Source organism: Amycolatopsis lexingtonensis (genome assembly GCF_014873755.1).
Lineage (GTDB): Bacteria > Actinomycetota > Actinomycetes > Mycobacteriales > Pseudonocardiaceae > Amycolatopsis > Amycolatopsis lexingtonensis.
Map to the genome: position 1 here is coordinate 7,899,812 of NZ_JADBEG010000001.1, position 56,945 is coordinate 7,956,756.

General features: G+C 71.1%; 54 protein-coding genes (2 of these 54 running past the window's edge). 30 read left to right on the forward strand and 24 right to left on the reverse strand.

What is annotated here, in order from left to right; genetic code table 11:
* Both H4696_RS36620 and H4696_RS36625 read right to left on the reverse strand, forming a co-directional pair.
* Positions 1–512, reverse strand: partial view of a carboxylesterase family protein gene (locus H4696_RS36620; protein WP_086859585.1) — the beginning only. Its footprint begins 655 nt before the window's first position; 512 of the gene's 1,167 nt are visible here — the first part of the coding sequence; it begins with the start codon at positions 510–512; the stop codon falls past the left edge of the window.
* A complete protein-coding gene (locus H4696_RS36625; protein WP_086859587.1) occupies positions 509–1,330 on the reverse strand; it encodes a VOC family protein in 822 nt (273 codons plus the stop codon). The genes H4696_RS36620 and H4696_RS36625 overlap by 4 nt, the downstream gene beginning before the upstream one ends.
* 83 nt (positions 1,331–1,413) lie before the next feature.
* On the opposite strand from H4696_RS36625, the gene H4696_RS36630 reads away from it, so the two are divergent.
* Positions 1,414–2,379: an Lrp/AsnC family transcriptional regulator gene (locus H4696_RS36630; RefSeq protein WP_086859589.1), complete on the forward strand. Its 966-nt coding sequence runs from the start codon at positions 1,414–1,416 to the stop codon at positions 2,377–2,379.
* A 31-nt stretch (positions 2,380–2,410) separates the two neighbouring features.
* Positions 2,411–3,373: a hypothetical protein gene (locus H4696_RS36635; protein ID WP_086859591.1), complete on the forward strand. Its 963-nt coding sequence runs from the start codon at positions 2,411–2,413 to the stop codon at positions 3,371–3,373.
* Here the strand turns inward: H4696_RS36635 and H4696_RS36640 are convergent.
* From H4696_RS36640 to H4696_RS36655, 4 genes are all read right to left on the reverse strand, one after another.
* Positions 3,363–4,424, reverse strand: coding sequence for a DNA polymerase III subunit beta (locus H4696_RS36640; protein WP_086859595.1), 1,062 nt, complete (start codon positions 4,422–4,424; stop codon positions 3,363–3,365). The genes H4696_RS36635 and H4696_RS36640 overlap by 11 nt on opposite strands.
* A gap of 66 nt (positions 4,425–4,490) precedes the next feature.
* Positions 4,491–5,759 carry an MFS transporter gene (locus H4696_RS36645; protein WP_086859598.1) on the reverse strand — a complete coding sequence of 423 codons (1,269 nt, stop codon included), beginning with the start codon at positions 5,757–5,759 and terminating at the stop codon, positions 4,491–4,493.
* A 412-nt stretch (positions 5,760–6,171) separates the two neighbouring features.
* Positions 6,172–6,846: a Crp/Fnr family transcriptional regulator gene (locus H4696_RS36650; protein ID WP_003081747.1), complete on the reverse strand. Its 675-nt coding sequence runs from the start codon at positions 6,844–6,846 to the stop codon at positions 6,172–6,174.
* A gap of 150 nt (positions 6,847–6,996) precedes the next feature.
* Positions 6,997–7,248: a hypothetical protein gene (locus H4696_RS36655; protein WP_013230551.1), complete on the reverse strand. Its 252-nt coding sequence runs from the start codon at positions 7,246–7,248 to the stop codon at positions 6,997–6,999.
* Between the two features lie 227 nt (positions 7,249–7,475).
* On the opposite strand from H4696_RS36655, the gene nth reads away from it, so the two are divergent.
* The 4 genes from nth to H4696_RS36675 are packed head-to-tail and all read left to right on the forward strand — an operon-like array spanning position 7,476 to position 10,639.
* On the forward strand, positions 7,476–8,159 hold the full coding sequence (gene nth, locus H4696_RS36660) for an endonuclease III (RefSeq protein WP_086859599.1): 684 nt from the start codon (positions 7,476–7,478) through the stop codon (positions 8,157–8,159).
* A complete protein-coding gene (locus H4696_RS36665; RefSeq protein ID WP_192782736.1) occupies positions 8,156–8,755 on the forward strand; it encodes a redoxin family protein in 600 nt (199 codons plus the stop codon). The genes nth and H4696_RS36665 overlap by 4 nt, the downstream gene beginning before the upstream one ends.
* Entirely contained in the window at positions 8,752–9,450 is a 699-nt protein-coding gene (locus tag H4696_RS36670; protein WP_086857920.1) for an NUDIX hydrolase, read from the forward strand. The genes H4696_RS36665 and H4696_RS36670 overlap by 4 nt, the downstream gene beginning before the upstream one ends.
* A gap of 4 nt (positions 9,451–9,454) precedes the next feature.
* Positions 9,455–10,639: a MarP family serine protease gene (locus H4696_RS36675; protein ID WP_086857919.1), complete on the forward strand. Its 1,185-nt coding sequence runs from the start codon at positions 9,455–9,457 to the stop codon at positions 10,637–10,639.
* Here H4696_RS36675 and H4696_RS36680 read toward each other — a convergent pair.
* The gene (locus H4696_RS36680; RefSeq protein WP_086857918.1) at positions 10,636–11,517 is read right to left on the reverse strand and encodes a TetR/AcrR family transcriptional regulator; all 882 of its coding nucleotides are present in this window, start codon (positions 11,515–11,517) and stop codon (positions 10,636–10,638) included. The two genes, H4696_RS36675 and H4696_RS36680, sit on opposite strands and share 4 nt — an antisense overlap.
* Before the next feature lie 109 nt (positions 11,518–11,626).
* Between H4696_RS36680 and H4696_RS36685 the strand changes: the two genes are divergently transcribed.
* On the forward strand, positions 11,627–12,715 hold the full coding sequence (locus H4696_RS36685; protein WP_086857917.1) for an FAD-dependent oxidoreductase: 1,089 nt from the start codon (positions 11,627–11,629) through the stop codon (positions 12,713–12,715).
* On the opposite strand, the gene H4696_RS36690 is transcribed toward H4696_RS36685, so the two are convergent.
* From H4696_RS36690 to nhaA, 3 genes are read right to left on the reverse strand one after another with little or no spacing between them, the layout of a single operon-like run.
* Entirely contained in the window at positions 12,702–13,628 is a 927-nt protein-coding gene (locus H4696_RS36690; RefSeq protein ID WP_086857916.1) for an alpha/beta fold hydrolase, read from the reverse strand. The two genes, H4696_RS36685 and H4696_RS36690, sit on opposite strands and share 14 nt — an antisense overlap.
* Before the next feature lie 4 nt (positions 13,629–13,632).
* Complete coding sequence (locus H4696_RS36695) at positions 13,633–14,127, reverse strand: phage holin family protein (RefSeq protein ID WP_086857915.1); 495 nt, start codon at positions 14,125–14,127, stop codon at positions 13,633–13,635.
* 42 nt (positions 14,128–14,169) lie between these two features.
* Entirely contained in the window at positions 14,170–15,357 is a 1,188-nt protein-coding gene (nhaA, locus tag H4696_RS36700) for a Na+/H+ antiporter NhaA (protein ID WP_086857914.1), read from the reverse strand.
* 191 nt (positions 15,358–15,548) lie between these two features.
* Between nhaA and H4696_RS36705 the strand changes: the two genes are divergently transcribed.
* Complete coding sequence (locus H4696_RS36705) at positions 15,549–17,006, forward strand: peptide MFS transporter (protein WP_086857913.1); 1,458 nt, start codon at positions 15,549–15,551, stop codon at positions 17,004–17,006.
* Here the strand turns inward: H4696_RS36705 and H4696_RS36710 are convergent.
* Positions 17,003–17,731, reverse strand: a complete 729-nt coding sequence (locus tag H4696_RS36710) for a VIT1/CCC1 transporter family protein (RefSeq protein ID WP_086857912.1) — start codon at positions 17,729–17,731, stop codon at positions 17,003–17,005. The genes H4696_RS36705 and H4696_RS36710 overlap by 4 nt on opposite strands.
* 128 nt (positions 17,732–17,859) lie before the next feature.
* Here H4696_RS36710 and H4696_RS36715 point away from each other — a divergent pair, with 128 nt between their 5' ends.
* Positions 17,860–18,201 (forward strand): cupin domain-containing protein, encoded by a 342-nt coding sequence (locus H4696_RS36715; RefSeq protein WP_225955898.1) that lies wholly within the window; start codon positions 17,860–17,862, stop codon positions 18,199–18,201.
* A gap of 7 nt (positions 18,202–18,208) precedes the next feature.
* Positions 18,209–18,781 carry a DinB family protein gene (locus tag H4696_RS36720; RefSeq protein ID WP_169734901.1) on the forward strand — a complete coding sequence of 191 codons (573 nt, stop codon included), beginning with the start codon at positions 18,209–18,211 and terminating at the stop codon, positions 18,779–18,781.
* Positions 18,782–18,834: 53 nt separating this feature from the next.
* Here H4696_RS36720 and H4696_RS36725 read toward each other — a convergent pair whose 3' ends face one another.
* From H4696_RS36725 to H4696_RS36735, 3 genes are all read right to left on the reverse strand, one after another.
* Entirely contained in the window at positions 18,835–19,308 is a 474-nt protein-coding gene (locus tag H4696_RS36725) for a DUF6319 family protein (RefSeq protein ID WP_086857911.1), read from the reverse strand.
* Positions 19,309–19,451: 143 nt separating this feature from the next.
* Positions 19,452–21,434, reverse strand: coding sequence for an acetate--CoA ligase (gene acs / locus H4696_RS36730; RefSeq protein ID WP_086857910.1), 1,983 nt, complete (start codon positions 21,432–21,434; stop codon positions 19,452–19,454).
* 100 nt (positions 21,435–21,534) lie between these two features.
* On the reverse strand, positions 21,535–22,137 hold the full coding sequence (locus tag H4696_RS36735) for a GNAT family N-acetyltransferase (RefSeq protein ID WP_086857909.1): 603 nt from the start codon (positions 22,135–22,137) through the stop codon (positions 21,535–21,537).
* 112 nt (positions 22,138–22,249) lie between these two features.
* On the opposite strand from H4696_RS36735, the gene H4696_RS36740 reads away from it, so the two are divergent.
* Together H4696_RS36740 and H4696_RS36745 are read left to right on the forward strand one after the other, a co-directional pair.
* A complete protein-coding gene (locus tag H4696_RS36740) occupies positions 22,250–22,747 on the forward strand; it encodes a phosphoribosyltransferase (RefSeq protein ID WP_086857908.1) in 498 nt (165 codons plus the stop codon).
* Positions 22,740–23,462, forward strand: coding sequence for a Fic family protein (locus tag H4696_RS36745; RefSeq protein ID WP_086857907.1), 723 nt, complete (start codon positions 22,740–22,742; stop codon positions 23,460–23,462). Before H4696_RS36740 ends, H4696_RS36745 begins: the two co-directional genes overlap by 8 nt.
* Here H4696_RS36745 and H4696_RS36750 read toward each other — a convergent pair.
* The 8 genes from H4696_RS36750 to H4696_RS36785 all read right to left on the reverse strand — a co-directional run bounded on the left by H4696_RS36750 (position 23,459) and on the right by H4696_RS36785 (position 34,068).
* The gene (locus tag H4696_RS36750) at positions 23,459–24,448 is read right to left on the reverse strand and encodes an NAD-dependent epimerase/dehydratase family protein (RefSeq protein ID WP_086857906.1); all 990 of its coding nucleotides are present in this window, start codon (positions 24,446–24,448) and stop codon (positions 23,459–23,461) included. The genes H4696_RS36745 and H4696_RS36750 overlap by 4 nt on opposite strands.
* 64 nt (positions 24,449–24,512) lie before the next feature.
* Positions 24,513–25,604, reverse strand: coding sequence for a Nickel transporter NicT (nicT, locus tag H4696_RS36755; protein WP_086857905.1), 1,092 nt, complete (start codon positions 25,602–25,604; stop codon positions 24,513–24,515).
* Between the two features lie 63 nt (positions 25,605–25,667).
* Entirely contained in the window at positions 25,668–26,597 is a 930-nt protein-coding gene (locus H4696_RS36760) for an N-acetylmuramic acid 6-phosphate etherase (protein WP_086857904.1), read from the reverse strand.
* Positions 26,598–26,620: 23 nt separating this feature from the next.
* Positions 26,621–27,595, reverse strand: coding sequence for a MurR/RpiR family transcriptional regulator (locus H4696_RS36765; protein ID WP_439384245.1), 975 nt, complete (start codon positions 27,593–27,595; stop codon positions 26,621–26,623).
* Positions 27,596–27,833: 238 nt separating this feature from the next.
* The gene (locus tag H4696_RS36770; RefSeq protein WP_086857902.1) at positions 27,834–29,552 is read right to left on the reverse strand and encodes a serine hydrolase domain-containing protein; all 1,719 of its coding nucleotides are present in this window, start codon (positions 29,550–29,552) and stop codon (positions 27,834–27,836) included.
* 47 nt (positions 29,553–29,599) lie between these two features.
* Positions 29,600–30,886, reverse strand: a complete 1,287-nt coding sequence (locus H4696_RS36775) for an exo-beta-N-acetylmuramidase NamZ family protein (RefSeq protein ID WP_086857901.1) — start codon at positions 30,884–30,886, stop codon at positions 29,600–29,602.
* Positions 30,883–32,571 carry a glycoside hydrolase family 3 protein gene (locus H4696_RS36780; RefSeq protein ID WP_225957778.1) on the reverse strand — a complete coding sequence of 563 codons (1,689 nt, stop codon included), beginning with the start codon at positions 32,569–32,571 and terminating at the stop codon, positions 30,883–30,885. Before H4696_RS36780 ends, H4696_RS36775 begins: the two co-directional genes overlap by 4 nt.
* Positions 32,572–33,237: 666 nt before the next feature.
* Positions 33,238–34,068: an HAD family hydrolase gene (locus tag H4696_RS36785; RefSeq protein ID WP_086857899.1), complete on the reverse strand. Its 831-nt coding sequence runs from the start codon at positions 34,066–34,068 to the stop codon at positions 33,238–33,240.
* 562 nt (positions 34,069–34,630) lie between these two features.
* On the opposite strand from H4696_RS36785, the gene ssd reads away from it, so the two are divergent.
* From ssd to H4696_RS36825, 8 genes are all read left to right on the forward strand, one after another.
* Positions 34,631–35,704 (forward strand): septum site-determining protein Ssd, encoded by a 1,074-nt coding sequence (gene ssd, locus H4696_RS36790; protein ID WP_086857898.1) that lies wholly within the window; start codon positions 34,631–34,633, stop codon positions 35,702–35,704.
* A gap of 256 nt (positions 35,705–35,960) precedes the next feature.
* Positions 35,961–37,112, forward strand: coding sequence for a TadA family conjugal transfer-associated ATPase (locus H4696_RS36795; RefSeq protein WP_192782737.1), 1,152 nt, complete (start codon positions 35,961–35,963; stop codon positions 37,110–37,112).
* Positions 37,113–37,176: 64 nt separating this feature from the next.
* Positions 37,177–37,935, forward strand: coding sequence for a type II secretion system F family protein (locus tag H4696_RS36800; RefSeq protein ID WP_086865510.1), 759 nt, complete (start codon positions 37,177–37,179; stop codon positions 37,933–37,935).
* Complete coding sequence (locus H4696_RS36805) at positions 37,932–38,642, forward strand: type II secretion system F family protein (RefSeq protein WP_086865511.1); 711 nt, start codon at positions 37,932–37,934, stop codon at positions 38,640–38,642. The genes H4696_RS36800 and H4696_RS36805 overlap by 4 nt, the downstream gene beginning before the upstream one ends.
* Before the next feature lie 24 nt (positions 38,643–38,666).
* Entirely contained in the window at positions 38,667–38,843 is a 177-nt protein-coding gene (locus H4696_RS36810; protein ID WP_086865512.1) for a DUF4244 domain-containing protein, read from the forward strand.
* Positions 38,840–39,193, forward strand: a complete 354-nt coding sequence (locus tag H4696_RS36815) for a TadE family type IV pilus minor pilin (protein WP_225955900.1) — start codon at positions 38,840–38,842, stop codon at positions 39,191–39,193. Before H4696_RS36810 ends, H4696_RS36815 begins: the two co-directional genes overlap by 4 nt.
* Positions 39,186–39,545 (forward strand): Rv3654c family TadE-like protein, encoded by a 360-nt coding sequence (locus tag H4696_RS36820; protein ID WP_086865513.1) that lies wholly within the window; start codon positions 39,186–39,188, stop codon positions 39,543–39,545. Before H4696_RS36815 ends, H4696_RS36820 begins: the two co-directional genes overlap by 8 nt.
* 846 nt (positions 39,546–40,391) lie before the next feature.
* Positions 40,392–41,009 carry a bifunctional DNA primase/polymerase gene (locus H4696_RS36825; protein ID WP_086865715.1) on the forward strand — a complete coding sequence of 206 codons (618 nt, stop codon included), beginning with the start codon at positions 40,392–40,394 and terminating at the stop codon, positions 41,007–41,009.
* Between the two features lie 84 nt (positions 41,010–41,093).
* Here the strand turns inward: H4696_RS36825 and H4696_RS36830 are convergent, their stop codons facing one another.
* Entirely contained in the window at positions 41,094–43,508 is a 2,415-nt protein-coding gene (locus H4696_RS36830; protein WP_192783112.1) for a DEAD/DEAH box helicase, read from the reverse strand.
* A gap of 349 nt (positions 43,509–43,857) precedes the next feature.
* Here H4696_RS36830 and H4696_RS36835 point away from each other — a divergent pair, with 349 nt between their 5' ends.
* The 3 genes from H4696_RS36835 to H4696_RS36845 all read left to right on the forward strand — a co-directional run bounded on the left by H4696_RS36835 (position 43,858) and on the right by H4696_RS36845 (position 47,594).
* The gene (locus H4696_RS36835) at positions 43,858–46,155 is read left to right on the forward strand and encodes a sodium-translocating pyrophosphatase (RefSeq protein WP_086864690.1); all 2,298 of its coding nucleotides are present in this window, start codon (positions 43,858–43,860) and stop codon (positions 46,153–46,155) included.
* Between the two features lie 149 nt (positions 46,156–46,304).
* Positions 46,305–46,892: a hypothetical protein gene (locus H4696_RS36840; RefSeq protein ID WP_086864691.1), complete on the forward strand. Its 588-nt coding sequence runs from the start codon at positions 46,305–46,307 to the stop codon at positions 46,890–46,892.
* 51 nt (positions 46,893–46,943) lie between these two features.
* Positions 46,944–47,594: a hypothetical protein gene (locus tag H4696_RS36845; protein ID WP_086864692.1), complete on the forward strand. Its 651-nt coding sequence runs from the start codon at positions 46,944–46,946 to the stop codon at positions 47,592–47,594.
* A gap of 18 nt (positions 47,595–47,612) precedes the next feature.
* Here H4696_RS36845 and H4696_RS36850 read toward each other — a convergent pair whose 3' ends face one another.
* Positions 47,613–48,419 (reverse strand): trypsin-like peptidase domain-containing protein, encoded by an 807-nt coding sequence (locus tag H4696_RS36850; protein ID WP_086864693.1) that lies wholly within the window; start codon positions 48,417–48,419, stop codon positions 47,613–47,615.
* Positions 48,420–48,717: 298 nt separating this feature from the next.
* On the opposite strand from H4696_RS36850, the gene topA reads away from it, so the two are divergent.
* The 7 genes from topA to H4696_RS36885 all read left to right on the forward strand — a co-directional run.
* Positions 48,718–51,573 carry a type I DNA topoisomerase gene (topA, locus tag H4696_RS36855; protein WP_192782738.1) on the forward strand — a complete coding sequence of 952 codons (2,856 nt, stop codon included), beginning with the start codon at positions 48,718–48,720 and terminating at the stop codon, positions 51,571–51,573.
* A gap of 140 nt (positions 51,574–51,713) precedes the next feature.
* Positions 51,714–52,316, forward strand: coding sequence for a hypothetical protein (locus H4696_RS36860; RefSeq protein ID WP_225955901.1), 603 nt, complete (start codon positions 51,714–51,716; stop codon positions 52,314–52,316).
* Positions 52,317–52,402: 86 nt separating this feature from the next.
* The gene (locus tag H4696_RS36865) at positions 52,403–53,194 is read left to right on the forward strand and encodes an ESX secretion-associated protein EspG (protein WP_192782739.1); all 792 of its coding nucleotides are present in this window, start codon (positions 52,403–52,405) and stop codon (positions 53,192–53,194) included.
* Complete coding sequence (locus tag H4696_RS36870) at positions 53,187–53,363, forward strand: hypothetical protein (RefSeq protein WP_158104331.1); 177 nt, start codon at positions 53,187–53,189, stop codon at positions 53,361–53,363. The genes H4696_RS36865 and H4696_RS36870 overlap by 8 nt, the downstream gene beginning before the upstream one ends.
* Positions 53,356–54,147 (forward strand): hypothetical protein, encoded by a 792-nt coding sequence (locus H4696_RS36875; protein WP_086861518.1) that lies wholly within the window; start codon positions 53,356–53,358, stop codon positions 54,145–54,147. Before H4696_RS36870 ends, H4696_RS36875 begins: the two co-directional genes overlap by 8 nt.
* 291 nt (positions 54,148–54,438) lie before the next feature.
* Positions 54,439–55,056 (forward strand): hypothetical protein, encoded by a 618-nt coding sequence (locus H4696_RS36880; RefSeq protein WP_225955903.1) that lies wholly within the window; start codon positions 54,439–54,441, stop codon positions 55,054–55,056.
* A 148-nt stretch (positions 55,057–55,204) separates the two neighbouring features.
* Positions 55,205–56,945, forward strand: the 5' portion of a protein-coding gene (locus H4696_RS36885; protein ID WP_086861516.1) for a bifunctional MFS transporter/dTMP kinase. It continues 380 nt past the right edge of the window; 1,741 of the gene's 2,121 nt are visible here — the first part of the coding sequence; the start codon lies at positions 55,205–55,207; its stop codon lies beyond the right edge, outside the window.

Here is a 56,945-nt window from a genome sequence, read left to right on the forward strand (position 1 = left end):
CCGAGGGTGATTTCGGCCGGGTCCCCGCCGAACGCGGCGATGTTGTCCCGCACCCAGTCGAGCGCGGCGAGCTGGTCGGCGAGCCCGAGGTTCGGCGGGATTCCGTCGGCGCTCAGGAACCCGAGGACGCCCAGGCGGTAGTTGAGCGTCACGACCACGACGTCGGCCTCGCGCGCCAGGCGCGTGCCGGTGTACCAGACCTGGCCGCCCGAGCCGCTGGAGAACCCGCCGCCGTGGACCCACACCAGCACCGGCCGGCTCCCGGTGGTCGACGGCGTGAAGACGTTGAGGGACAAGCAGTCTTCGCTCTGCGGCAGGGGCATCGGCCCGAGCGCGTGCTCCAGCCGAGACGGCGGCTGCGGCGCGGCGGGACCGGGTTCGAGCGCGTCTTTGACCCCGCTCCACGGCTTCAGCGGCGTCGGCGATTCGAAGCGTTTCGCGGTGGCGTACGGGATTCCCTTGAACGCGCCGTGCGCGCCACGAACCCGTCCGGCGGTGGTTTCGACGATCATCGTGCCTCCTCGAAGTACAGCGCGGCGCCACCCGCGTCCGCGGCGCGGACGAAGAACCCGCCTGGGCGGGTGATGGCCGGGACGTGCTCCTCGACCAGTTTCCGCGCTTTCGCGAGATCCGTGACGACCACGCCGTGGGCGGCGAAGTAGGGGAGTTCTTTCGGGGGTTCGCCGGGCAGGACGGCGTCGAGATCGCTCACCCCTCGGACGTCCACCAGCCGGCCTTCGCCGGTGATCACGGCATAGCGATCCCGGTACGCGGCGACCTCGGCGTCGGGCACGACCAGCAGGATCCCGGCGACGCCGCGGGCGCCGTTCGGGTGCCCGAGGTACCGCGGCTGGTGGACGTACTCCGGGGTGAGGTGCTCGGCGGTGTGCAGGATGCCCTCGGGCGTGTGGTCCCGTCTGATGTGGACACTGCGGAAGCGTGCGGTGCGGGTGCCTTCCGGCAGTTCGACGTCCCGCTGCAGCTTCAGCACGCCGGAGTTCGAGAGTCCGGCTTCGCGGAGCCGGCGCTCGGCTTCCGCGGAGTCGCCGACGCCGAAGGAGCAGCCGTGCAGGCCGTCGCCGCGGGCGTCCAGGATCGGCAGGACGCGCCACGGATCGCCGGCGGCTTCGTCGACGATGCCGATCAGTTCGAGGAACGACTCCCCGAAGTAGGCGCAGCGGTTGGCGGTGCAGCTCGGGACGGGTTCGCTGCCGCCGGTGCGGGACGCGAAGTGCCGCGACGGCGGGCTCAGCGTGAAGCCGAGTTCTTCGTAGCGCCGCCAGGTTTCGGCGTACTTCCTGGTCAGGAAGACCGTGTGGTCGATGGGCATGCTCCGAGTTTTGCCTCTCGGTGGCCTTTTCTCCGTTCACCGCGCATTTGTGCTCGAAATCCGACACTGGTTAGGCTCCGCTGGTGGAATCCGGCTTGCTCGACGACCTCGACCGGCGGCTGGCGAACGCACTGCAGCTCGACGGCCGGGCGTCGTTCAGCACGATCGCGTCGGTGCTGGGTGTCTCGGACCAGACGGTGGCCCGCCGCTACCGGAAGCTGCGCTCGTCCGGGGTGCTGCGCGTGGTCGGCGTCCCGGAAGCGGCGCCGCTGGGCCAGGTCCACTGGCTGATCCGCCTCGGCTGCGTCCCGGACGCGGCGGCCGCGATCGCCGCCGCGCTGGCCCGCCGCGACGACACGCAGTGGGTCAGCCTGATGTCCGGCGGCACGGAGATCGTGTGCTTCATCCGGGCGCCGCTGCGCGAGGAGGCGGACGGGCTCCTGCTGGGCCAGCTGCCGAAGACACCCCGGGTGGTGTCGATGACGGCGTACCGGTTGTTGCGCCGGTTCGCCGGCGGCCCCGCGGGCTGGCCGGGCCGGTCGAGCGCGCTGTCGGCCGCGGAGGTGGCCGCGTTGCGTCGCCCACCGGCGTCGATGGTCTACCGGCCCGAACCCGGAGACCCCGCCCTCCTGGCCGCGCTGGCCCGCGACGGCCGAGCCGACATGTCGACATTGGCTGTGGCGTCGGGTCGCTCGGAGTCGACGGTCCGCCGTCGCCTGGAGGCCCTGCGCACGTCGGGCGCGCTGTACTTCGACGTCGAGGTGGACGCGGCCCTGCTGGGCTACCCCCTGACGGCGACGCTCTGGCTGACGGTGGCCCCGTCGGCCCTGGAGTCGGCAGGCCAGGCGCTGGCAACGCACCCCCAGGTCGCCTTCGCGGCGGCGACGACGGGCCCGGCGAACCTGGTGGCCAACGTGGGCTGCCGCGACGACGCGGCGCTGTACTCGTACCTGGCCGACGACCTGGGCGGGCTGCCGGGCGTGCGCCAGGTGGAGACGGCGCCGATGATCAGGACGCTGAAGCGCTTCGGCACGTTGGCGCCGGTGTAGCACCTGGAGCCACTCCGGCGACTCACCGCCTGTGGACGACGAGCGCGCGATCGACTTCGTACTGAACGGCGAGCAGCATCGCCTGAGCCGCGCTGACGTGCAGAGCGCGGCGGCGCGCGGTGGACCGGAACCGATTCGCACGCACTGGGTCTCCGTCGGGGACCAGCGGTGGCCGCCGCGGCAGCTCTTCGAGCGCGCCGTGGGGGTGTCGCGGACGGAGTTCATCTCGCACGCCGCGATCCGCCAGTTCCGGCGGCTGGGCTTTCCGACGAGCCCGCTGCCCGACGAGCGAGAAGCCCCAGGCGAGCCTGAGCAGGCCGCCGAGCCGTTGGCGCCCAGGAGCGACCTCGGTGCCGCGGTCAAGTCGTTCATCGACCTGCACGAGTTCTTCGGCCAGGAGGCCTTGTCCAGCCGCGTTGCGCGGCTGGAAGAACTCCTGGAGGGCGCCGACAGCACCGCCCTCGACGCTCGGGTGGCACCCGAGGGCCTGACCGACGACCTGCTCCGGGGCGCGCGGCTGGTGCGGCAGCACGCCGGGCGGGTCAACGACCTCATCCACGCCGCCATGATCGTCCGTGCGCTGCCGTCGATCCTCGAACCGGGCGAGCGGATCGTCCGGCGCCCGTCACTGGCCGCCGGGAACGATCCGAGCCGGAAGTTCGACCTCGAGACCGATCGCCGGGTGGCCGAGTTCAAGGCCGCCGAGTGGAAGGGCCGCGACGCGATGCGCAAGCGCACACTCGTGGCCGACCTGGTTGGCCTGGTCCTCGAACGTGGCGACCGCCGGGCCGAGCTCTACGTACTCGGCAGCCTGCCGATCGATTACCTGCGTACCAGCACCACGAAGGTCGAATGGGCCCTCGGCCGCTCGTCGCCGAACCTTCGGGAGGCCTACAAGCAGCGCTTCGGGAGCGCCGAGCTGACCGTCAGCCAGTTCACCGCCGGGCCGGCGGCCGACGTCGTCCTGCGGGACCTCACCGAGATCATCGGCTGAGCATCGGCATCAGGTAGTACGTCAGTTCCACCTCCCCCGGCTCCGCCGACCGCAGGATGCACGCCCGCATCCCCGGCTGGATCGACAGCACCACCCGCTCCCCGTCGAACGCCTGCAGTGCGTCGAGCAGGTAGCGGGCCTGGAACGACGGTGACGTTCGGCCGCCGGTGACGTCCGCCTTCAGGGTTTCCTCCGCTTCGCCCGTGTCCTGGCGGGCGCTCGCCAAACGGATGTGGGCGTCGCCGACCTCCAGGGTCAGGACCCGGCGGTCCTCCGCGTACACCCCGACTCGGCGGACGGCCGCCGCCAGGGCGTCTGCCGGTAGGGACACCGTCGTGTCGACCGCGCCCGAGTGGATCGAGTCCTCGGACAGGAAGCCCGCGTCCAGGACCGCCGTGCCGACGAGGCCGCCGGGCCAGCTCACCCCGAAGCGGCCGGGGCTGACGTGCAGGCCGACCCGGCCGCGGGCTTGGCGGGCCGCTTCGGACAGCAGGGCCGCCGGGACCAGGACGTCCAGCTCGCCCGGTGCGAGCAGGGGCAGGCGTGCCACCGCCATCCGGTAGCGGTCCGACGCCGTCAGCGTCAGGCGGTCGCCCGTCGACTGCAGGCGGACGCCCGTGAACAGCGGGAGGGGGTCGTCCTTCGCCGCCGTTCCGGCCACGATCCGCAACGCCGACGCGAACGCCGCACCGTCCACTTCGGACACCTGGGCGGGCGGGCCGGCGGCCGCCTCGACGTCCGGGAGGAGGGGGAGCGCGAAGCGGGCGTTGTCCAGCCGTAGCGCCAAGCGGCTGCCCTCGACGATCAGGCGCACCAGCTCGGCGTCGAGCACCTTCAGCGTCTCCACCAGCGGCGCCGCCGGGATGACGACCGAGCCGTCGGTGTGCGTGGTCGCCGGGCAGTCGAACCGGACGGTGAGATCCGGGTCGCTGCCGGCGACCGTCAGCCCCGCCGCGCCGGCCCGCAGCCGTAGCCCGGCGCGGGCGGGCAGCAGGCGCGACGCGGCGGTGACGGCCGCCGAGAGGCGGTGGGCAGGCGCGGTGACGTCCATGCCCGCCAAGCTAGCGCCGGGCACCGACAAAAACCGCGCCGCAAGCCGCTGAGCTGCGAAAACGACCTACTTAGTGGCGCCGACCAGCTCCGGAGAAGAGACGGCCGAGGGCTGCGAAGCCGGCCGGACCGTTCCGCGCAGCAGCCAGACGACGGCCGCGAGCACCAGGCCCGCCACGCTCGCCGCCAGGAAGGCCGCGCCCGGGCCCGCGTGCTCGACGAGGTAGCCGCTCACCGACTGGCCGCCGGCCAGACCCAGCGTCACCGCCGTCAGCACCCAGCCGAACGCCTCCGCCGCGGTGCCCTCCGGGGCGACCAGCTCGATCGCCGCCGAATGGGCCGTCGACTGCGGTGTGATCAGCGCGCCCGCGAGCAGCATCATCAGGGCCAGGCCCCACAGCGAGGACGGCCACGCGAGCAGCGCCACCAGCGCGCCGAACCCGCCGAGCAGTACCGGCAGCCGCAGGCCCAGCTTCCGCGGCCACGGGCGCAGGCTGTACGCCACGCCGAATGCGACCGAGCTCAGCGACCACGCCGAGAGCAGCAGCCCGCCGAACGAGGGAGCGCCGGCCTCGGTGGCCGACGCCGGCACGGCGACCTCGACGAACCCGATCACCACGCCGAAGCCGAGCGCGGCCAGCGCCAGCGTCCGCATGCCCGGGCTCGCGAGCGCGCCCAGCAGAGAACCGGACGAAGCCGTCGAAGGACCCCAGGCCCGCACTGCCGGGCTCAGCGCGAACAGCACCGCGCCGGTGAACTGCAGCGCGACGCCCAGCACCAGGCCGGTCCCCGCCCACGGCGCCAGCACCAGCAGCCCGGCGACACCGGGGCCGAGGATGAAGAAGACCTCCATGCTGATCGCCTCGTATGAGAACGCGGCATTGCGCGCGCCACCCGGCGGGAGCAGCCGCGTCCACAGCGCCCGCGACGCCGACCCGACCATCGGTTCCGACAGCCCGGTGAGCGCGCCCAGCGCGACGAGCACGGCCGTCGCCGCGTGGGACTCGATCGCCGTCACCAGTGCCGCCATCGAGAGCGCCGAGAGCAGGGCGAAGACGAGCAGCGGCCGCGTCGGCCCGAACCGGTCGATCAGCCTGCCCTGCACGACGGCGCCGACCGACACCCCGACGAGTGAACCGGCCGAGACGAGCCCGGCGGCGGCGAAGGATCCGGTTTCGCGCTGGACGTAGAGCAGCGCCGAGATGCCGATCATGGCGATCGGCAGGCGGGCGAGCACGGACGCGACGGCGGGCCGCCGGGCCGCGCGGGTCGTCAGCGCGGTGCGGTAGTCGGCGAGGGACGTGCGGCTTTCGTGGTTCGAGGCAGACTGGGACACGCGTACCAGTATGCCGCAGAGTGGTACGTCGGTACCAGTTATTTGGCGGTCGGGTGCGTCACCGGCAGACTGGAAGTGGATCACGTGAAGTCTCGATCCGGTAACAGTCACGATATTCTCCGTGGACTCGTGCAACGAAACGGCCCAGGCGGCGTCCTTGAGAGTGAATGGCCTTGAATTCGTGGGTATGGGCCGTGATGGTTGAACAACAGCACAGAACCCAGCTCCCTCCGGCATATGGGTCGGGGCCTGGTCCGGAGGGCGGGGAGCGCGGATCGTCGGGGGATGGTCCGCGCAACAACGAAGAGCCGGTGCGCCACGTCGGGGGTGGCGCCCGGCTCTTTGTTGTTGTCGGCCAAGGCAAGAAGAAGGCCCCCTCACCCAGGTGAGGGGGCCTTCTTCGAAAACAGACTCAGCGAGCGCGACGAGCCAGGCGCTCCGGGTCCAGGATCAGCACGCTCTTGCCTTCGAGCCGCAGCCAGCCGCGGTGGGCGAAGTCGGCGAGGGCCTTGTTGACGGTCTCGCGGGACGCGCCGACGTACTGGGCGATCTCTTCCTGCGTCAGGTCGTGCGTGACCCGCAGCAGGCCCGCCTCCTGGCTGCCGAACCGCTGCGCGAGCTGCAGCAGCGCGCGCGCCACGCGGCCGGGGACGTCGGTGAAGATCAGTTCCGCGACCATGTTGTTCGTCCGGCGCAGGCGGCGCGCGACCACGCGCAGCAGCTGCTCGGCGATCTCCGGGCGGGTCGAAATCCACTGGCGCAGGGCCGGGCGGTCCATGGTGACCGCGCGGACCTCGGTGACCGTGGTCGCGCTCGACGTCCGGGGGCCGGGGTCGAAGATGGACAGCTCGCCGAACATGTCCGACGGGCCGAAGATGCCCAGCAGGTTCTCGCGGCCGTCCGGGGACTTGCGGCCGATCTTCACCTTGCCGGACTGGATGATGTAGAGCTTGTCGCCGGGTTCACCCTCGTTGAAGATGACATGGCCGCGGGGGAACTCCACGGATTCCAAGGTCTGGGCCAGCGCCTCCGCCGCTGCCGGCTCCACACCCTGGAAAATGCCCGCACGGGCCAGGGTTTCGTCCACCTCGGGTGCCTCCTCGTCGAGAAACGTTCACGCCCCTCCCTTGGCTGGAGGAGCGTGACGCCGATCACTTGCGCGTCAGTCTAGGGCGTACTCCCGAGATCGCCCGTCGGACGCGCGGCCCGCCGAAACGATCTCGTTCGAACGTGGAGCCTAACTCCGCACGCGACGCGCGCGTAGCCTGGCTGCCCGTCCGCCCAGCCTACGCAGCCGGAACAGCTCGAGGGCCCGGCCGATGCCGTGGCCGTAGAGCGCCCTGACCTCGTTGGGCTGCGCCTGCTCGAGGAACTCTTCGACCTCGTTCTCCTGCACCGCGACGTGCTTGAGCCTGCTTTCGACGCGCTCCATGAAGAGCGCGAAGAACATGATCACGAGGGGGACCAGGATGACGAACCAGACAGTCATGACCGGACCCCGAAACACTCAGTGAAAAGCATCTACTCCAGATCCTCGCTCATGGCGGCCGGAAAACTGCGCCGAGGTGGTGCTCTGGCGTGTCGGTCGTCCACCGGTGCACTGACCGGCTCGTCCGACGGCGCCCGTAGGCTATCGGGGTGCCTCCTGCCACCACGAACGCCCCCCGTGAGGGCGCTGGTGAAAGCCGATTGGCTCTGGTGAGACGCGCCAGGCGGATGAAGCGTTGCTTGGACGACGTGTATCCCGGCGCCCACTGTGAGCTCGACTTCACCACGCCGCTGGAACTGCTGGTCGCGGTCGTGCTGTCCGCGCAGACCACCGACGTCCGGGTGAACCTGGTCACGCCGGCGCTGTTCAAGCGCTACCGGACCGCCGCCGACTACGCGGGCGCCGACCGCGCCGAGCTGGAGGAGTACCTCCGCAGCACCGGCTTCTACCGGGCCAAGGCGAACTCCGTGATGGGGCTCGGCGCGGCGCTGGTCGAGCGCTTCGACGGCGAGGTGCCGGGCAAGCTCGAGGACCTCGTCACCCTGCCCGGCGTCGGCCGCAAGACGGCGAACGTCGTGCTCGGGAACGCCTTCGACGTCCCCGGCATCACCGTCGACACGCACTTCGGCCGGCTGGTCCGGCGCTGGGGCTGGACGGCGGAGGAGGACCCGGTCAAGGTCGAGCACGCGATCGGCGAGCTGATCCCCCGCAAGGAGTGGACGATGCTCTCGCACCGGGTGATCTTCCACGGCCGCCGCGTCTGCCACGCCAAGAAGCCCGCCTGCGGCGCCTGCCCGCTGGCCAAGGACTGCCCGTCGTACGGCACCGGCCCGACCGGGTTCGAGGAAGCCGCGAAACTGGTCAAGGGTGTCGAAAAGGACCACATCCTCGCCCTGGCGGCGCCCCGGTGACGAGAGTCACCAAGTGGGCGCTGGCCGCCGCGGTGCTGGCGGTGGCGCTGATCGTCGCGCTGCTGCCCCGCGGGGGTGCCGACACCGCCGCGAAGCCGTCCGAAGACCTCGCGCCGGCCCGGTCGGCGGCGGCGCTCCAGCCGTGTCCCGCACCGGGCTCCGGACCGCCGGTGAAGCAGCTCGAAGGCGTCAAGGCGGACTGCCTGGGCGACGGCGCGAGCGTCGACGTCGGCCAGGCCCTCGCCGGCGCTCCGGTGCTGGTCAACGTGTGGGCGTCGTGGTGCCAGCCGTGCCGGACCGAGCTGCCCGTGCTCCAGGAGTACGCGAAGCAGCCGGGTGCCGTGCGCGTCCTCGGCGTCCAGGTGCAGAGCCCGGCGAAGGACGGCTTGGACCTCCTCGCGCGGCTGGGTGTGCACCTCCCCTCGGTGTTCGACGGGGACGGCGGCAGCGGCCCGGTCCGGACGGCGCTCAAGGTGCCTTCCGCGCTCCCGGCGTCCTACCTGGTCACCGCCGGCGGTGAGATCCGGTTCATCGCGAATCCCCGGACCTTCGGGAACACTGACCAGGTGCGCGCGGCAGTCGAGGGGGCATCGTGATCGGACCACTGGTCGAGCCGGAGTCGGTCCCCGAGTGGCTGCGGCCGCTGGTCAAGGTGAGCGGCGAGGTCGATTCGAAGACGTTCACGCGGTTCAGCCCGCCCGAAGCCGCGTACACGCGCGCCGCGGCGGTGCTCATCCTCTTCGGCGAGCGGGAAGCCGACGGCGAACCCGACGTCCTGCTCCAGCGGCGCGCCGACACGCTCGGCTCGCACGCCGGCCAGGTCTCGTTCCCCGGCGGCGGCGCCGAGGAGGGTGACGGCGGCCCGATCGGCACCGCGCTGCGCGAGGCCGAGGAGGAAACCGGGGTCGTCCCGTCCGGCGTCCGGCCGGTCGCGGTGCTGCCGGAGCTGTTCGTGCCGGTCTCCAGCTTCGCGGTGACACCGGTGCTGGCGCACTGGGCGGAGCCGTCGCCGGTGCACGCGGTGGACCCGGCCGAGACGGCGTCCGTCGCCCGCGTCGCCGTCGGCGACCTGGTCGACCCGGCGAACCGGTTCACGGTCAAGAAGGCCGGCGCGCCGTGGAAGGGGCCCGCCTTCGAGGTCAACGGCCTGTTCGTGTGGGGGTTCACCGCCGGGTTGCTGTCGGTTCTGCTGAACCTGGGAGGCTGGGAGCGCGAGTGGGACGCGGGCGACGTCCGGGATCTCGACGAGGCGCTGGCGGCGTACCGGGCACGGGTAACAAGCGAGGGGTGACACGGTGAACTGGGTCGATGTGCTGGTGCTGCTGCTCGCGTTGCTGGCGGCGGTGTCCGGCGCGTACCAGGGCGTGATCATCGCGCTGCCGTCGCTGGTCGGGGTCGTGCTCGGCGCGATCGTCGGCATCAAGCTGGCGCCGGTGGTGGTCTCGTTCTTCGACGACCCGGTGTGGAAGGTCGCCTTCGCGGTCGCGACCGTCGTGTTCCTCGTCGCGTTCGGCGAGGCCATCGGCGTCTACGTGGGGCGCAAGCTCCGGCAGAAGATCCGGCCCGACAAGCTCTCCGGCGTCGACAAGACGCTCGGCGCGGTCGTGCAGGCCTTGGTCGTCTTCGTGGTCGCGTGGCTGATCGCGACGCCGCTGACGACCGTGTCCGGCCTGCCAGGGCTGGCCAAGGCGATCAACGGCTCGGTCGTGCTCGGCAAGGTCAACGACACCATGCCGGCGGCCGCGCAGGGCTTCCCGAGCCAGCTGCGCAAGCTGCTCGACGCGTCCGGCTTCCCGTCCATCATGGATCCCTTCGAGAAGGCGCCGACGGCGGACACCTCGCCGCCGGACCCGGCCCTGCAGAGCAGCGGGACCGTCCAGCAGCTGCACGGCAGCGTGGTCAAGATCCGCGGCAGCGCCAGCTCGTGCTCGCGGTCCCTCGAAGGCAGCGGGTTCGTGATCGCGCCGCAGCGGGTGATGACGAACGCGCACGTCGTGGCCGGCACCGACACCGTCGGCATCGAGACGACCCAGGGCGACTACCCGGCGCGCGTCGTCTACTTCGACCCGGAGGTCGACATCGCGGTGCTCGCCGTGCCGCGGCTGCGCGCCGAGCCGCTGCAGTTCGCCCCGGAGACGGCGCGGGCGGGCGACAGCGCGATCGTCCTCGGCTACCCCCTCGACGGCCCGTACCGGGCGACGCCGGCCCGCGTGCGCGGCCGGATCAACCTGCGCGGCCCGGACATCTACGAGGCCAACACCGTCCAGCGGGACGTCTTCACCGTCCGCGCGGAGATCCGCAGCGGGAACTCCGGCGGCCCGATGGTGACCCCCGACGGCAAGGTCATCGGCGTCGTCTTCGGCGCGGCGGTGGAAGACCCGGAGACGGGCTTCACGCTGACGGCCGAGCAGGTCCGCGCCGAGGTCGACGCGGCGCCGTCGCAGACGTCGAACGTGTCGACCGGCTCCTGCGCCGCCTAACGCCCGAACCGCAGGGCGAGGCCGTCCAGCAGCGCTCGCATGCCCGACTCGAAGATGTTGTCGAGGACCAGGTCGTAACCGGTTTCGGTCAGGTCGGCGAGCATCCGCGCGAACGTCGGGTGCCCGGCCGTCATCGCCATCACGGCGGCCCCTTGGTGGTCCATCCAGTCCTCCTCGGTCAGCCCGGAGGACGCCAGGGCGCTCTGCTCGCGTTCCAGGTGGACCGCCATGCCCTGGACGTGGCTGAAGAACAGCACGTGCAGGTCGCACAGGGTCGCGGCGTCGACCCCCAGCTCGGACAGCGCGGACAGTGCCCACTCGCCGTGAGTGGCGAGGTTGCGCAGCGGCAGCGGCCGCGTGATCGGCCCGAGCTGCGCCAGCCACGGGTGGCGCTTGAAGAGCGACCAGAGCGTGCGGCCGCCGAGCGTCAGCCGGGCGCGCCAGTCGCCCGACGGCTTCGCCGGGTAGCCGCGCTCGCCGAACGCGGCGTCGGCCATGAGCAGCACCAGCTCGTCCCGGCCGCGCACGTACCGGTACGGCGCCATCGGGGCGACCCCGAGCCGGGCCGCGACGCCCCGTATCGACAGCGCGCCGAGCCCTTCGGCGTCGGCGATGTCGATGGCCGTGCGCACGAGCCGGTCGCGGGTCAGCCCGCGCTGGCTGCCCCGGCTTTCGCGGCCCGCGACGACCGTGCCGGACCGCGGTTCCGCGCGCACCAGGCCTTCCTGGCCCAGCAGGGCGAGCGCCTTCGCCGCGGTCGCCATCGCGACGCCGTGGTCGGCCGCGAGCCGCCGCGTCGAGGGCACCCGCGCGCCCGGCGCCAGCTCACCCCGCGCGATCCGGCCGCGCAGCTCTTCGGCGATGACCACGTACTTCACGGCTTCTCCTGACCTAGTACAGCAGGGCATCTGTACTAGCACAGATTTGGCCATACACCTGCATGAACTCCAGTGTGGTGCACAGCAGTGTACGACTCTGGAGGAAAACATGCGGAACATCCTGATCTCCGGCGCTGGCGTCGCCGGCAGCACCCTGGCCTGGTTCCTGGCCCGCGACGGCTGGTCGGTGACCGTGGTCGAGCGCGCGCCCGGCCCGCGCACCGGCGGCCAGGCGATCGACGTGCGCGGTGCCGCGCTCGACGTCGTCGACGAGATGGGCCTCGGCGACCGGATGCGCGCGCTGCGCACCCGGATGCGGGGAATGTCCATGGTGGACGGTCAGGGCCAGGAGCTGTTCCGGTCCGAGGAGTACACCTACAGCAGCGGACGGCTCGACAACGACGACTTCGAGGTGCTGCGCGACGACGTCGTCGCGATCCTGCACGAGGCGGCCGACGTCGAGTACGTCTTCGGCGACGCGATCACGGCGCTGACCGAAGAGGCGCACGGCGTGCGCGTCGAGTTCGAACACGGGGGCTTCCGGACGTTCGACCTCGTCGTCGGCGCCGACGGCCTGCACTCGGCCGTGCGGCGGCTCGCCTTCGGGCCGGAGGAGGAGTTCGTCCGCCACCTCGGGCAGTACCTGGCGATCTTCCCGGCGCCCAACTTCCTCGGCCTCGAGGACTGGCAGGTCTGGTTCCGCCACGACCACACCGGCGGCGTCGCGTACCCGGTGCGGGACAACACCGAGCTGCGCGTGACGCTCGGGTTCGGCTCGGAGCCGCTGCCCCGGATGAGCGTCCCGGAGCAGAAGCGGCTGATCGCCGAACGGCTCGGCGGCGTCGGCTGGGAGGTGCCGAAGCTGCTCGAAGCGATGGCCGCCGCGGACGTCTTCTACTTCGACGCGATGGCCCAGATCGAGCTGGACCGCTGGTCGTCGGGCCGGATCGCGCTGGTCGGCGACGCCGGTTACTGCGCCTCGGCGCTGTCCGGCCAGGGGACGAGCCTCGCGCTGGTCGGTGCGTACGTCCTCGCGCAGGAACTGGGCCGCGCCGGCCACGAGGAGGCGTTCGCGGCCTACGAACGGCGGATGCGGCCGTTCGTCGCGCTCAACCAGGCGCTGGCGACGGAGAACCCGGAGGGCGGCCCGGCCGAGGAGTCGGTGGACCGGGCGAAGAACGCCATCAGCCTCGCTTGAGGAAGTCCACCAGCGCCGCCGACGTGCGGTCCGGGACTTCGAGGTGGGGGAAGTGCCCGACGCCCGGCCAGAGCTCCGGCTCGGCGTGCGGGCCCGCCCAGCGCACCGACGAGGTCGCCGTCTCGGGCAGGATGCAGGTGTCGTCGGCGCCGTGCAGTTGCAGCGTCGGCGCCGCGATCCGGGTGCCGACGGCGTCGGTGAAGCGGCGGCCTTCGCCGCGGAACTGCGCGCGGAAGGCCCACCGGTAGTACTCGAGCGCGCTGTGCGCGACGCCGGGCACGAGCATGGCGTGCCGGAACTCCTCGACGCTGTCGATGAAGTCCGAAGTGGACCGCCACCGGCTCCCGGCCCAGCCACCGAAGAGGTCCGCGACGGCTTGGGCGTCGTCCTTCACGAGCCACTTCTCCGGCGCCATCGGCACCTGGAAGCGGAAGAGGTGCCCGGCCGCGCGGCCCTGGCCGCGCCACGGGCGGGCAGCGCCGGAGCGCAGGGCGAGCGGGTGGGCGGCGCCGATCGCCGTCACCGACGACACGAGCCGGGGGTGCAGCGCGGCGACCGTCCACGCGAGCATGCCGCCCCACGCGTGCCCGACGAGGTGCGCCCGGCGCGCGCCGAGCGACTTGATCAGCCCGCCGACGTCGCCGGCGAGCGTCCAGGCGTCGTAACCGCGGGGCGGCTTGTCCGAGTCGCCGTAGCCGCGCAGGTCGACGGCGACCGCGCGGAACCCCGCGTCGGCGAGTGCCCGCAGCTGGTGGTGCCAGGTCCACCAGAACTCGGCGAACCCGTGGAGCAGCACCACGACCGGTCCGCCGCCGAGCTCGGCGACGTGCAGCCGGATGCCGTTCGCGGACACGTCGCGGTGGGCCCACGGGCCGTCGAGCCGGACGCTCGACGGGTCGGGGGAAGCGGGCAACGCCTCAGTCGCGGGTGGTCGTCAGGTCGGCGTCGGGCGCCTTCTGCGGCTTGAGTGCGGCGGCGGTCTCCTTGACGCTGGCGATGGTCCGCTCGGGTGCCTTGAACTTCTTCACCTTGCGGTAGCCGAGGAACCCGGCCACGCCCGCGACCACCAGCATCAGGACGAACACGATGCCGAACGCGATCCAACGGTAGCGCAGCCACTGGGCCAGCCCCTCGGCCGCGAAGAAGAACAGGAAGAACGTGCTGTAGAGGAAGACCGTCAGCGCGATCAGGAAGAAGACGGCGCCCTTGAGGCCCTTCTTCACCTCGCCGACCAGCTCGGACTTCGCGAGCTCCATCTCGGCCCTGACCAGGGTCGAGATGTGCTGGGTCGCGTCGCCGACCAGCCGGCCGAGCGACTGATCGCCGGGGACGTCGTTCGCGGAGGACAGCGGGAGGTAAGGCACGGCCCCCACGCCGTCGGGGCCGGTGCGTTCGTGCTTGGGGCTGCTCACCGGGTCATCGTGCCATGTGTCCGGAAACCGGGCGCGGCGGCGTCACAGTGTGTCGGAGATTCGCGCGTGCACTTTGCTACGGCGGAGTAGCAATGCCGCCGCCAGCAGGGACGCCACCGCGGACGCGATCAGCACCGCCGCCTTGGCCAGCTCGCTCGTCTCCCCGGGCAACGCGAGCTCCGCGATCAGCAGGCTGACGGTGAACCCGACCCCGCCGAGCACGGACAACGCGGCCAGGTCGCGCCAGCTCATGTCGCGCGGCTTCTCCGCCGCGCGCAGTCTCACGGCGAGCAGACTGGCGCCCAGGATGCCGGCGAACTTGCCGATGAGCAGCCCGGCGAGCACCGCGAGCGGCAACGCCGTCGTGAACACCGCGCCCAGCGCGTCGCCGCTGACCGAGATGCCGGCCGCGAACAGCGCGAACACCGGCACGGCCACCGCCGCCGACCACGGCTGGAGCCGGTGCTCGAGCCGCAGGGCCGGAGCTTCGGCCTCGCCTTCGTCGGCGCGGACGCGGGTGAGCAGGCCGAGCGCGACGCCGGCGATCGTCGCGTGGATGCCCGCGGAGTGCACCGCGACCCAGGTGATCAGGGCCAACGGCACGTACAGCCAGGGTGTCCGGACCCGCCTGTGCTGCAGGAAGGCGTACAGCGCGAGCGCCACGACGGCGACGGCCACCGCGACCAGGTCGAAGCCCGTCGTGAACAGCACGGCGATGACGATGATCGCGCCGAGGTCGTCGACCACGGCCAGCGAAAGCAGGAAGACCCGCGCGCTCGACGGGAGGTTCGACGCGGTCAGCGCGAGCACGCCGAGCGCGAACGCGATGTCCGTGGCCACGGGGATGGCCCAGGCGCGCTCGATGCCCGGCGTCCCCCAGCCGACGGCCAGCGCGACGAGCGCCGGCCCGATCATGCCGCCGACCGCGGCCACGACCGGCAGGATGGCCTGCTTGAGCCGGGACAGCTCGCCGACGACGAGCTCGCGCTTGAGCTCGAGCCCGGCGACGAAGAAGAACAGGGCGAGGAAGCCGTCCTTGGCCCAGTCGCCGAGCGTCAGGTTCAGGTGCAGGAACTCCGGGCCGACCCGGAAGTCGCGCAGGGCGTGGTAGCTGTCGCGCAGCGGCGAGTTGGCCCAGATCAGGGCAACCGCGGTCGCGCCGAGGAGGATCAGCCCGCCGGTCGTCTCGGTGCGCAGGTAACGGGCGAACTCGCTGAACGGGCGGGACATCGGGGCGGCTCCTGGGGTCGCTGATCACTGGTGCCGACCAGACTTCCCGGCGCTCCTTTGACGGTATTTTAATGCCTCTTTGTCACGGATCGTTATGGCCGCCGCCACACGGGGTGTCGGTGGTGGGTAACACGATGTCCTCATAGCATGCCAAGCGACAACGAAGTCCGAGACAAAGGAAGACGACAGTTGTGAGCACCTCTACCGAGGTCCAGCAGGACACGAGGTTCTTCGGGCACCCACGAGGACTGGCGAACCTCTTCGGCGTCGAGATGTGGGAGCGCTTCTCCTACTACGGGATGCTCGGCATCCTGCCGATCTACCTCTACTACCAGGTCGACCAGGGCGGTCTGGGCCTGGCGCAGGAGTCGGCGCTCGGCATCGTCGGCGCGTACGGCGGTCTGGTGTACCTCTCGGCCGTCGTCGGGGCGTGGGTGGCCGACCGGCTGCTCGGTTCGGAACGGACGTTGTTCTACAGCGCCGTCCTGATCATGATCGGGCACATCAGCCTGGCGCTGCTGCCGGGCCTGGCCGGGATCGGCGTCGGCCTGGTGTGCGTCGCGGTCGGCAGCGGCGGGCTGAAGTCCAACGCGACGGCGATCGTCGGCACGCTCTACGCCGAAGGCGACGAACGGCGCGACGCGGGCTTCACGATCTTCTACATGGGCGTCAACCTCGGCGGTTTCGTCGGCCCGCTGCTGACCGGGCTGGCGCAGACCCAGGTCGGGTTCCACCTCGGGTTCGGCCTCGCGGCGATCGGCATGGCGCTCGGCCTGATCCAGTACACGTTCGGCCGCAAGAACCTCGGTGACAAGGCCAAGGAGGTGCCGAACCCGCTGCCGTCGTCGCAGCGCGCGCTCGCGGTCGGCGCCGCCCTCCTGCTGGTCGCCGCGATCCTCGTGCTGGTGGTTTCCGGCGTCGTCAACCCGGGCAACCTCGCCGACGTCGTCGTGTGGGTGGTCGGCGTGATCTCGGTGATCTACTTCCTCGTCATCCTGACCAGTGGCAAGATCACCGGCGTCGAGCGCAGCCGGGTGCTGTCGTTCATCCCGATGTTCATCGCCAGCGCGGTGTTCTTCTCGCTGTACCAGCAGCAGTTCACGGTCGTCGCGGCCTACACCGACCAGCGGCTGAACCGGAGCCTCTTCGGCTGGGAGATGCCGGTGTCGTGGGTCAACTCGATCAACCCGGTGTTCATCATCGTCTTCGCCCCGGTGCTGGCGGCGCTGTGGACGAAGCTCGGCGAGCGCCAGCCGTCGACGCCGATGAAGTTCGTCCTCGGCACCGTGCTGATGGGCGCGGCCTTCCTGTTGTTCCTGCCGATGGTGGGCAGCGGCAAGAACGCGAGCCCGATGCTCGCGATGGTGGGCATCCTGTTCGTCTTCACGATCGCCGAGCTGTGCCTCTCGCCGGTCGGGCTGTCGCTGTCGACGAAGCTCGCGCCGGAGGCGTTCCGGACGCAGATGGTGGCGCTGAACTTCCTGTCGATCTCCTTCGGCACCGCGATGTCCGGCAAGCTCGCCGAGTACTACACGGTCGACGACGAAGCGCCGTACTTCAGCACGGTCGGCGGCGTCGCGATCGGTGTCGGTGTGCTGCTGTTCCTGGGCATCCCGTTCATCCGCAAGCTGATGAAGGGCGTGCACTAGCCGACGGTGACTCCGAAGATCACCCCGACGAAGTAGGTGACGACCATGGTGAGGGCGCCGACCCCGACGTTGCGCAGGATCGCGCGCCCCACCTTGGCGTCCCCGAGCCGCGCGCTGAGCCACCCGGTCAGCGTGAGGCCGACGACCACCGCGGCCGCGCACGCCCACACCCGCAGGGAGACGCCGGCCCAGGCGATGGAGAGGATCGGCAGCAGCGCGCCGACCGAGAACGCGACCAGCGAAGCCCACGCGGCCTGCCACGGGCTGGTCAGGTTGTCCGGGTCGATGCCGAGCTCGGCCTCCGCGTGCGCCTGCAGCGCGTCCTTTTCGGTCAGCTCACGCGCGACCTGGCTCGCGAGCTCCGGCGAGAGCCCCTTGCCTTCGTAGATCTCGGCGAGCTCGCGCTCCTCGGCTTCCGGCATGGTCTTGAGCTCATGCTTTTCGAGCCGGAGCAAGGCCTGTTCGGTGTCGCGCTGGGTGCTCACGGAAACGTATTCCCCGCCGGCCATGGAAAAGGCACCGGCGACGAGCCCGGCGATTCCGGCGGTGAGGATCGCGGTGCTTTCGGTGGTCGCACCCGCGACCCCGACGACGATCCCGGCGACCGACACGATGCCGTCGTTCGCCCCGAGTACCCCGGCCCGCAGCCAGTTCAGCTTCCCGCCCACGTCCTGGTGTGGTTCGTGGGCGTGTTCCACGGCGTCACCGTCGATCGTTTCGGTCACGGGACAAGTGAAACACGGAAAAGGAACCGGGGCGAGAGCGGCCTTTCCGGTCAGGCGGGCCTAAATTACACATGCCTAACCTAAGCGGTCCTGTGTGGACTCACGGGTTCTGGGCCATCATGGGCGGCATGGACGAGCAAGTGTGGCAGCCGCTGCGCACGGTGGAGGGCCTCCCGGTCACCGGCGGCGAGGGCCGGTTCCGGCTGCTGGAGACGGCGGAAAACGGCCTGGCCTACCTGATCCACTACCCGTCGGGCGTGGCGTCGCCGCCGCATTCGCACGACCACGACTCGATCGTCTACGTCCTGTCGGGCCGGCTGCGCGGCGCGGTGGATGGGGTGGAGGCGGAGCTGGAGCCCGGCGATTCGGCGCTGCACCCGCGCGGCGTGGAGCACCACGTCGAGGCGCTGACGGACGCCATGTGGGTGGAGTTCAAGTCCCCGCTGCCGGGGCGGCCGCCGATCGCCTGAACCGGGCATGCTGGACCTCGTGATCGACGAGTTCGCGAAGCAGTACCTGCACAGTGACCTGCGGGAGATCCGCGAGGCGATGCTCGGGAAGCTCGACGGGCTTTCCGAGTACGACGTCCGCCGTCCCCTGACCACGACCGGAACCAACCTCCTCGGGCTGGTCAAGCACCTGGCGGTGACGGAGGCCCGGTACTTCGGCGAGGTCTTCGACCGGCCGTCCCCCGAGCCCGTCCCGCGGTGGGACGACCTCAGCGGGCGCGGCACCGACATGTGGGCGACCGAGCACGAAACCCGCGAGGAGATCACCGGCCGCTACCGGCGTGCCTGGGCACACTCCGACGCGACCATCGCCGCGCTCGCCGTCGACTCGCCCGGCCACGTGCCGTGGTGGCCGCGGCCGGACGTGCTGCTGTTCAACGTCCTGGTGCACGTGCTCACCGAGACCAGCCGGCACGCCGGGCACGCCGACATCCTGCGGGAACAGCTGGACGGCGAGGTCGAGGCGGCGGGTCGGGACGCGGCCTTCTGGGACGACCGGCGGGCGGAGGTCGAACGGGCGGCCCGGGCCGCGGCCGGATAGCGGAAACGCCCGGCCCCGCGCGAAGCGGACCCGGGCGTCTCCTGGAATGAAGCTCAGGCGTCCAGCTCGGCGAGGGCCTGCTTGGCCTTCTCGAGCTCGGCCTCCAGCGCGGCGACCTTCGCGGCCTGCGCCTCGCGGGCCTGGTTGATCACCTCGTCGATCGGGCCGGACAGTTCGCTGTGCAGTTCCTTCGCCGCACGCGAAACCGCCGCCGCCGGGATCTCGAGGCCCTTCGCGACCCACTTGGAGCCGTTCTTCAGCTCGGCCTGCCACTCGCCGTCGGCGGTGCCGGTGACCGTCAGGATCAGTTCGACCGTGCGGGTCTTCTTCGCCGTGGACGCCGTCGCCGCGCCCTTGGGGCGGCCGCGCTTGGGCTTGGGGGCCTCTTCCTCGGCGGGCTCGGGCGAGCCTTCCGAAGGGGAGGGGGACGCGGACTCGGTGACGGTCGCCTCGTCGGTGGCAACGGCCGGCGCCTCGGTGGTGGCCGAAGCCGTTTCCTCGTCGTGCGTCAGGACATCCACGGTCATCGTCGTGTCGTCTCCTTGCCCGGGAAGTGGGTGTGGTTCGCGGCACAGTGTAGAACATGCGTTCGACGCGTGCCGCTCGGGGGTTCCATGACAGAGCCCTCCCGGCGCGAAGCCGGAAGGGCTCTGACGGGGAGAACGCTAGCTCACTCCTCGGACTTGCCCGACTGCAGGCCCGACGAGATCAGATCCATCACCGACGAGTCGGCCAGCGTGGTGACGTCGCCGACCTGCCGGTTCTCGGCGACGTCGCGCAGCAGGCGGCGCATGATCTTGCCCGAGCGCGTCTTCGGCAGCTCCGGCACGACCATGATCTGCCGCGGCTTCGCGATCGGCCCGATCTCCTTGGCGACGTGGTTGCGCAGCGCCTGGATGGCCTCCTCGCCGCCGTCCACGGCGTTGCCGCGCAGGATGACGAACGCGACGATGCCCTGGCCGGTCGTCGGGTCGGTCGCGCCGACGACCGCGGCCTCGGCCACGGTTGGGTGCGAGACCAGCGCCGACTCGACCTCGGTCGTCGAGATGCGGTGGCCGGACACGTTCATCACGTCGTCGACGCGGCCCAGCAGCCAGACGTCGCCGTCGTTGTCGTACTTCGCGCCGTCGCCGGCGAAGTAGAAGCCCTGGTCCTTGAAGCGCGACCAGTACGTCTCCTTGAAGCGCTCTTCGTCGCCCCAAACCCCGCGCAGCATCGACGGCCACGGCTTGTCGAGCACCAGGTACCCGCCACCGCCGTGCCCGACCTCGACGCCCTGGTCGTCGACGACCTTCGCGGAGATGCCCGGCAGCGCCTTCTGCGCCGAACCCGGCTTGGTCGAGGTGACGCCCGGCAGCGGCGAGATCATGATCGCGCCGGTCTCGGTCTGCCACCACGTGTCGACGATCGGGGTCTTGCCCGCGCCGATGTTCTCGCGGTACCAGATCCACGCCTCGGGGTTGATCGGCTCGCCGACCGAACCCAGCACCCGCAGCGACGACAGGTCGTACTTCTCCGGGATTTCCGCGCCCCACTTCATGAACGTGCGGATCAGCGTCGGCGCGGTGTAGTAGAGGGAGACCTTGTACTTCTGGACGATCTCCCAGTGCCGTCCCTCGTGCGGGGTGTTCGGCGTGCCTTCGTAGACGACCTGCGTCACGCGGTTGGCGAGCGGGCCGTAGACGATGTAGCTGTGGCCGGTGATCCAGCCGATGTCCGCGGTGCACCAGTAGACGTCTTCGCCGGCCTTGTGGTCGAAGACGTTGTGGTGCGTGTACGCGGTCTGCGTCAGGTAACCGCCCGAGGTGTGCAGGATGCCCTTCGGCTTCCCGGTGGTCCCGGACGTGTAGAGGATGAACAGCGGGTGCTCGCTGTCGAAGGCTTCGGGAGTGTGCTCTTCGGACTGTCCGTCGACGAGCTCGTGCCACCAGAGGTCGCGGCCGTCGGTCCACGGCACGTCGCCCTCGAGCTTGTCGCCGGTGCGCCGCACGACGATGACCTTTTCGACGGTCTTGGCGCCTTCGAGCGCTTCGTCGACATTGGCCTTCATCGGCGCGGCCTTGCCGCGGCGGAACTGCCCGTCGGAGGTGATCACGACCTTCGCCGCGGCGTCGTCCACACGGGCCCGCAGCGCTGTCGGCGAGAAGCCGCCGAAGACGACGTTGTGCAGCGCGCCGATCCGGGCGCACGCGAGCATCGCGAAGATGGCCTCGGGGACCATCTGCAGCTGGATCGCCACGACGTCGCCCGCGGTCACGCCGAGGGACGTGAGTGCGTTGGCGGCCTTGGAAACCTCGGTCTTGAGCTCGGCGTAGGTGATGTCCCGCGTGTCACCCGGCTCGCCGACCCAGTGGATCGCGACCTGGTCGCCGTGCCCGGACTCGACGTGCCGGTCGACGCAGTTGTAGGCGACGTTCAGCTTGCCGCCGACGAACCACTTCGCGAACGGCGCATTGGTCCAGTCCAGTACCGTGGTCCACTTCGTGTCCCACGTGAGCCGCTCGGCCTGCTTGGCCCAGAACGCTTCGCGATCGGCGTCCGCCTCGGCGTAGAGGTCGGCCTTCGCGTTGGCCTGGCCAGCGAATTCGTCGCTGGGCGGGAAGGTGCGGCTCTCGGTGAGCAGGTTGTCCAGTGCTGGGGACTGCTCGGTCATGGTTGCAAGGCCTCCTGTAGTGCGCCGAAACGACGGCTAGCGGCACGCTAGCGACGTTAGTCCGCCTTGTAAAAGGTTGCACCCACGTTGCCCGGCCGTTTCACCGAGGCAGGCGAGCCGCGGTGACTAAGCGTTCGTTCAGCCGGGCCTTCGCCGCCGGCCACTCCGGCGCCAGCATCGAATAGGTGACGGTGTCGCGCGAGGAGCCGTCCGGGCGGATCCGGTGCGCCCGCAGGACGCCTTCGCGAAGCGCGCCAAGTCGTTCGATGGCGCGTTGCGAGCGCAGGTTCCGGATGTCGGTCTCCCAGGAGACCCGTTGCGCGCCAAGGGTTTCGAACGCGTGCCCGAGCAGCAGCAGCTTCGACTCGGTGTTCAGCCCGGTGCGCTGCCAGTCCGCGCCGATCCAGGTGTGCCCGATGGACAGGATCCGGTGCTTCTCGACGACCTGGTAATACGAGGTCGTCCCGGCGACGCGGCCGGAGGCGACGTCGATCTGCGCGAAGGGCCGCCGGTCGGGGTCGGCGAGCGCCTGCTCGACCATCCGCTCCGCGGCCGGAAGATCCCCCGGCTGCCGGATGCTCAGCCAGGCCCAGATGCCCGGGTCGGCGCCGGCTTCGAGCAGGCCCTTGGCGTGCTCGGGCACTAGCGGCTCCAGGCGGACGTGCTCGCCGGCCAGCGTCGGTCGCGTGTTCCAGTCACTCACGTGATCACCGTACGGTCGGCAATGGCTGCTTCTGATAGCCAATTTCCGAGCATTTTCGCAGGCCACTTCGGCGTTGCCTATGCTCGGCTGACCACGACGAAGGGCGAGATCGATGGCCGAAGAGCGCGAAGAGCTGAGCTGGGAGCTGTTCGGCACCGCGAGCCGTGAACTGGCTCACACCATCGCCGACGACGGCTTCGCGCCGGACCTCGTCCTCTCCATCGCCCGCGGCGGCCTCTTCGTCGCCGGCGCGCTCGGCTACGCGCTCGACGTCAAGAACCTGCACGTGATGAACGTCGAGTTCTACACCGGCGTCGACCAGCGCCTCGACCTGCCGGTGATGCTGCCGCCGGTGCCCAACGTCGTCGACCTGACGAGCAAGAAGGTGCTGATCGCCGACGACGTCGCCGACACCGGCGCCACCCTCAAGCTCGTGCGCGACTTCTGCCTCGACCACGTCGCCGAGGTGCGCTCGGCCGTCGTCTACGAGAAGCCGCACTCCACGGTCAAGTGCGAGTACGTCTGGCGGCACACCGACCGCTGGATCAACTTCCCGTGGTCGGTGCTGCCGCCCGTGGTCTCCCGTGAAGGCCAGGTGCTCGATGCCTGATCCGCTGAAGCCCCTCCTCGACCTAGAAGGCGTCGCCGCGGCCGCGAAAGCCGCGCAGGACGCCGTGTTCAAGGTGCACCGCCTGCCCGCCAACCTCCGCGGCGGCGCGGCGACCGCGGCCGAAGCGTCGGTGCGCGCCGCCCGCGCGTCCGCCGGCATCGAGGGCGCCAACCCGGAACTGCCCGCCGACGGCGCGGTCGCCGACCCGGTCCTCGCGGGCGCGCTGCGCGTCGCGGAGACCCTCGAAACGCTCCTCCCGACGTGGCGCCGCGCGCCTCTCCAAGCCCTGGCGCGCTTGCACGTTCTCGCCGCGGCCGACCTCGTCGACGACCTGGATGCGTTGGGGCGCCCGCATTCCGGCGGTGGCCGCCTGGAGCTGCTGGCCCAGCTCGTCACGGGCGCGACGTCGGTGCCGGGTCCGGTGCTGACGGCCGTCGTGCACGGAGAACTGTTGGCGCTCAAGCCGTTCGGCAGCGCGGACGGAGTCGTCGCGCGCGCGGCCGCTCGTTTGACGATGGTCGCTACCGGGCTGGACCCGAAGGCGCTGAGCGTTCCCGAAGTCGCGTTCTTCCGCCGGGTGCCGCGCTATCTCGAAGCAGCCGAAGGATTCGCGAGCGGGAAACCCGAAGGCGTGCGCGAGTGGCTGCTGTTCAACTGCGAAGCGTTCGAAGCCGGTGCGCGCGAAGCGAAGAGCATCTCGGACGCCGCTTCCTAGGCAGCGAGGACCGCGAGCAATTCGCGCTCGCGCTGTGCGCTGAGGCCCGCACGCCGCTCCCGGTCCAGACCCTGCTCGCGTTCCCAGCGCAGCGTGTCGGCCAGCAGCTCCGCCCGGGGCCGGTGCCGCAGTCCCGCGGCGCGCGCCGAGGAGCCGTCCCGCGCCGACCACCCTTCCCAGCCCGGCTCGGCCAGCCACAGGGGTAGCGACTCGGGCCCCATGTACTCGGCCACGCCGTTGGCGAGCAGCCACGCCGATTCGGCGGCGACCACGCGGCCGGTGTGCCCGCCGGCGGCGCGGGACAGCTCGATCCACTCTCCGAACGGGACGACCGGGCCGACGGCGTTGTAGGTGCCGGTGGTTCCGGTCGCCGCGGCGTCGAGCAGCCAGGAGGTGAGGTCCCGGACGTCGATCACCTGGGTGGGTGCGGCCGGCGTGGCGGGGACCAGCATCGGCCCTCGCGGATCGCGTGCGGCGCGGGCGGCCCAGTACCCGGAGCGCCCGCTGTGATCGCCGGGGCCGCCGATGAGCCCGGCCCGCGCGATGAGGAGCCGGTCACCCACCACGGCCGCCGACGCCTGCTCGCAGGCGACCTTCGCCTCGCCGTACAGCTCGCGGCCGGCCTCGCTCCGGTCGGTGGGGGCGAGCAGGGGAGCGGTCTCGTCCGCCCCCGGCGAGGCGTGGGAGGCGTAGACGTTGCCGGACGAGACGTACGCCCAGTGCCCGGCCTTGCGGCCCAGCGCGTCGAGCGCGCCCCGCACGAAGCCCGGTTGCCACGACACTTCGACGACCGCGTCCCACACGCGGCCGAGCAAGGGCTCGTACGCCGACGGATCGCGCCGGTCGGCGGCGACCAGCGTCGCTCCGTGCGCGACCTCCCCGCTCTCACCTCGCGCGAGACAGGTCACCCGGTGACCGCGTTCGATCGCCTGCCGGGACAGCTCCCGCCCCACCCACGCCGTTCCGCCCAAGACCAGGATCTCCACCCCGGCAGCCAAGCACGGATTCCCGCTCCCGCCAGGCGGATTCGCTGACAGCGGACGCAGCGTCCTAACCGGACAGTTTCGCCGACCACTTCTCTTCGATCCGCCCGAACCGCCACACGGCCAGCGCGACGACCCAGGTGAGCACGAACAGCCCGACGATCCCGAATCCGACGTAGTCCAGGTCCACCGAAGCGATCGCGGCCAGCGGTCCCGAGGTGATGTCCAGCTTCTCGGTAAGGATCGACACCAGCTCGATCGTGCCGATGACGAACGCGACGGCGACCGACAGCGTCGTCACCGTGATGTTGTAGAAGATCTTGCGCACCGGCTTCGCGAACGCCCAGCCGTAGGCGAAGTTCATGAAGCAGCCGTCCACGGTGTCGAACAGGCTCATCCCGGCGGCGAACAGGATCGGCAGCACGAGGATCGCGTACCAGGGCAGCGCGAACGTGGCGGCGCCCGCGGCGAGCACCAGCAGCCCGATCTCGGTCGCGGTGTCGAAACCCAGGCCGAACAGCAGGCCGACGGGGTAGATGTGCCACGGCTTCCGCACGGACTTCGTCGCGCCGCGCAGCACGCGGTTCAGCACGCCGCGGTTGTCCAGCTGCCGCTCCAGCGCGGCCTCGTCGAACTCGCCGTGGCGCATCCGCCGGAACACCCGCAGGATGCCGACCAGCACCACGAGGTTCAGGATCGCGATCACGTACAGGAACACGCCGGACACCGACGTCCCGATGAGGCCGGTCGCGTCATGCAACGCCGAGGAGCCGTCCTCGACCTGCCCGGCCAGCGCGCGGACACCGAGGGAGAGCAAGAGGCACAGCGCGAAGACGATCGTCGAGTGCCCGAGGGAGAACCAGAACCCGACCGACAGCGGCCGCTGGCCGTCGGCCATCAGCTTGCGGGTGGTGTTGTCGATCGCGGCGATGTGGTCGGCGTCGAAGGCGTGCCGCATGCCGAGCGTGAACGCCGTGACGCCCAGCCCGATCCCGAACACGCCCGTCGTGCCCAGCGCGTAGTGGTGGGGTGCGACGAAGACCGCCAGCACCACCCAGCCCACGACGTTGAGCAGCAGGATGAACCCGGCCATCCCGCCGACCGACACCCACTCGCGGCGCGAAAGCCCGCGCCGCGAGTCCTCTTCCGTGCCCGCCATCGCCCACCCGCCTCCCTCTCATCTGAGAGGTTAGACAGGTGAACAGATGAACGGCAATGAGTTCTAGCTGGCGCGCACGCGCACCAAGTCCAGCGCCTTCCGCACGTGCCCGCCCGACGTGTGCAGCGCCTTGGCCGCGCTCGTGACGTCGGTGCCCGAAAGCAGGTGCACCAGCGCCACCTTGAGGTCGCCCCCGGCCTCGGTGAGCGCGTCCGAGCAGTCCGCCATCGTCATGCCGGTGGCTTCCTGCAGGATCCGGATGGTCCGGCCGCGCAGCTTCGCGTTCGTCGCCCGCATGCTGACCATCAGGTTGGAGTAGGTCCGGCCCAGCTTGATCATCGTCGCCGTGGAGAACGACGTCAGGATCATCTTCTGCGCCGTGCCCGCCTTCATCCGGGTCGAGCCGGCGATCGCCTCCGGGCCGGTGTCGACGGCGATGAGCACGTCGACGCCGACGGGCTTGGCGGCCTTCGGGTTGCCCGAGACGAGCCCGGTCCGCGCGCCCTGGCGGGACGCCGCGGCCAGCGCGCCCAAGACGTACGGCGTCCTGCCCGACGCCGTCAGCCCCAGTACGAAGTCGCCCGGCTGGACCATCGCGGCCATCTCGGCCGCGCCGGCCCCGTCGTCGTCTTCGGCGTTTTCGACGGCGCTGCGCAAGGCCTTCTCGCCGCCCGCGTGATGCGCGATGAACCAGTCCGCCGGCACGTTGAACGTCGGCACCAGTTCGGCCGCGTCCAGTGTCGCCAGGCGCCCGGACGTCCCGGCGCCGACGTAGTGCACCCGGCCGCCGGCTCGCAGGGCGTCGACCGCGTAGTCCACCGCGCGCGCCACCTGGGGCAGCACCGCGGCCACGGCGCCGGCGACCGTGCGGTCTTCGGCGTTGATCGCGCCCAGGATCCCCGCGGTGGACATCAGGTCGATGTCCGTGGTGCGGGGATTGCGGGTCTCGGTCGGCGAATCGACGTGCACCGCCTGCGTGGGGACGGTCATCATGCGCCTCACATTTTCTCCGGTCATTACTTGCCGGTTTCCCGCGGACGGCGACGACCGTCCGGCCTGACCCCCAAGCGGTGCGAGCCGACCGCGTCCCTGGTCGCGTCCAGGGCGCTGACCGACGCGTCCATGTGCCGCTGCGCGACGCCGATGAACAGGCAGTCGATGACGGTGAGCTGGGCGATGCGGCTCGCCGTCGCTCCCGAACGGAAAGTGGTTTCCCGTGCGGCGGTCGTCAAAACGTAGTCGGCGACCTCGGTGATCGGGGACCGCGGGAAGTTCGTCACGGCGATGGTGATCGCGCCGTGCTCGCGGGCCACGCGCAGCGCCTCGACGGTGTCGGTGGTCGCGCCGGTGTGCGAGACGCCGATGGCGACGTCACCGGGGCTGAGCACCGCGGCCGAGGTGAGCATGATGTGCGTGTCCGACCACGAGAAGCACACGCGGCCGATGCGGTGCAGCTTCTGCTGGAGGTCGGCGGCGACGAACGCGCTCGCGCCCACGCCGTAGACGTCGACGCGGCCGGCGCTCGCGACGACCTCGATCACGCGCTCCAGCGTGGCCACGTCGAGCTGGTCGGCCGTCTCCTCGACCGCGCGGGCGTCGGCGAAGCTGACCTTGCCGATGACGGCCGCCAGGTCGTCCTCGGGGCCGATCTCGCCGCCGAGGTTGCGGGTCGTGCGGGCCTCGGTGCGCGCGGTGTCCGCGGCCAGCGCGATGCGCAGCTGCGGGTACCCCCCGACGCCGACGGCCTTGCAGAACCGCGTGACGGTCGTTTCGCTCGTGTTGGCGGCCAGGGCCACCTCGGTGATGCTGCGTCTCGCGACCTGCGCGGGATCCTCCAGCACCACCTTCGCCACACGCTGCTCGGCGCGGGCCAGGCCGGGGAGCAGGGACCGGATCCGGACCAGCGGGCTGGCGTCCGCGTCCCGCACGGTCGGCTGGACCGATACGGGCTCGGACGGTGCCGTGCCGATTACGGATTCGGTATCACTCACCGTCGGAAAGTTACTAACCGTTGGCATCTGCGACAAGGCTACCCACACCCTTCGGTCGGATCGCAACCCGTCCGTGTCTGCGGATCTGGATTTGCGATTAATCACTGACCAGAAAGTCGCCAACCAGGTCGGTCATGTTAACGAGGTCAAGCTAACGACTTGGCAACTTAGTGTCGCGGTGCAAGCGGCCAACGGACGGTAAACTCGGGTGTTTGTTCGACAATTGGCGACAGCTCGGTCACCGAGCGCTCAACTGCCAACCCTCAGCGACGAAAGCGGCGGGGTTTCGTTCACCGTCGAGGAGTGATCGGCCGCTCTCGGTGACTTTCACACCGTCGACCGAAACTCCGCGTCCCGTGTAACTCGGATCGGTGCTGTAACGCCACCTGAGGCTCACCGACGCCGCTCGAGGCAGTGTCCCGATGACCTTCCACCAGGCACGGTGGCCGTGTCCGGAGAGCGACGTCACAGTTCCGGAGGGTGCCCCCGGCCCCGATACCGATACAGCGATCGGTTGCCAGTTCACGCCGTCGGTGCTGGCCTGCAGCTGAAGTGGATCAGTCGGCCCTTCGGTGTCCACGAAGGCGTAGAAAGAGACGCTGGCTTGATCACTTTCCGTAGTAAAAGGCCGCGTACTCAACGTGGCGACGCTCGCGTTACCCAGCGTGCTCGTCCAGGCGTCCTTCCCGGCCGCCGGCCGGACCGCCATGGCCCTGGCCAGCGAGGTCGCCCACACCTGGCGGGCGGTGTTGATCGAGCCCCAGCTCCGGCTCGGGTGCACGCGGTTGGTCAGCAGGACGGCGAACGAGCGCGACTCCGGGTCGATGACCAGCGTCGTCCCGGTGAAGCCGGTGTGCCCCGCGGTGACCGGCGACGCCAGCGCGCCCATGTACCAGGGCTGGTCGAGCTCGAAGCCGAGGCCGTGCGAGTCGTCCGGGAACTGCTGGTTGTAGTTCGTCAGCATCTGCCGCACGGTCTCCTCGCCCAGGATCCGGTGTCCGCGGTAGCTGCCGCCGTTGAGGATCGTCTGGGCGAGCGTGGCCATGTCGCCGGCGGTGCTGAACACCCCGGCGTGCCCGGCGACGCCGCCGAGCGACCACGCGTTCTCGTCGTGCACGCTGCCGCGCACCATGCCGCGCGGCGGGTTGGCCTCGAACTCCGTCGCGGCGATCCGGTCCAGCTTCGACGCGGGTGGGTTGTAGCCCGTGTCGACCATGCCGAGCGGCGCGGTGATGCGGTCGTGGACGACCTTGTCGAGGGGCTGCCCGGTCAGCTTCTCGACGATGAAGCCGAGGGTGAGGAGGTTGATGTCGGAGTAGAGGTACGTCGTGCCCGGCTTGTTCTTCAGCGGGCTGTCGAGCACGGCCTGCCGGCGCGACGGGATGTCCGGGTAACCGGCCCACAACGACGGGATCGGGTCGGCGTCGAACCCGGAGACGTGCGTGAGCAGCATCTTGACCGTGATGGCCGCTTTGTCGCCGGTGGCGAACTCGGGGAAGATGCGCGACACCGGGGTGTCGATGGTCAGCTGCCCGCGGTCGACGAGCTGCAGGACGGCGATCGACGTGAACAGCTTCGAGATCGAAGCCATGTCGAAGATCGTGTCGTTCCGCATCGGGACCTGCTGCTCGGCGGGCAGTTCGGTGCCCGCCGCGTCGGCGTACCGCACCGCCCCGCCGACCGCGTACCGGTCGACGACGACGCCGTCGTGCGCCAGCAGGCCCACCGCGCCGGAGAAGTGCGGGTGCCCGGTTGCGTCCGGCTTGGTCCAGCTCGCCAGGAAGTCCTCGGCCGCCTTGATCGGCGCCGGGTCCAGGCCGACCTCCTGCGGGGGCCCGGTGCGCAGGGTCGTCCACGCCGGGGCGAACCCCTGCTGCGGCCGGTCGAAGCGGCCGGCGTCGTGGCGTCCCGTGATGGCGCTGGCTCCCGAGGTCAACGTGGTCAATGCGACCAGCACTCCGGTGGCCGCGGCGAGGACCTTCCTAGCACGCACGAGTCTCCCCCTCAGCGGTAGAGCAGGTAGTGGCGACGTCCGCGGTCGAACTCGGCGAGCTCGGCCCGCCAGGCCCCGGTGACCTCGTCGACGCCCGCCCCGGCGTCGATCGCGGTCCGCAGCCGGTCGGAGCCGGAAAGCTTGTCGATGTAGTTGTCCGGGCGCCACGCGAAGACGTCCGGGTGCAGCGCCTTCGCCGTGACGAGCATGGCGACCGCGGTCCGGATCGCGTCGAAGGCCCGCGGGTCGCTCACGCTCAGCTGCACGCCACCGCAGGTCTGGTTGACGAACTTGCTGAACGTCGGCACGAAGTAGACCTCGCGGAACTTCGCGCCCGGCAGCGCGAGGTCTTCGAGCTTCTCGCGCCAGCGCCAGTCGAGCCCGGGCGCGCCGATGATCTCGAACGGCCGGGTCGTCCCGCGGCCCTCGGAGAACACTGTGCCCTCGAACATGCCGGTGCCCGGATAGACGAGCGCGGTGTCCGGGGTCGGCATGTTCGGGCTCGGCAGCACCCAGTTCAGCCCGGTCCGCGCGAAGAGCGTGTCGCGCTGCCAGCCGCGGACCTGGACGACATCGAGGTGGTCCAGCTTCACGCCGTCGCCGGGCAGGAACTCCCCGGCGAAGTAGCGGGCCAGCTCACCGGCGGTCATGCCGTGCTGCTGGACGATCGGCTTCCGCCCGATCCCGGAGGCGAACTTCGGGTCGAGCAGCGGGCCGGCCGCCCGGCCGCCGATCGGGTTCGGCCGGTCGAGCACGACGAACGCGGCTTTGGCCTGGGCGGCCGCCACCATCGCGGTGTAGAGCGACCAGATGTAGGTGTAGAAGCGTGCGCCGACGTCGGCGATGTCGAAGACGACGGTGTCGACGCCCGCCTTGGTGAACAGCGAGGCGAGCTTCGTCGCGTCGACGCCGTACGCGTCGTACACCGGGACGCCCGTGCGGGGATCGGTGTAATCGCCTTCGGAGCCGCCGGCCTGCGCGCTCCCGCGGAAGCCGTGCTCGGGCCCGAAGGCCGCGACCGGCTTGACGCCGGCCGCGACCATCGAGTCGACGATGTGGTCGCCGTTCAGCAGCACGCCGGTGGGGTTCGACAGCACCCCGAGCTTGCGGCCCTTGAGCGGACCCCAGCCCTGCGCGGCCAGCTGCTCCGCGCCGGTGAGGACGCGGCCTGGGCCTTGTCCTTGGCCAGCTTCCGGCTCGGCTGCTTCCGGCTGGGCTCCCGCGACGGCCGAACCGCCGGCCAGCAGGGGGACCGCCAGCGCGCTCGCGCCCAGGAAGCGGCGCCGGTCGAGCGTCACCAGGTCAGCCCGTGGCCGAACGGGTACTTGACGGTGGTCAGGTCGGCGCCCGCCGGGACGTCGACCGGCAGCTTCCCGACCGGCTTCGTCTCGCCGAGCACCACCTTGGCGAGCGCCTCGAGGGTCGGCGTGATGTAGCCGTAGGTGGCCAGCCACGTCTTGACGGTGCTCGGGTAGCCGGCGTCGTAGGGGATCTGCGCGGCGACCGCGACGACCGGTTTCCCGGTGGCCTGGAGGGCGTCGAGCAGCTTGGTCTGCCGGGGGTAGGTGGCGATGTTGTTGGTCAGCACGACCACCAGGTCGGTGTTCTGGGCGTTCGCGACGGCTTGCGCGATCTGCGCGTCCGTCGGCGCCTGCCCGGTCTGGTAGGCGGTCGCGGCCGTGCCGTGCGCGGTCAGCTTCTGGGCCAGCGTCGCCGTCGTGGAGACGCCCCAGCCGGTGACGAGCGTGGTCGCGGGCTTCTGCTTCAGCGGCAGCAGGCCGGCGTCGTTCGAGATGGCCGTGATGCCGCGGTCGGCGATGTCCTGCGCCGTCGCGAGGCTCGCCGGCACGCCGACGGTCTTCATCACGCGGTTCGCGTCGACGAACGGCGAGAACAGGATGCCGCGCTTGAACTTCAGCTTCAGCACGCGCAGCACGCTCTGGTCGATCCGCTGCATCGGGATGTCACCGGTCTTCACGGCGTTGAGCACCGAGTTGACGGCGAGGTCGAGGTGCACCGGCATGAGCAGCTGGTCGATGCCGGCCTTGAGCGCGAGCACCGGGATCTCGGCGTCGCTGTGCAGCTCGCGCACGCCCTGCATCTCGAGGGCGTCGGTGACGACCACGCCGTTGTACCCGAGCTCGTCACGCAGCTTGCCGGTGATGATCGGCTTCGACAGCGTCGCGGGTTCGAGCGACGGGTCGAGGCTGGGGAACTGGATGTGCGCGCTCATGATCGAGTCGACGCCGGCCGCGATGGCGGCCTTGAACGGCGGCACGTCGGTGGCCCGCCACTGCGCTTCGGTGCTGTCGATCCGCGGCAGCCCGGTGTGGCTGTCGGTCGGCGCGGCGCCGTGCCCGGGGAAGTGCTTGGCGGTCGCGGCCACGGACTGCTGGAAGCCCTTGAGCTCGGCGGTGACGAAGTCGCTGGCCAGCCCGGGCTGGCCAGCGAAGGACCGCACGCCGATGACCGGGTTGGCGGGGTTGGAGTTGACGTCCGAATCGGGCGCGAAGTCCTGGTTGATCCCGACCGCGCGCAGCTCCCGCCCGAGGATCGTGGCGGCCTGCGTCGCCCGGCCGGTGTCCCGGCCGGCGGAGATGGCCATGGCGTTCGGGAACTCGGTGGCCGGCGCGCCCATCCGCGTGACGGTGCCGCCCTCCTGGTCGGCGGCGATCTGCAGCGGGATGTGCGCCCCGCTGGTGATGGCGGCCTTCTGCAGCCCGTTCGAGAGCTTCGCGACCTGGACCGGGTCGTCGAAGTTGTCGCGCGTGTCGTTGTTGAAGTAGATGACACCGCCCAGGTGGTACTTCCGGACCACCTGCGCCGGGGTGTCGACACCGAAGTCGGTCTGGTTCTTCGGGTTCACCTCGTCGGCCGTCTTGCCGTTCACCCAGGTGATGAACAGCTGCCCGACCTTTTCCTCCAGCGTCAGCCCCCGCAGCGCCTGCGTGGCGGCGGCCTCCGCCTGCGCGTCCACGCTCATCCGCGGTGCGCTCGCCGCGGTCGCGACACCCACACCGGTGAACGCGAGCACCCCCGCGACGGGCAGGGCGAGCGCATGGAACCTCCGATTTCGGGTCGTCACGACCAGCCTCCCAGAAAGTTGCGGGCGCCCGGCGGACGTCAGAAGTCCACTCGGAGGCGCCAGTATCGGGAAGCTACTCACCGAATCCGTCGATGTCCATCGACCGACCGCAGCAACGGGTCGTTCGTACCCGGATCGGTAGGAAACCCTGCACACAGACGAGGCGGCGCCCGTGGCCGAGGGCCACGGGCGCCGCCTGCAAGCGCGAACTTCTCGGGCGACCAAGCGTGCAACTCTGGTCGTACCTACATGGACTCGGCGTGTGGCGTCCCACTACGCAGTCCCTAGACGACGAGCCTCCCGCGGCGCGCTGCGCGTGGGTACCCGGAGTCCGCGCACGGAGGTTTGCCGGGGTGGAACAGGCTTCTCTTCTACCTGCTCCCTGGCCGACCGAACGTCCGCACCTACTTTCTACGCCGTGAGCCCGGTCACTTCAAGTGCGCGGATGGGTGCACCGGTACAGAGGCTGGATCGGGTGACACAGGCACCCTGCGCGACGGACAATTCGAGGCTGGGCCAAGCAAAGCGGGGACCGTACGGCCGTGTGGGTGGCGGGTCGGGCGGCTACCGGGACCGACGGCGACGGCTGAGGCCGTACCAGGTCGCTCCGGCGGCCACGGCGCCGACACCGAGGGCGACGATTCCCGCCGATCGGGTGGGGATCCGGGTGCGCAGCGACATCGGCCGGTCGAACGCGAGGATCGGCCAGCCGCGGTCGAGCGCCTCGCGCCGCAGGAGCTTGTCCGGGTTGACCGCGTGCGGGTGCCCGACCACTTCGAGCAGCGGGATGTCGGTGCTGGAGTCGGTGTAGGCGAAGCACTCGGCGAGGTCGTAGCCGTGCGTCGCGGCGAGCTGCTTCGCGGCGACGGCTTTGTTGGCGCCGTAGCAGTAGAAGTCGACTTCGCCGGAGTAGCGGCCGTCGACGATCTGCATCCGCGTCGCGACGCTGCGCGTCGCCCCCAGCATTTCGGCGACGGGGGCGACGACCTCCTCGCCGGTCGCCGAAAGCACGATGACGTCGTGGCCGTCCGCGCGGTGGCGCGCGATCAGCTCCGCCGCTTCGGCGTACACGAGCGGGTCGACGACGTCGTGCAGGGTTTCGCGGACGATCGCCGAAACCTGGGCGACGTCCCAGCCCGCGCACAGCGCGGAAACCTCGGCGCGCAACCGCTCGGTCTTGTTCTCGTCGGCGCCGGCGAGCGAAAACACAAGCTGCGCGTAGGCGCTTCGCAACGCGGCGCGACGGTTGATCAAACCCTCCCTCAGCAAGGGTTTGCTGAACGCCAGCGCGCTCGAGGAAGCGATGATCGTCTTGTCCAGGTCGAAGAACGCGGCCACCGCGTGCTCCGGGCCCGGCTTCCGCGTGCGCGACGGCGCACTGCTCGGTTCGGCCACGTCGCCCAGGATAAGAGCTTGATCGCGGCGCGTCCCGTTGATCCACCACGGGCGCGCCGCATCGCCGGAAATTCCATGACAGGAAGGCACTTCCGGCGCGCTGTGCCGTTACCGAACTGTGTGCCTCGTCCGGCGCGCGAACCGGCACCGGGCGGAGTTACAGTGAGGGAGCCCGGTGTCCAACCGGGCCGGTTCAGTCCGACCCCCCGGGGCTGAACCCACGGCGGCCCCCGTCCCTCCCCCCTGGCGGGGGCCGCCCTCTTACCTTCCGCTAACCTTCGCCGCTTTTCTTTTGGCCGGGCGGAATCCGTCTTCCGGTGCCACCGGATCGTCGGGTGCGGCGGTTCGCACCTCTTTCCGCCGCACGTGCGTCGCGGGCGGGCGCGATCGTGCCACAGCCCACCGACAAAACCGGTTCGCGAGCCACTGCCCGGCCGGAAGTTGTCCACAGCACCCGGGTTGTCCACAGCTCGCCGCCCGACCCGTTGTGCCCCCGTGCCCCGGCCCGCGACCGTGGAAGCCGGGCCACCCACGGCCCGCACCGACGACGGGGGAGGAACGCATGACGGGGGAACGACCGCTGGTGGTCGCCGCGGACGAAACCGTGCTCGACGAGATACTGCGCGTGGCGGCGGTGGCGGGCTGCGAGCTGGACCGGGCACCGGACCTGACGGCGGCGCACACCCACTGGGCCCGCGCGCCCCTGGTGGTCCTCGACGAAGAAGCCGTGCGGCTGCCACCGGCCCTGCCCCGGCGCCGCGGGATCCTCCTGGTCTGCAAGGGCAGTCCGGGACCGGAGACGTGGCAGCACGCGTTCCGCGGCGGCGTCGAGCGCGTGATCTCGTTGCCGGACGAGGAGACCGAGCTGGCCGGCGCGTTCGCCGACGTCGTCGAAACCCCGGCGGAGGAAGCCGGCCTGGTCCTCGGCGTGATCGGCGGCCGGGGCGGCGCGGGCGCATCGGTGTTCGCGGCGACGCTGGCACTGGCGGCCGACCGCGAGCCCGGCGGCGCCCTGCTGGTGGACTGTGACCCGCTCGGCGGCGGCCTGGATGTGTTGCTCGGCTTGGAAAAGGCCCCCGGCCCCCGTTGGTCGGACGTACGCCTGACGGGCCGCGTCTCGTTGCCGTCGCTGGCCGCGACCCTGCCCCGCCGAAAGCACCGCGGCGGCAGCCTGCCGGTACTGGCCTGCGGCCCCGAAGGCGAAGGCCCCTCGGTCGAATCGCTGTCGGCGGTCCTTTCCGCGGGCCGCCGCTCGGGCCGCACGGTGGTCTGCGACCTCCCCCGCACCCTCACCGACGCAGCCGCGGAAGCGGTCGCGGTGGCCGACCTGGTGGTGCTGGTGGTGCCGGTCGAACTCCGCGCCTGCATGGCGGCGAAGCAGGTCTTGCGCCGCCTGTCCGAGCTGACGGCCCGAACCGGCGTCGTCGCATGTGGACGTTCGAGCACCGACGCGGGCCAAGCCCAAGCAGCCGGCCTCCTCGGCCCACCCCTACTGGCCGCAATGCCCCCGGAACGCGGCCTCCCAGCAGCAGTCGAACGCGGCGAGTTCCCAGCGAAAACGACGGGCCCGGTAGCCAAAGCAGCAGCCCGAGTACTGGCTGCAGCCCGCCACGAAGCCCGAACGGCCACCCGATGACAGCACCGACGAGAATGCGCGACCTCCTGCTGACAACCCTGCTGACCCTGGCAAGCCGCGGTCCGGCAAGCGCGAAGAACTTCCTGTCACTGCTGCCACCCGCCACCCAAGCCACGCCCACCCCTTCCCCGACGCTGGTGCCCCTCCCGCCACAAGCGGGCACCCGCGTCACGGCCGAGGCCACCCCACCCCCGGCTGGCACCCGAGTCACAGCCCACACCACCCCAACCGACCCCCCAACCAAGCCGGTGACCCCATGACGACCGACTTCGTGGACCGCGTCCGCAACCGCCTCGCCGGCGACCGCCGCCAAGCCGACCCGGTCGCCGTCGCCACCGCCGTCCGCGCCGAGGCAGCCGGCGCCCTCGGCCACAACGCCGTCCTCGACGCGGCCCGCCAAGCCCGCGACGAATTCATCGGCGCCGGCCCACTGGCCCCGCTCCTCGAGGACCCGACAACCACCGACGTGCTCGTGACCGGCCCGGGCGAAGTCTGGACGGACGGCCCCGCCGGCCTCACCCGCACCACCGTCAGCTTCACCGGCGAGGAAGCCGTCCGCCGCCTGGCCCAGCGCCTCGCCCTCGCCGCGGGCCGCCGCCTCGACGACGCCCAGCCCTATGTGGACGGCTGGCTCCCCGGTTCCGGTCCGCACGGCCGGATCCGCGTCCACGCCGTCCTCCCACCGATCGCGGCGGCGGGCACCTGCCTGTCCCTCCGCGTCCTCCGCCCGGCGACACACGACCTCGCCGCACTCCGCACCCTCGGCGCGTTCGACGCCGAAGGCGCGAAGCTGCTGCGGACCGTCGTCGCGAAGCGAATGGCCTTCCTCGTCACCGGCGGCACGGGCGCGGGCAAGACCACGCTCCTCGCCGCGCTGCTCGGCGCGGTCGACGGGAGCGAGCGGATCGTCTGCGTCGAGGACGCCGGCGAGCTGCAGCCCGCGCACCCGCAGTTCGTCAGCCTCGTCGCCCGTCCGGCCAATGTGGAGGGTGCGGGCGCGGTCGGCCTGCCCGAGCTGGTGCGCCAGGCACTGCGCATGCGCCCCGACCGCCTGGTGGTCGGCGAGGTCCGCGGCGCCGAGGTCGGCGCGTTGCTCACCGCGCTGAACACGGGCCACGACGGCGGCGCCTGCACCGTCCACGCGAACTCCCCGGCCGAGGCGCCCGCCCGCATCGAGGCGCTGGCCGCGCTGGGCGGTCTCGGCCGCGATGCCGTGCACAGCCAACTGGTCGCGGCGATCCGCGTCGTCCTGCACATGCGACGCGAACAGGGCGGCCGCCGTCGCCTCGCCGAGGTCGGCGTCCTCCGCGCCGAACACGGCCGGGCCCGGGTGGTGCCGGTGTGGCGCGCGGGCCGCTGGACGATCGACCGCCACCTGTTCGCGACCTCGGGGGCGATCGCGTGCTGACCCTCCTGTTGCTGCGATTTTCTTTGCTGGTGAACGCTTTCCCGCGCGAGCCGAGGAGACGCCGGTGATCACGGCGTGGCTCCCGCTGTGCTTCGGCGCGGCCCTGGCGTGCTGGCCCGCGCCACCGAACCGGCTCCAGGCGGCGGTCGAGCCACCCACACCGCTCCGCATTCCCGACGTGTGGCGCGTCGTCCGCTGGCTGCTCCCGACGGCACTCGCCGGCCTGCTGGCCGGCGTCGGCGGCGCGATCGCCGCCGGCGTCCTGACGCTGGCGTGGCGCCAGGAGTGGCGAGCCCACCGGCGCGCCACCGCCGAGCTGGCGATGGCCGCGCACACCGCGACCGCGTTGCGGACGATGGTGGCCGAGCTTCGCTCCGGAGCCCACCCCGTCACCGCGGCGGAAGCGGCCGCGGACGTCGTCCCGGCGCTGGCGAACGACTTCCGCATCTTGGCGACGGCGGCCCGGCTCGACAGCGAACTGCGCGCACCGGCCCTGCCGGAACTGGCGGCGGCCTGGACGCTGGGCAAGCGCTACGGCTTACCGATGGCCGACGTCCTCGACGCGGCCCGCCGTGACGCTGAAGCGGGTCTGGGCTTCGCCCGCCGGATGCGCGCAAAGCTGGCCGGACCCCGGGCGAGCGCTGCGGTGCTCACCGGCCTGCCGGCGCTCTGCCTGCTCCTCGGGCAAGCCATGGGCGCGGCTCCACTGTCCGTCCTGACCGGCAGCACGCCGGGCGGGCTGCTGCTGATCGTCGGCAGCCTCCTGCTCTGGGCGGGAACGGCCTGGTGCCGCGCACTGACCGGACAGGCGCGCATCCGATGAACGCCGCCGTACTCGTACTCATCGCCTCAGCCCTGTTCATCTGGCCGGACGACACGGCAGCGCGGCGCTTCGCCCGGCCTCACCGCGAGCGCGCCCGGAAGTGGCCATGCGCGATCGGCCCCATCGCGACGGCGTCTGCCGGCGTGTCGACGGCGCTGCTGGTCGGCGGGGCCACCGGGGTGACAGTGGGTGCGATCGTGACTGTCACCGGCTGGTGGGCCATCCGCCGCGCCCGCCGTCCACGCGCACCGACGACGAACATCGCGACCCGGCTCCGCCTAGCGGGAACACTCGACCTCCTGGCGGCCTGCCTGCGAGCAGGACTGCCCGTTCCCACGGCACTCGACGCCGTCGCCGGCACCGCGCCCCCGGAAGCGGCCGAGGCACTGCGCTCGACCGCCGGCCACCTGGCCCTCGGTTCCCGTCCGGAAGAGGCGTGGGATCCGGTGCGCACGACCCCCGGCCTCGCCGAACTGGCGGGCGCGGCCACCCGGACGTCCCGCTCCGGCGCGGCCTTCGCCACGGCGGCCGCCGACCTCGCTGTCCGCTTCCGCGACGAGCTGGCCGCGGAAGCGGAGGAACGCGCCGAACGGGCCGGGGTCGCGTTGGCCCTGCCGGTGGGCGTGTGTTTCCTGCCGGCCTTCTTCTGCCTGGGCGTGCTGCCGGTCGTCCTCGGCCTGGCCGGCCACCTCGGCCCGCTCTTCTGACCACCAGTACCGAAGGGAAGTCCCATGCGTGCGTTCAAGCGCCGCCTTCGCTCGGACGAAGGCTCCACGACCGTCGAGTACGCGATCGTCACCGTGGCCGTCGCGGCGTTCGCCGCTGTCCTCTACACCCTGCTCACCGGAGACTCGGTGGTCTCGTGGCTGACGAACCTGGTCATGAAGGCCCTGACGGTGCCGTCATGACCCGCCGCGACGAAGGGGCGGTGACGGTCGAAGCGGCCCTCGGCTTGGCCGGCCTGACGGTGACCACGGTGCTGCTGGTCGCGGCCCTGACGGCCCTGACGGGCCAGCTGCGCTGCACCGACGCGGCCCGCGAAGCGGCAAGACTCCTCTCGAGGGGCCAGCCCGAACTGGCAGCGGCGGCCGTCCACCGGATCGCCCCGTCGGACGCGAAGCTCACCATCGAGCAAACAGGCGACGCGATAACGGTGAAGGTGACAGCCCAACCAGCTGGCGGCCTGCTCCCGGCGGTCCACCTGAACGCGACGGCCTACGCGGTGGCCGAGCCGGGCACCGGGACCGAAGATGGCTGACCTCCGTTCGGACAGCGGCGCGGCCACGATCTGGACAGCACTGGCCGTCGCCGCGTTGACGGGCGTGGCCACCCTCGGCATCTGGCTGGCAGCGGCAACGATCGCCCGCCACCGAGCCGAGGCGGCAGCCGACCTGGGCGCCCTGGCGGCGGCCTCCCACGCGTCGGAAGGTCCGACGCAGGCCTGCGAACGCGCCCGCTGGGTCACCGACCGGATGGGAGTGAAGCTCCTGACCTGCCGCTGGCAACGCCTCGACGCCCTGATCGAGGTCGAGTCCCCAACCGGCGGTATCGCCGGCCTCCCCGGCCCGGCAGCCCGAGCCCGCGCCGGTCCCACCAGCCAGCCCCCGTGACGCGAGGGTGGCCAGAGATGGCCACCACGGCAGCCCGCCGCCTCGGCGGTGCAGGGTGGTGCGGCCGCCACGACGGCTGCCTGCCGCCGCCAGCGTGCAGCGGCCTGCTACCTCCGGGGTGCAGCGCGGGGCGCCCGCCACAACGAGAGTCTCCCGCCGCCGCGGCAGGTGCCAGCGAGCCTCACCCGTGATGGCTGGCGGTTCGTGCGGCGTGTGCTTGTTGGCGCGGCTCCTAATGCTGCGGCGTGTGCGGACGAGCATCGGCCGCAGTGGCTGGCGGGTACGTGCGGGGGCGCTGGCTGCCGCCGCGGCCCGCTCGCAGGCCATCAGGCGTGCCCGCCGGTGGCCAATTGGCCACCCCACCCACCCGCCACCGCCCGCCACCGCTTGCCGAGCACCGGTCGCCAGAGCCGCTCGTCGCCTTCAGCCGGGCTTGCCGCTCGCCCGCGCCGACCGGTCGGTATGCGGCGATAACCGGCTCGTGCCCCGGACCCGCCGACGAGCGGCGCATCGTCACGGGCAGCGGTCGTTAGTGCACGGCGAGCGGTCGAACACCCCGCTCACCTGGGCCGAACAGCGGCGCCGCGGCCGCCGCCCGTCCGTTCCGCGAGCGGCCTGTCCTGGGGATTCGCACGACGAACGGTCCGTCCGCGGGCGCCGTTCGCCGTCGATCCGTGCCGCCGGGTTCGGTCGGGCCGTAGAGATCACTGGGCGTTCATCGCCTCGTAACCACCGGTTGTCGCGTGGGGGTTCCGAGCAATGTGCAACTTGCCGTTAAGTGAGATGTGCGACACGGCGACAGGGTTTAGCGGGTCGCGGCGAACCGGAACCTAAGGCAGGAAGACAATGTTGGACGCGAATTGGCCGGACAGCTGGCGAGGTGCCTTCCGCATCGAACTGCGGGCGGAGGCGATCGGACTCGCTTGGCGCGGCTGGCCAGTGCTCCCGGGCGTCAACCCCGCTCCGCTCACCGAGGGCGACGACCTCACCTGGCGCCGTCCGGTGCCGGCGAGTGAAGCCTGGCGCGAGCAGATCGGCACCCACGCCCACGAGGTCGCCACCTGGTTCTCCGACCGCACCCACAGCCTCCTCGTCGCGACCGGCACCGTGCTCGACGCCATCGAGGTCGACGACGAACTCGGCAAGCGCGCCTGCCGCCTGCTCCGCGCCATCGGCCACCCCGCGCCGATCATCGCGCTGCCGAACGGCCGCTGGCTCTTCCTGACCACCGTCGCCGACCACGTGCCGGCCGAGCTGGCGTCCCGCGCCGGCATCCAGTGGCACGGCAAGGACAGCTACATCCCGCTGCCGCCGTCGCCGTTCCAGCACGGTGTCGTGCACTGGCGCGTCAAGCCCGAGGTCTGCGGCTGGCAGCTGCCGGACGCCGCCGAGGTGCACGACGTGCTCGTCCGTGCGCTGGCCGGTGCCGAAGCTTCGCACCTGGTTCAGACCACCGCGGCCTGAGCCACCCGAACCACCGCCCTCGGCCGGTCCCAGCCCGGCCGAGGCGGAGCAGGACACAACTCCATGAACCACCAAGTGGCTGTTCTAGCTCCCGTGTTGACGCAACGCCCCGAGCACGGTTTCCAGAACGGCCACCGCACCCGCCTTGTCCAGCGGATCGTTGCCGTTCCCGCACTTCGGCGACTGAACGCAGGACGGGCATCCCGTCGGGCACTCGCAGGAGACGATCGCCTCCCGCGTTGCGGCCAGCCACGGGACAATCGCGGCATAACCGCGTTCGGCGAATCCCGCACCCCCGGGATGGCCGTCATGCACGAACACCGTCGCCTCCCCGGTGTCGTCGTGCCACGCGGTACTCACCCCGCCGATGTCCCACCGGTCGCACGTAGCGAACAGCGGTAGCAGGCCGATCGCCGCGTGCTCGGCGGCATGCAGGGCACCGGGGACCCGTGCCGGAACCAATCCGGCACCCCCCGGTGTCCTGCCACCCTCGCGAGCGGGCCCCCGACCGCTCGCCAGGGTTTCCTCCCCGGTCCCCACCGGCCCCGCAGATTCGGTCCCCACCCGATGGCCCCCGGTCCCCGCCACGCCATCGGCCGAAGAGCCGCCGAGCAGCTCGGCGGAAACCGTGTACCAGACCGCCCGCGTGCGCAGGCTCTGCTCCGGCAGGTCGAGCGGCGTGTGGTCCAGTACCTCCCCGGACGGCCGGCGTCGCAGGTACCCGACGACCTGCGACGTCACGGCCACTTCGCCGAGGCAGACGCTCACCCCGCCGAAGTCCTGCTTCTCCTGGGTGCTGAGCACCGAAATGTCCACGACCTCACGCGGTGTCGTCGTCCAGTCCGGGTTTTCCGCGTGCACCAGCGCCAGCCCGGTCTCCAGGTCCAGCTCGTCGACGACGTACGACGACCCCTGGTGCAGGTACACCGCGCCGGGGTGGACGGCGAAGCACGCCGAGCCCGGGTCGACCGTTCCCAGCATCCGGCCGGAGTCCGCTTCGACGACCGCGATCTGCTCGCCGCCCGTGCCGCGGATGCCGACCTCGGCGTGCGGCCGCTCCCGCGATGTCCAGTACCAGCCGCTCGACCGGCGCCGCAGCAGCTTCTGCTCCGCCAGCTCGGTCAGCACCTCCAGCGCCGCCGGGCCGCCGAACACCTCCAGCTCGGAAAGCGTCAGCGGTAACTCGGCCACGGCGCACGCGAGCTGCGGCGCCAGCACGTACGGGTTCGCCGGGTCGAGCACCGCCGTCTCCACCGGCCGTTCGAGCAGCGCCGCCGGGTGGTGCACGAGGTAGGTGTCGAGCGGGTCGTCCCGCGCGACGAACACCACCAGCGCGGAATCGCCGGACCGGCCCGCGCGCCCGGCCTGCTGCCAGAACGAAGCGAGCGTGCCCGGGTAGCCGGCCAGCACGACCGCGTCCAGCCCCGCGATGTCGACGCCGAGTTCCAGCGCGTTCGTCGTCGCGACACCCAGCAACCGCCCCGACAGCAACGCCGCCTCGAGTGCGCGACGCTCCTCGGGCAGATAGCCGGACCGGTACGCCGCAACGGTTTCCGCCAATACCGGGTCCACTTCGGACAGTATGCGACGCGCACCCAGCGCGGCCAGTTCAGCTCCCCGGCGCGACCGGATGAACGCCAGTGACCGAGCGCCTTCGAGGACCAGGTCGGCGAGGATCCGCGACGTCTCGGCACCGGCCGAACGCCGGACCGGCGCGCCGTTCTCCCCGGTCAGTTCCTCCAGCAGCGGCGGCTCCCACAGCACCACCGTGCGGGCTCCGCGCGGAGAGGCGTCGTCGGTCACGGCGACACAAGGCACCCCCGTCAGCCGCGAGGCGAACGAAGCAGGCGAAGCCGTTGTCGCCGAGGCGAGCACGAACACGGGCGAAGCGCCGTAGTGCTCGGCCACCCGCCGCAGCCGGCGCAGCAGCAAGGCGACGTGCGAGCCGAACACCCCGCGGTAGCTGTGGCACTCGTCGACCACGACGCAGCTGAGCCGCCGGAAGAACGACGCCCACCGCCCGTGCGCCGAGAGGATCCCGCGGTGCAGCATGTCCGGATTGGTGAACACCCAGTTCGCGTGTGCGCGCACCCAGTCGCGCTCCGCCATCGGGGTGTCCCCGTCGAACGACGCCGCCCGCACGCCCGGGACGTCCAAAGAGGACACCGACCGCAGCTGGTCCGCGCCCAGCGCCTTTGTCGGCGACAGGTACAGCGCGTTCGCCTTCTCGCCCGCGGCGAGCCGCGACAGCACCGGCAGCTGGTAGGCCAGCGACTTGCCCGACGCCGTGCCGGTCGAAATCACGACGTGACGACCCTCGTACGCGTGCGCGGCCGCTTCGGCTTGGTGCGCCCAAGGAGCCGAGACGCCGCAGTCACGCAGCGCAGCGACGACCGCCGGTTCCGCCCACGACGGCCACTCTGCGTAACCCGCTTCGCGGCCCGGAAGGTCTGCCACATGCGTGACCGGGTTCTCGCGCGCGGGGATGCCGGCGGTCACCCGCCCCAGCAGCCGCCGCCCTCTCGAGTCCTCCACCAGCTGAGCTTGGCACAGGGGTCCGACAGTTCTCGCATCCCCAGCTGCGCCAACGGATCGGCGACAGGATGATCGATCAAGTGAGGAGGCTCACAAGGTAACGGAATGTGCCGTCACCGGGACGGCGTGAAGACGCTGGTTGCAGTACCAATACACTCCCGCAATCCACACCCTCTGTGGTGAGCGTCATGTGAGACGTGCATTGCGTCCCGGCTAGCGTGTCGCTCGGTACAGGGTCCATGCCAGCGCCGGCCGTGTCGAACCCTCGGCTTGCCGTCGACGCTGGCGATCGGCGACGTCTCCTGGAGGACGAATGTCACGGCAGTTCCTCGCGGAGGGCGCAGGCACGATTGCGCTCTCCGGAGGTGGCTACACGATTGTCGGTGTAGTCGCCGTGGTCGCGCTTGCCGCACTCGTCATCGGCTACGTCTTGCTCAAGGAGGTGCTGGCCGCAGGCCAGGGCACCGCCAAGATGCAGGACATCGCCAAGGCGGTGCAGGAAGGCGCGGCCGCTTACCTCAAGCGGCAGCGGAACACCCTCGCCATCTTCGGCGTGGTCGTGTTCCTCCTGCTCTTCGCACTTCCCGCCGACGACTGGAACGAGAAGATCGGCCGTTCGATCTTCTTCCTGGTCGGTGCGGCGTTCTCGTTCGCGATCGGCTACCTCGGCATGTGGCTGGCCACGCAGGCGAACCTGCGCGTGGCCGCGGCTTCGCGTGAGGAAGGCGGCCGCGAGAAGGCCATGCGCGTCGCGTTCCGCACCGGTGGCGTCGTCGGCATGATCACCGTCGGCCTCGGCCTGTTCGGTGCCGCGGTCGTCGTGCTGGTCTACACCGGCCAGGCGCCCAAGGTGCTCGAGGGCTTCGGCTTCGGTGCCGCCCTGATCGCGATGTTCATGCGTGTCGGCGGCGGTATCTTCACCAAGGCCGCCGACGTCGGCGCCGACCTGGTCGGCAAGGTCGAGCAGGGCATCCCGGAGGACGACCCGCGCAACGCCGCCACCATCGCGGACAACGTGGGCGACAACGTCGGCGACTGCGCCGGCATGGCCGCGGACCTCTTCGAGTCCTACGCCGTCATGCTCGTCGCCGCGCTGATCCTGGGCAGCACCGCCTTCGGCGTGCACGGCCTGATCTTCCCGCTCATCGTGCCGGCCATCGGTGTCATCACCGCGGTCATCGGTGTCTACATCACCAAGGCGCGCGCGGGGGAGGGCGGCCTGGTCACGATCAACCGCTCCTTCTACATCTCCGCGGTCATTTCCGCGGTGCTGTCGGCGATCGCGTCGTTCGTGTACCTGCCGAGCAGCTTCTCCGACTTCGGCGCGGGGTATGAGAACTCGGGCAACCCGGCGGTCATCGCGACCGTCGCGGTGATCATCGGCATCGTGCTCGCCGCGGTCATCCTGAAGCTGACCGGGTACTACACCGGCACCGAGTACAAGCCGGTCAAGGACGTCGCGCAGACGTCGGAGACCGGTGGCGCGACCGTCATCCTCTCCGGTATCTCGGTCGGTTTCGAGTCCGCCGTGTACACCGCGCTGGTCATCGGCGCGGCCGTGTTCGGCGCGTACCTGCTGGGCGGCGGCGTCGCGCTGTTCGCCGTGGCGCTGGCCGGTACCGGCCTGCTGACCACCGTCGGCGTCATCGTCGCGATGGACACCTTCGGCCCGGTTTCGGACAACGCGCAGGGCATCGCCGAGATGTCGGGCGACGTCGACGAGAAGGCCGCGCAGATCCTCACGGAGCTGGACGCGGTGGGCAACACCACCAAGGCCATCACCAAGGGCATCGCGATCGCGACCGCCGTCCTCGCGGCGACCGCGCTCTTCGGCTCCTACTCGGACGCGATCACGAAGACGCTGACGGGCATGGGCAACGGCGTGGTGACCGGAATGGACGCGGCCAAGTCGTTCGTGAACCAGGTCGTCAGCCCGAACACGCTCGTCGGCGTGATCATCGGCGCGGCCGTCGTGTTCATGTTCTCGGGTCTCGCCGTCAACGCGGTTTCCCGCGCGGCCGGCGCGGTGGTCTACGAAGTCCGCCGCCAGTTCCGCGACATCCCGGGCATCATGGAGGGCACCACCCGCCCCGAGTACGGCAAGGTCGTCGACATCGTCACGCGCGACTCGCTGCGCGAGCTGACGACGCCGGGTCTGCTGGCGGTCTTCGCCCCGATCGCGGTCGGCTTCGGCCTGGGCACCGGCGCGCTCGCCGGCTACCTGGCCGGCGCGATCGCCTGCGGCACCCTGATGGCGATCTTCCTCGCCAACTCCGGTGGCGCGTGGGACAACGCGAAGAAGCTGGTCGAAGACGGCAACCACGGTGGCAAGGGCTCGTCCGCGCACGAGGCCACCATCATCGGTGACACCGTGGGTGACCCGTTCAAGGACACCGCCGGCCCGGCGATCAACCCGCTGATCAAGGTGATGAACCTGGTCTCCGTGCTGATCGCGCCCGCCGTCGTCCAGTTCTCGATCGGCCCGGACGAGAACGCCGCGGTCCGCATCATCATCTCGCTGGTCGCGGTCGCCATCATCGTGGCGGCGATCGTGGTCTCGAAGCGCCGGGGAACGGTTCTTTCCGACACCCCGACGGAGATCAAGGCCTGACACACCACCGTTCCCGGGCCCGGCACGCGGCGTCGCGTGCCGGGCCCGGGGCGTGTCGGGCCATCCCACACAGGCACGGCGACTTGCGAAGCGGCACCGAGTCGGTACCGTCGGCCCTTCCGGGACGTCGTCGAGCAGGAGGTGCACAGGTGCGGCCGCGGTCAACCGTCTTCGCCGCCCTAACCACGACGATCACGATCGGCCTGGCCGGGTGCGGGCAAGCAGCCACGCAGTCCCCGGCACGGGACCAGGGTCTGTCGGTGACGACCGTGGTGCCGCAGGCCGATCCGGTGGCGAGATGGGCGGACGGCTACTGCGCCTCGGTGACCCACCTGGTCCGCACGCTGGCGGAGCTGCCCACCGTCGACCCGAGCACGCCGCAGCAGGCGTCCAGGACGTCCAGTGACCTGCTCTCCTCGGTGGTCGGCGGGCTGGACCGGAGCCTCGCCGGGCTGAACGCGCTCGGCGCGCCACCGGTGCAGTCGGCGGACGGCGGCCGCGCGGACGTCATCGGGCAGTTCACCGAGATCCGCGACCAGGCCGAGCAGGCGCGGCAGCGCATCGACTCCGTCCGCGGCGACGCGACGGCGACGAAGGCCGCCCTCGGCGAGGCCAGGGCGACGCTCGACCGCATCGACGCGCTCGACTACCTCAAGGGACTCAAGGACGTCCCCGCTTTGACGGCGGCGGAGCAGCGCGCCCCGGCTTGCCGTCAGCTGGATCAACCGCCTGGCTGAAGATCGCGTCGAGGACTGCCGCGAATCGAACTTGTGTTCTAGTATGGCGCGGTGGATCGGACGATCTCGCTCTTCTCCGCCGAGGCCAGCGGGCCGGGCCTGGGCGACCTGGCCGGCCTGTTGTGCTGCCACGGCCAGATCACCGGGTTCGGGCGCACCGCCGCCCGGCTGTCGGTGGTCGTCGAGGAGCCGTGGCGGGCGCACGTCCTGGCCCGCGAGTTCCGCTGCCGCGGCGCGGACGCGCAGGTCTCGAAGGCCGACTGCGGCCATCCGCAGGTCCGCACGTCGTTCCGGGTCGACCTGCTCCCGCTGGCGCTGCGGTGGCTGCGTGAGGGCTGCGCGGGCCCGGTCGAGGACGACTCGGGCAAGGCGGTGCCGGACGGCTTCCGGCTGAGCGGCGCGATGCTGCGGATGTGGGCGCTGGCCAGTGGCCGCCCCGGCACGCAGGGGTACCTGCTCGGCGTCGACCCGCTTGCGCCGACCATGCACGAGCGGCTGGTCGAGGCGCTGACGCCGTTGGGGGTCGCGGCGAAGCTGACCGGCCCGAAGGCCGAGGTCCCGGCCGTCAAGGTCACCGGGAAACGCCGCATGGAGGCGCTGCTGGAACTGATCGGGGAGCCGCCGCCGGGCGCCGAAGCGGCGTGGCCGGGCGCGGAGCCGCTGCCGGTCTCGCACCCGGAGGCCGTGACGAGCACGGCCTGACCGGGTGCGAGCGCCGCGTCAGGGCCGGGGCAGGGTGCAGCCGGCCTGCGTGAGGGCGATTTCGTTGGCCGCGGTGAGGCACGCGGGAATGCCGTACGTCTCCTGGCCGTAGTTCGTCTTGTAGTGCACGGTGACGTTCCCGGCCTCGTCGACCTCGCACGGGTTGTTGTCCGTGCAGCGCTCGCCGTCCTCGTTGCCGGTGTTGTTCACGCCGACGACCTTGCCGCCGGAGACGACCGGCGAGCCCGACGTGCCGCCGATGGTCTGGCAGGCGGAGGTGTAGCGGATCGAGTCCTTCCAGGTCCAGCTGCCCTCCTTCAACCGGTAGACGAACCCGTCGATGTTGCAGGAGTAGATCCGCTTCCAGTAGCCGGAGACGACGTCGATCGCGGCGCCGGCCGCCGGGTGCGCGTTGGACAGCTCCAGCGGCGAGATCCCGTAGCTCGACTTGATCTGCGCGTAGGTGGTGGTGAGCTGGTAGAGCGACACGTCGGTGTCGGTCATCGTCCCGTAGACGATCTTCTTCGCGCGGAGGGTGCCCGCGTTGCCGCCGCTCGCGTTGAGCAGCGTGAACGTGCGGCTGGACGAGCGGTTGGTGATGACCTGCCCGGGTGCCGGGAAGCCGGTCTCGAGGCAGTGGCCGTTGGACATGACGAGCGCGGGTGCGGTGTCCGGCGTCGCGGCCGGCTTCACCACCGAGCCCGAGCAGTTGGAGAGGGCTACCGTGCCGGCGAAGTTCGCCGCGGCCGCGCTCGCCGGAGTGGTCCCCAGTAATACTGTGGCGGTCGCGGCAGTGAGCAGGGCGCCGAGGAGGCGTCGGGTCATGGCGGATCCTTTCGGCTGGACGGGGAAACCAGTGAAGCGGTCACATCCCCGCGCCCACCACCGTCGAACGGAGGGTATCCGGGTGGTCACGCGCTAGGCTGCGCGGGACGTGGCCGAAATCACGTGACAGGTACGTTGGGGAAACATCGTCGAGGTCAGCGGCGATGCGCTGGACACAGGAACGGCGGCGTGTTGGGTCACCTCCGCGCCGTCCGGACCGGGACAGCGTGCACACTGGCAGGTCGAAGACGCGGGCCCGACGCCCCAGAGCAGGGCCTGGTCCCGGTAGCGGGACGAGATGAGCGGAGAGCAGGACAGCGTGGCAGGAGCACGGACCAAGAAGAACGGAGCCTCGGCGGACAACGGCGCCGGGCACCGGCGGCTGGTCATCGTCGAGTCGCCGACGAAGGCTCGCAAGATCGCCCCCTACCTGGGCGGCGGTTACGTCGTCGAGTCCTCCGTCGGGCACATCCGCGACCTGCCGCGTGGCGCTGCCGACGTGCCCGCCCAGTACAAGGGTGAGTCCTGGGCGCGCCTCGGCGTCGACGTCGACAACGGCTTCAAGGCCCTCTACGTGGTCACCCCGGACAAGAAGTCCAAGGTGACCGAGCTCAAGAGCCTGCTCAAGGACGTCGACGAGCTCTACCTCGCCACGGACCCCGACCGCGAGGGCGAAGCCATCGCGTGGCACCTGCTCGAGACGCTGAAGCCGAAGGTCCCGGTCCGCCGGATGGTCTTCCACGAGGTCACCGAGCAGGCCATCCGCGCGGCCGCCGACTCGACCCGTGAGCTGGACGCCGATCTCGTCGACGCGCAGGAAACCCGCCGCATCCTCGACCGACTCTACGGCTACGAGGTCTCGCCGGTCCTGTGGAAGAAGGTCATGCCGAAGCTCTCGGCGGGCCGCGTGCAGTCGGTGGCGACCCGGATCGTGGTCGAGCGCGAGCGCGAGCGGATGCGCTTCACCTCGGCGTCCTACTGGGACATCTCCGCCACCATGGACGCCGGCGAAGAGGCTTCGCCGCGGAACTTCCCGGCGCGGCTCGTCGCCGTCGACGGTGCACGCCTGGCCACCGGCCGCGACTTCGGCTCGGACGGCCAGCTCAAGGCGTCGAACAACGAGGTCCGCGTGCTCGCGGAGGCCGACGCGCGGCGCCTGGCCGAAGCGCTGAAGCAGCGAGACTTCAAGGTCTCGAGCGTCGAAGAGAAGCCGTACACGCGCAAGCCGTACGCGCCCTTCATGACCTCGACGCTGCAGCAGGAGGCGGGCCGCAAGATGCGGTTCACCTCCGAGCGCACCATGCGGATCGCGCAGAAGCTGTACGAGAACGGCTACATCACCTATATGCGTACCGACTCCACGACGCTGTCGGAGTCGGCGATCTCGGCGGCGCGCAGCCAGGCCACGCAGCTGTACGGCAAGGAGTACGTCTCGCCGTCGCCGCGCCAGTACACGCGCAAGGTGAAGAACGCGCAGGAAGCGCACGAGGCGATCCGGCCGTCGGGCGAGGTCTTCCGCACGCCGGGCCAGGTCGCGAGCGAGCTGGACACCGACGAGTACCGCCTCTACGAGATGATCTGGCAGCGCACGATCGCGTCGCAGATGGCGGACGCCAAGGGCACCACGATGTCCGTGCGCATCGTCGGCAACGCGACTTCGGGCGAGGAATGCACCTTCGCGGCTTCGGGTCGCACGATCACCTTCGCGGGCTTCCTCAAGGCGTACGTCGAGGCCGTCGACACCGAGACCGGCGGCGAGGCCGACGACAAGCAGAGCCGCCTGCCGGTGCTGGAGAAGGACCAGGCGCTCACCGCGTCCGACCTGAACCCGGACGGCCACACCACCTCGCCGCCGGCGCGCTACTCGGAGCCGAGCCTGGTCAGCAAGCTGGAAGAGCTGGGCATCGGCCGCCCGTCGACGTACGCGTCGATCATCAAGACCATCCAGGACCGCGGCTACGTCTGGAAGAAGGGCTCCGCGCTCGTCCCGTCGTGGGTCGCGTTCGCCGTGATCGGCCTGATGGAGCGGCACTTCGAGCGGCTCGTCGACTACGACTTCACCGCCGGCATGGAGGACGAGCTCGACCGCATCGCGGCCGGCGACGAGCAGCGCGCGCAGTGGCTGTCGAAGTTCTACTTCGGCGGCGACATGGGCGTCGACGGCTCGATCGGCCGCCTGGGCGGGCTCAAGAAGCTGGTCGAAGGCAGCGTCGAAGACATCGACGCGCGGGAGATCAACTCGATCCCGCTGTTCAGCGACGCCGACGGGCACACCGTCGTGGTCCGCGTCGGGCGCTACGGGCCGTACCTGGAGCGCGAGGTCGACGGGAACTCGCAGCGCGCGAACCTCCCCGAGGACCTGCCGCCGGACGAGCTTTCGCAGGAGATCGCGGAGAAGCTGTTCGCGACGCCGCAGGAGGGGCGTTCGCTGGGTGTCGACCCGGTGAGCGGGCACGAGATCGTCGCCAAGGAAGGCCGCTTCGGGCCGTACGTCACCGAGCTGCTGCCCGAGATCGAGATCCCCGAGGACGCCACGGCCGCGCAGAAGAAGGCCGCCAAGGCGAAGGCGCCGAAGCCGCGCACGGGCTCGCTGTTCAAGTCGATGGACATCGAGACCATCACGCTCGAGGACGCGCTGAAGCTGCTCTCGCTGCCGCGCGTGGTCGGCAAGGACCCGGAGTCCGGCGACGAGATCACGGCGCAGAACGGGCGCTACGGGCCGTACCTGAAGAAGGGCACGGACTCGCGGTCGCTCTCGACCGAGGACCAGCTGTTCTCGATCACCGTCGAGGAAGCGCTGAAGATCTACTCGGAGCCGAAGCAGCGCGGCCGCTCGGCGACCGCGAAGCCGCCGCTCAAGGAGCTCGGCGAGGACCCGGTGTCGAAGAAGCCGATGGTGGTCAAGGACGGCCGGTTCGGCCCGTACGTGACCGATGGCGAGTACAACGCGACGCTGCGGAAGGGCGACGAGATCGAGTCGCTGACCGCGGAACGGGCGTCCGAGCTGCTGGCCGAGAAGCGGGCGAAGGGCCCGGCGCCGAAGCGGAAGGCGCCGGCGCGCAAGCCGGCGTCGACGACGGCGAAGACGGTCAAGGCGGGCACGGCCAAGAAGGCCACCACCGCCAAGCGGTCCACCGCGACGAAGACGAAGTAGCACGTCAGGAAGTCCGTGAAGGCCTCCTTACCGGCGTTTTCGCCTGGTAAGGAGGCCTTCACGGCGTTCGGCCACACTTTCGGGTGACACCTCGAACGGATGTTCGGGAAATTGTCGGTGGTCCCGGGTTTCATGAACGCGTGACCACAACACCACGCACCGTGCACACGGTGATCGCCAAGATCCTCAAGCCCGTCCGCGCCGCGGCCGCGGGCAGTCCTTCCGCGCTTGACCTCCACGACTCGCTCCCCGGGTTCGACGGTGACGGCGTCTGCGGTGTGGCCGTCGCGTTGTTCGACGAGCCGTGGACGTCGGCGTTCTTCGACGACGGCACGCGGTTCGGCGTCGCGGGGGACGGCCTGCGCCGGTCCGGGCCGTCGTCCGGCTCGACCGCGGAGCTGCTCGGCCTGGCCTTCGCGCGGTTGCCGGTACGGCCGCCGGCGCCCGGCGAGGGGCTGTGCCTGGACGCCGACGAGCGCGGGGTCCTGGAGCCCGGGCAGGAGTGCCTGGTCCTCGACCTGATGGAGGAGCTCCGAAGACCCCGTCTCGGCACCGTCCAAGTCGACCTCGCCCGCGGCTCGCGCCGGCCGTGGGAGATAGTCGCGTTCGTCGACGACGCCCGCGGCCGGCACCTGGCGGTGCTGGGCGGGCGCCGGGGTGGCCGCCGCCGGTTGTGGTGGCTGCCGGGCAGTGTCGACGCGCTGGCGGAGATCGCCGAGGGCCGGGTGTCGGAGCATGTCTGAGCCGTTCACCGACCGCTCGCCGAACGATGTCACCCAGTCGAACACATGTGCGAGAAATTGTCGGTGCCAGGGTGTTCAATCAAGGGGTGAGCAACGCAGTCGCCGTCTTCGACGTCATCGACGAGGTCATCGCCCCGCTGTCGGCCGAGGTGCCGGAGCGGCCCTCGGTGATGGAGTTCTACGACCCCGAGTTCGAGATCCCGCCGGTGCTGGCGGACACCGGACCGCTCCCGGGTCGTCGTCCTTCGCCGCCGTTGAGCCTGGCCGACGAAGTGGAGCAGTACACCCGGTTCGTCGCCGGCATGGCCGCGATCGGCCTCGCCCCGGGCGGCGAGGTCACGGCCGAGGCGGTCGGGCTGTACCGGGCGCTGCGCGGTGGCTTCATCCGCGGCGTGGTCACCGGGGTCTTCCCGGCCCGGGAGGAGCCGTGGGAGGTCCGGTTCTTCGGCGACGAGGACTACACCACGGTGCTGCACAAGCTGGGCAAGCGCGCGCGGCTGCGGTCGGGCTTCCTCAGCGAGCTGCCGGGCTGGGTGTTCGACGGCCTGCCGGACCGGCCGCCGGGGCCGGGCCGGCACGTGCGGATCGAGACGGACGAGCGCGGCCTGATCCCGGGCGGCTGCGAGCGGGCGGTCGAGCTGATCCGCGAGTGCGCGGCCCGTCCGCGGCTGGGCACGGTGCTGGTGGACCTGGCGGTCCGCGACGCGATCCTGGCGGAGTACCCGCACGGAGCGTTCGGCCTGGTCGACAACGACCTCGGCCGCTACCAGTTCAGCGCGGCGGTGGACCGCACCGGGCGGTGGACGGTCACGTGGGGTCCGGCCTCGCGACGCACGGCCGAGCAGTGGATCGTCGAGGCGGTGCAGAGCCATGCGTGAGCCGGCGGAAACCCCGCCGGTCCGCGGGGAGGCGCCCGAGCCGGCGCTGCTGGGCCTCACGGTCCGCGACGCGATCCTGGCGGCGGCCGAGCTGATCAGCGACGTTCCGATCCCTCGTAGCGGGGTCAAGAGTGACGAGACCGAGAAGGAGGTGCGAGGCCATGGCTGAGCGGACGGCCGCCCGGGAGCTGCTCGAGCTGGCCGCCGGGCCGGTGCTGGCGGCGATGCCGGACCGCGAACCCGTCGACCGGCTCTACAACCCGGACGTCAGCGACCACGACATCCTCGTCCACGGTCCGGTCTCCGACGACCCCGCGGACCTGATCGCCGAGGTCGAGCGCCACATGGCCTGGGCGGCCTGGATCGAGGGCACGCCTTTCGGGGAGGCGGGCGAACTCAACGAGATCGGCTTCGAGGTCGTCTCGCTGATGCTGCGCGGTTCGGTGCGGGCGGCGCTGTGCGGTGTCTTCGACGAAGGGCCCTCGACCGCGGACATCCGGTGCTACGCGGACGGCGAGCGGGCGTTCATGATGGGCTCGCTCCCGGGCCGGACGGCGATCCACCTCGCCGACTTCGAAGAGCTGCCGGAGATGCTCATCGCGGAGCTGCCGGAGGCGCCGTTCGGTGCCTCGCCGCGGGCGATCTGGCTGTCGGTGGACGACGACGGCCTGGTCCACGACGGCCAGGACGCCGACGTCTGGGCGATGCGGGAGGTGCTGGCCCGGCCGCGCTCGGGCACGGCGGTGCTCGACATGCTCGCCTTCGGCGGGCTGTGCGCGGAGTTCCCCGACCACGGGTTCGTCCTCGTCGATACGGACCTGGGCCGCTTCGCGCTGGCGGCGCTGGATCGCGGTGACGGGCGCCGTCAGCTCGTCCTGAGCCCCTTCAGCCGCGGGATGCTCCGCGACTGGTGCCGGAAGATGATCGACCTCGGACAGGAGGAGGTGCCCTGACCGGTACTCCATCCGGGCCCGAGCGCGACCTGCGAAACTGGCCATCGTGACACCCAGGGTGTGGCCGGTCCCGAGCGGCCGTCTCGGGGCCGGTGTGACCGGACTCACTACGATCTGTCACCAACGGCGGTCGACCCGGCCACCGGCGGACTGGACACTGCAGGGGGTTCGGGCACGGGCTTGCGCTGCGTGACCGACCCTCCACTGGAGACAGAGCCATTGGGCGGATGCGTTATCCGCCATCGTCGCTACCCTGGAAAGGCGAGGACATTCAGTAGTGAGGTGGTCACCATGAGCGCGAACGGTGAGGCTCCCTTCTTCAATGCCCCCGAGCTCACTCAGCGCGACGGCACTCTGTCCCAAGCACCAGGCGAGACGTTCGCGGATCCGGTCTCCGGACTGGTCACCGCGGCGCCGGAGCCGCGTGCCGCGGCTCCGAACGGCCACGAGCCCGCCGCCTTCCCGGTGGCCGGGCCGGTGCAGCCCGACGAAGAGGTCGTGCGCCGGATGGTCGAGGAGACACTCCGCGAGGAGGGCGAAACCGGGGCGAGGGCCCCGGAGGCGATCCCGCCCGCGGGCACCTTGGCGGTGAACGGCGAAACCCCGCCGCTCGGGGTGCTGCCGCGGCAGCGGAACCGGCAGCGCACGTGGCCGACCCGGCCACCGCAGCTGCTGCGGCCCGTCCGGCAGGAGCCACTGCCGGACGAGGACGTCGAAGACGTCGACGTCGTGCCGGTCAAGCGGCGGAAACTGCCGAAGATGCCGGCGGTGTCGATGCCGGCGTTCAACCGGCCGTCGTCGAGCGCGGCGGGCGTGATGCTCGCCGTGGCGCTGCTGATCGTGTTCGGTTTCGTCGCCATCGAGATGGTGTCCAGCCTGGTCAGCAGCGTGACCGGCCTGTTCGACTAGCGTTTGCTCGCTGTTCCCCACCCCACCGGGACCTCGGGGTCGTCCGCGAGGCAAGGGCCGATCGGGCTACCCTGGCTTCACGGTCGGGCTCCCTCACGAGGGCGTCCGGCACCGCGGTGACTAGTGGGGTGGGCGTATCAGCGAGGGCGTGCGATCGGTGCCCGGGGCCGGCCCGGGTGCTTCGTCGGGCGCCGAGGCGTCCACGATCAACCGGGTCCGGCGGGTACTGGCGATCAAACCGTTCCGGCGCCTGTGGGGCGTCACGTACCTGTGCAGCGTGGCCGACTGGCTGAACATCCTCGCCCTCACCGGCCTGGCCACGAAGCTGACGGACAACTACTTCGCCCAGAACTTCGCGTTCGTCGGCGTCGTGCTGACCGGGCTGGCGCCGGGCCTGCTGTTCGCCCCGATCGGCGGGCTGCTCGCGGACCGGTTCGACCGCCGCAAGGTGATGGTGGTCGCCGACCTGCTGCGGTGCGGCTTCCTGCTGTCCATCGCGATCGTCAGCGCGCCCTGGTGGCTGCTCGCCGGCAACTTCCTCGTCGGCTGCGCGTCGAGCATGTGGATCCCCTCGAAAGAGGCGGCGGTCCCCAACCTGCTCCGCCGGCCCGACCAGGTCGAGACGGCCAACCAGCTCGGCATGGTGATGACCTACGGCCTTGCCGTCATCACCGCGGCCGGCGCCAACGCCGCCATCACCGGCGTCAACACGACCTTCCACCTGTTCCCCGGCGACCCGAGCCTCAACATCGCGAAGCTCGTCGTCATCATCACCGGCCTGCTCTACCTGGCCAGCGCGATCCTCATCGCCACCCGGATCCCCGAGCTTTCGCTGCGCAACGTCCACGCGCTGCCGGAGCAGAAGGTCAAGCAGGCCGACGAAGAGAAGTTCGGCGTCGGCCAGATGATCGCCGACGGCTTCCGGTTCATCCGCAGCACGCCGCTCGTGCGCGGCCTGCTCGTGGGGGCCTTCGGCGCGTTCGCCGCCGGCGGGGCCGTGATCGGCTCGGCCAAGCCGTACTCATCGAGCCTGCTGGCCGGCGACTCGGCGTTCAACCTGCTGGTGCTGGCCGTCTTCCTCGGCCTCGCCACCGGCATGGCCTTCGCGCCGAAGCTCGCCCGGCGCCTGGCACACGACCGCCTCTTCGGCATCTCCATCATCGCCGCCGCGCTCTCGTTGCTGGTGGTGGCGCTGTCGCCGCACTTGACGGTCGCGCTGATCGCCGTGTGCTCCGTCGGCATCTGGGCGGGGACGGCGTTCCTGACCGGTGTCACGATCATCGGCTCGCGCGTCGAAGACGCCATCCGCGGCCGGATCAACGCGATCTACCAGCTGATGATGAAGCTGGTGCTGTTCGGCACCACGGTCACCGTGCCGGTGCTGGTCGGCCTGGTACAGCGGCACACGATCATCGTCTGGGGCAGCCCGCTCACCATCGACGGCACCCGGCCGGTCATGCTCGGCGGCGCCGCGATCGCGCTGGTCGCCGGTCTCTTCGCCTACCGGCAGATGGACGACAAGCGCACCGAGCCGATCCTGTCCGACCTGCGCAACGCGCTGCGCCGCAGCCCGCGGCGCGTCAACGGCTTCCTCATCGCCGTCGAGGGCACCACCGCGATCAACACCGCGATCCAGGCCGTCAACCTGGCCGACTGGATGCGCGGCGGCACCCGCCCGGTCGTGGTCGCCGCCGACCCCGCGCTCGACGACCAGCGGCTCACCGCGCTGGTCTCCGGCGCCTCGCTGACCGGGGCGCGCGCCCAGGCGCTGGCCGCCGCCGCGGTGCGGGCCGACATCGTCGAGCGGCACGTCCAGCCGGCGCTGGACGCCGGTTCGGTGGTCGTGATGGAGCGGTTCGTCGATTCGCCGCTCGCGCACCTGTCCGCCG

Bases quoted from the DNA above. Each gene is read 5' to 3' on its own strand.
- H4696_RS36625 (WP_086859587.1), bottom strand. From the start codon at position 1,330: ATGCCCATCGACCACACGGTCTTCCTGACCAGGAAGTACGCCGAAACC.
- H4696_RS36640 (WP_086859595.1), bottom strand. From the start codon at position 4,424: ATGGACGTCACCGCGCCTGCCCACCGCCTCTCGGCGGCCGTCACCGCC.
- H4696_RS36655 (WP_013230551.1), bottom strand. From the start codon at position 7,248: ATGACTGTCTGGTTCGTCATCCTGGTCCCCCTCGTGATCATGTTCTTC.
- nth (WP_086859599.1), top strand. From the start codon at position 7,476: ATGAAGCGTTGCTTGGACGACGTGTATCCCGGCGCCCACTGTGAGCTC.
- H4696_RS36685 (WP_086857917.1), top strand. From the start codon at position 11,627: ATGCGGAACATCCTGATCTCCGGCGCTGGCGTCGCCGGCAGCACCCTG.
- nhaA (WP_086857914.1), bottom strand. From the start codon at position 15,357: ATGTCCCGCCCGTTCAGCGAGTTCGCCCGTTACCTGCGCACCGAGACG.
- H4696_RS36715 (WP_225955898.1), top strand. From the start codon at position 17,860: ATGGACGAGCAAGTGTGGCAGCCGCTGCGCACGGTGGAGGGCCTCCCG.
- H4696_RS36720 (WP_169734901.1), top strand. From the start codon at position 18,209: ATGCTGGACCTCGTGATCGACGAGTTCGCGAAGCAGTACCTGCACAGT.
- H4696_RS36725 (WP_086857911.1), bottom strand. From the start codon at position 19,308: ATGACCGTGGATGTCCTGACGCACGACGAGGAAACGGCTTCGGCCACC.
- acs (WP_086857910.1), bottom strand. From the start codon at position 21,434: ATGACCGAGCAGTCCCCAGCACTGGACAACCTGCTCACCGAGAGCCGC.
- H4696_RS36740 (WP_086857908.1), top strand. From the start codon at position 22,250: ATGGCCGAAGAGCGCGAAGAGCTGAGCTGGGAGCTGTTCGGCACCGCG.
- H4696_RS36745 (WP_086857907.1), top strand. From the start codon at position 22,740: ATGCCTGATCCGCTGAAGCCCCTCCTCGACCTAGAAGGCGTCGCCGCG.
- nicT (WP_086857905.1), bottom strand. From the start codon at position 25,604: ATGGCGGGCACGGAAGAGGACTCGCGGCGCGGGCTTTCGCGCCGCGAG.
- H4696_RS36760 (WP_086857904.1), bottom strand. From the start codon at position 26,597: ATGATGACCGTCCCCACGCAGGCGGTGCACGTCGATTCGCCGACCGAG.
- H4696_RS36780 (WP_225957778.1), bottom strand. From the start codon at position 32,571: ATGAGCGTGGACGCGCAGGCGGAGGCCGCCGCCACGCAGGCGCTGCGG.
- ssd (WP_086857898.1), top strand. From the start codon at position 34,631: ATGACGGGGGAACGACCGCTGGTGGTCGCCGCGGACGAAACCGTGCTC.
- H4696_RS36795 (WP_192782737.1), top strand. From the start codon at position 35,961: ATGACGACCGACTTCGTGGACCGCGTCCGCAACCGCCTCGCCGGCGAC.
- H4696_RS36805 (WP_086865511.1), top strand. From the start codon at position 37,932: ATGAACGCCGCCGTACTCGTACTCATCGCCTCAGCCCTGTTCATCTGG.
- H4696_RS36810 (WP_086865512.1), top strand. From the start codon at position 38,667: ATGCGTGCGTTCAAGCGCCGCCTTCGCTCGGACGAAGGCTCCACGACC.
- H4696_RS36815 (WP_225955900.1), top strand. From the start codon at position 38,840: ATGACCCGCCGCGACGAAGGGGCGGTGACGGTCGAAGCGGCCCTCGGC.
- H4696_RS36820 (WP_086865513.1), top strand. From the start codon at position 39,186: ATGGCTGACCTCCGTTCGGACAGCGGCGCGGCCACGATCTGGACAGCA.
- H4696_RS36825 (WP_086865715.1), top strand. From the start codon at position 40,392: ATGTTGGACGCGAATTGGCCGGACAGCTGGCGAGGTGCCTTCCGCATC.
- H4696_RS36835 (WP_086864690.1), top strand. From the start codon at position 43,858: ATGTCACGGCAGTTCCTCGCGGAGGGCGCAGGCACGATTGCGCTCTCC.
- H4696_RS36850 (WP_086864693.1), bottom strand. From the start codon at position 48,419: ATGACCCGACGCCTCCTCGGCGCCCTGCTCACTGCCGCGACCGCCACA.
- topA (WP_192782738.1), top strand. From the start codon at position 48,718: ATGAGCGGAGAGCAGGACAGCGTGGCAGGAGCACGGACCAAGAAGAAC.
- H4696_RS36870 (WP_158104331.1), top strand. From the start codon at position 53,187: ATGCGTGAGCCGGCGGAAACCCCGCCGGTCCGCGGGGAGGCGCCCGAG.
- H4696_RS36875 (WP_086861518.1), top strand. From the start codon at position 53,356: ATGGCTGAGCGGACGGCCGCCCGGGAGCTGCTCGAGCTGGCCGCCGGG.
- H4696_RS36880 (WP_225955903.1), top strand. From the start codon at position 54,439: ATGAGCGCGAACGGTGAGGCTCCCTTCTTCAATGCCCCCGAGCTCACT.